The sequence below is a fragment of the Bradyrhizobium genosp. SA-3 genome, assembly GCF_004212635.1.
GTDB lineage: Bacteria > Pseudomonadota > Alphaproteobacteria > Rhizobiales > Xanthobacteraceae > Bradyrhizobium.
In genome coordinates this window covers 1-41860 of sequence record NZ_PSRT01000076.1, presented here as the reverse complement: position 1 = coordinate 41860, position 41860 = coordinate 1, and the positions used below count along the sequence as shown (strand labels likewise).

The 41860-nt window shown below is 60.1% G+C and carries 35 protein-coding genes and 13 pseudogenes; 11 read left to right on the top strand and 37 right to left on the bottom strand.

Annotated elements, in window-relative coordinates:
• Nucleotides 1-106: 106 nt before the first annotated feature.
• From CWO91_RS45505 to CWO91_RS25160, 4 genes are all read right to left on the bottom strand, one after another.
• Nucleotides 107-163: a hypothetical protein gene (locus tag CWO91_RS45505; RefSeq protein ID WP_130217250.1), complete on the bottom strand. Its 57-nt coding sequence runs from the start codon at nt 161-163 to the stop codon at nt 107-109.
• Between the two features lie 13 nt (nt 164-176).
• Nucleotides 177-398: a hypothetical protein gene (locus tag CWO91_RS25170; RefSeq protein ID WP_130217238.1), complete on the bottom strand. Its 222-nt coding sequence runs from the start codon at nt 396-398 to the stop codon at nt 177-179.
• Between the two features lie 28 nt (nt 399-426).
• A complete protein-coding gene (locus CWO91_RS25165) occupies nt 427-633 on the bottom strand; it encodes a hypothetical protein (protein WP_130217236.1) in 207 nt (68 codons plus the stop codon).
• An 89-nt stretch (nt 634-722) separates the two neighbouring features.
• Nucleotides 723-1028: a hypothetical protein gene (locus CWO91_RS25160; RefSeq protein WP_130217234.1), complete on the bottom strand. Its 306-nt coding sequence runs from the start codon at nt 1026-1028 to the stop codon at nt 723-725.
• Nucleotides 1029-1080: 52 nt separating this feature from the next.
• Between CWO91_RS25160 and CWO91_RS44475 the strand changes: the two are divergent.
• Nucleotides 1081-1579: pseudogene (locus tag CWO91_RS44475) on the top strand (transposase); the annotation flags it as partial.
• 9 nt (nt 1580-1588) lie between these two features.
• Here the strand turns inward: CWO91_RS44475 and CWO91_RS25155 are convergent.
• The 7 genes and pseudogenes from CWO91_RS25155 to tnpA all read right to left on the bottom strand — a co-directional run bounded on the left by CWO91_RS25155 (nt 1589) and on the right by tnpA (nt 4690).
• Nucleotides 1589-2425 carry an SDR family NAD(P)-dependent oxidoreductase gene (locus CWO91_RS25155; RefSeq protein WP_245471356.1) on the bottom strand — a complete coding sequence of 279 codons (837 nt, stop codon included), beginning with the start codon at nt 2423-2425 and terminating at the stop codon, nt 1589-1591.
• Between the two features lie 45 nt (nt 2426-2470).
• Nucleotides 2471-3136 (bottom strand): hypothetical protein, encoded by a 666-nt coding sequence (locus CWO91_RS44470; RefSeq protein ID WP_245471355.1) that lies wholly within the window; start codon nt 3134-3136, stop codon nt 2471-2473.
• A 31-nt stretch (nt 3137-3167) separates the two neighbouring features.
• The gene (locus tag CWO91_RS45075) at nt 3168-3326 is read right to left on the bottom strand and encodes a 3-hydroxyacyl-CoA dehydrogenase NAD-binding domain-containing protein (protein WP_283811001.1); all 159 of its coding nucleotides are present in this window, start codon (nt 3324-3326) and stop codon (nt 3168-3170) included.
• A gap of 110 nt (nt 3327-3436) precedes the next feature.
• A pseudogene (locus CWO91_RS45500) lies at nt 3437-3577 on the bottom strand (3-hydroxyacyl-CoA dehydrogenase NAD-binding domain-containing protein); the annotation flags it as partial.
• The gene (locus tag CWO91_RS45495; protein WP_433995577.1) at nt 3574-3999 is read right to left on the bottom strand and encodes a 3-keto-5-aminohexanoate cleavage protein; all 426 of its coding nucleotides are present in this window, start codon (nt 3997-3999) and stop codon (nt 3574-3576) included. The gene CWO91_RS45495 and the pseudogene CWO91_RS45500, both read right to left, overlap by 4 nt.
• On the bottom strand, nt 3999-4193 hold the full coding sequence (locus tag CWO91_RS25140) for a 3-keto-5-aminohexanoate cleavage protein (protein ID WP_130217230.1): 195 nt from the start codon (nt 4191-4193) through the stop codon (nt 3999-4001). Before CWO91_RS25140 ends, CWO91_RS45495 begins: the two co-directional genes overlap by 1 nt.
• 88 nt (nt 4194-4281) lie before the next feature.
• Nucleotides 4282-4690 (bottom strand): annotated as a pseudogene (gene tnpA / locus CWO91_RS25135) (IS200/IS605 family transposase).
• A gap of 995 nt (nt 4691-5685) precedes the next feature.
• Here tnpA and CWO91_RS45270 point away from each other — a divergent pair.
• The 3 genes and pseudogenes from CWO91_RS45270 (at nt 5686) to CWO91_RS25125 (ending at nt 7061) form a co-directional block, all read left to right on the top strand.
• Complete coding sequence (locus tag CWO91_RS45270) at nt 5686-5904, top strand: AroM family protein (protein ID WP_349643588.1); 219 nt, start codon at nt 5686-5688, stop codon at nt 5902-5904.
• Nucleotides 5905-6091: 187 nt separating this feature from the next.
• Nucleotides 6092-6235 carry a hypothetical protein gene (locus tag CWO91_RS44460; protein ID WP_245471354.1) on the top strand — a complete coding sequence of 48 codons (144 nt, stop codon included), beginning with the start codon at nt 6092-6094 and terminating at the stop codon, nt 6233-6235.
• 96 nt (nt 6236-6331) lie between these two features.
• A pseudogene (locus CWO91_RS25125) lies at nt 6332-7061 on the top strand (IS5 family transposase).
• 9 nt (nt 7062-7070) lie between these two features.
• On the opposite strand, the pseudogene CWO91_RS45490 reads toward CWO91_RS25125, so the two are convergent.
• Nucleotides 7071-7355: pseudogene (locus tag CWO91_RS45490) on the bottom strand (transposase); the annotation flags it as partial.
• A gap of 840 nt (nt 7356-8195) precedes the next feature.
• Here CWO91_RS45490 and CWO91_RS25115 point away from each other — a divergent pair.
• The 3 genes and pseudogenes from CWO91_RS25115 (at nt 8196) to CWO91_RS45065 (ending at nt 10143) form a co-directional block, all read left to right on the top strand.
• On the top strand, nt 8196-9086 hold the full coding sequence (locus tag CWO91_RS25115; RefSeq protein ID WP_130217228.1) for a 3-keto-5-aminohexanoate cleavage protein: 891 nt from the start codon (nt 8196-8198) through the stop codon (nt 9084-9086).
• Nucleotides 9087-9393: 307 nt separating this feature from the next.
• Nucleotides 9394-9754 (top strand): annotated as a pseudogene (locus CWO91_RS45485) (transposase).
• Complete coding sequence (locus CWO91_RS45065) at nt 9667-10143, top strand: transposase (protein WP_283811000.1); 477 nt, start codon at nt 9667-9669, stop codon at nt 10141-10143. The pseudogene CWO91_RS45485 and the gene CWO91_RS45065 overlap by 88 nt, the downstream one beginning before the upstream one ends.
• A 219-nt stretch (nt 10144-10362) precedes the next feature.
• Here CWO91_RS45065 and istB read toward each other — a convergent pair whose 3' ends face one another.
• The 4 genes and pseudogenes from istB to CWO91_RS25085 all read right to left on the bottom strand — a co-directional run bounded on the left by istB (nt 10363) and on the right by CWO91_RS25085 (nt 16747).
• Nucleotides 10363-11205 carry an IS21-like element helper ATPase IstB gene (gene istB / locus CWO91_RS25105; protein ID WP_130217226.1) on the bottom strand — a complete coding sequence of 281 codons (843 nt, stop codon included), beginning with the start codon at nt 11203-11205 and terminating at the stop codon, nt 10363-10365.
• Nucleotides 11202-12734: an IS21 family transposase gene (istA, locus tag CWO91_RS25100; RefSeq protein ID WP_130217224.1), complete on the bottom strand. Its 1533-nt coding sequence runs from the start codon at nt 12732-12734 to the stop codon at nt 11202-11204. The genes istB and istA overlap by 4 nt, the downstream gene beginning before the upstream one ends.
• Nucleotides 12735-13304: 570 nt before the next feature.
• A pseudogene (locus CWO91_RS25090) lies at nt 13305-13757 on the bottom strand (ATP-binding protein); the annotation flags it as partial.
• Nucleotides 13758-14218: 461 nt separating this feature from the next.
• On the bottom strand, nt 14219-16747 hold the full coding sequence (locus CWO91_RS25085) for a CoA transferase (RefSeq protein WP_130217222.1): 2529 nt from the start codon (nt 16745-16747) through the stop codon (nt 14219-14221).
• A 432-nt stretch (nt 16748-17179) separates the two neighbouring features.
• Between CWO91_RS25085 and CWO91_RS25080 the strand changes: the two genes are divergently transcribed.
• Nucleotides 17180-17455, top strand: coding sequence for a transposase (locus CWO91_RS25080; RefSeq protein WP_165405688.1), 276 nt, complete (start codon nt 17180-17182; stop codon nt 17453-17455).
• A 401-nt stretch (nt 17456-17856) separates the two neighbouring features.
• On the opposite strand, the gene CWO91_RS25075 is transcribed toward CWO91_RS25080, so the two are convergent.
• The 5 genes and pseudogenes from CWO91_RS25075 to CWO91_RS43210 form a co-directional block, all read right to left on the bottom strand.
• Nucleotides 17857-18882 carry an NAD(P)-dependent oxidoreductase gene (locus CWO91_RS25075; protein WP_130217218.1) on the bottom strand — a complete coding sequence of 342 codons (1026 nt, stop codon included), beginning with the start codon at nt 18880-18882 and terminating at the stop codon, nt 17857-17859.
• A gap of 21 nt (nt 18883-18903) precedes the next feature.
• A complete protein-coding gene (locus tag CWO91_RS25070) occupies nt 18904-19179 on the bottom strand; it encodes a hypothetical protein (RefSeq protein ID WP_130217216.1) in 276 nt (91 codons plus the stop codon).
• Nucleotides 19179-19559, bottom strand: a complete 381-nt coding sequence (locus tag CWO91_RS25065) for a hypothetical protein (protein WP_130217215.1) — start codon at nt 19557-19559, stop codon at nt 19179-19181. The genes CWO91_RS25070 and CWO91_RS25065 overlap by 1 nt, the downstream gene beginning before the upstream one ends.
• A gap of 157 nt (nt 19560-19716) precedes the next feature.
• Entirely contained in the window at nt 19717-20286 is a 570-nt protein-coding gene (locus CWO91_RS43785; protein ID WP_245471358.1) for an ABC transporter permease, read from the bottom strand.
• 266 nt (nt 20287-20552) lie between these two features.
• Nucleotides 20553-20908, bottom strand: a pseudogene (locus CWO91_RS43210) (ABC transporter permease); the annotation flags it as partial.
• Nucleotides 20909-21435: 527 nt separating this feature from the next.
• On the opposite strand from CWO91_RS43210, the pseudogene CWO91_RS25055 reads away from it, so the two are divergent.
• Nucleotides 21436-21954: pseudogene (locus CWO91_RS25055) on the top strand (transposase); the annotation flags it as partial.
• A gap of 898 nt (nt 21955-22852) precedes the next feature.
• On the opposite strand, the gene CWO91_RS25045 reads toward CWO91_RS25055, so the two are convergent.
• Together CWO91_RS25045 and CWO91_RS25040 are read right to left on the bottom strand one after the other, a co-directional pair.
• Nucleotides 22853-23173, bottom strand: coding sequence for a non-heme iron oxygenase ferredoxin subunit (locus CWO91_RS25045; RefSeq protein WP_165405686.1), 321 nt, complete (start codon nt 23171-23173; stop codon nt 22853-22855).
• Between the two features lie 130 nt (nt 23174-23303).
• Nucleotides 23304-24314, bottom strand: a complete 1011-nt coding sequence (locus tag CWO91_RS25040) for a sterol desaturase family protein (protein ID WP_130217213.1) — start codon at nt 24312-24314, stop codon at nt 23304-23306.
• Between the two features lie 190 nt (nt 24315-24504).
• Here CWO91_RS25040 and CWO91_RS45260 point away from each other — a divergent pair.
• Nucleotides 24505-25191, top strand: a pseudogene (locus CWO91_RS45260) (S-(hydroxymethyl)glutathione dehydrogenase); the annotation flags it as partial.
• A gap of 211 nt (nt 25192-25402) precedes the next feature.
• On the opposite strand, the gene CWO91_RS25030 reads toward CWO91_RS45260, so the two are convergent.
• The 12 genes and pseudogenes from CWO91_RS25030 to CWO91_RS24975 form a co-directional block, all read right to left on the bottom strand.
• The gene (locus tag CWO91_RS25030) at nt 25403-26245 is read right to left on the bottom strand and encodes a sugar phosphate isomerase/epimerase family protein (protein ID WP_130217211.1); all 843 of its coding nucleotides are present in this window, start codon (nt 26243-26245) and stop codon (nt 25403-25405) included.
• 3 nt (nt 26246-26248) lie between these two features.
• Nucleotides 26249-26491 carry a hypothetical protein gene (locus tag CWO91_RS25025; RefSeq protein ID WP_165405685.1) on the bottom strand — a complete coding sequence of 81 codons (243 nt, stop codon included), beginning with the start codon at nt 26489-26491 and terminating at the stop codon, nt 26249-26251.
• Nucleotides 26492-27463: 972 nt separating this feature from the next.
• Nucleotides 27464-27635: pseudogene (locus CWO91_RS44455) on the bottom strand (IS256 family transposase); the annotation flags it as partial.
• Nucleotides 27636-27750: 115 nt separating this feature from the next.
• Nucleotides 27751-29021 (bottom strand): annotated as a pseudogene (locus CWO91_RS44450) (transposase); the annotation flags it as partial.
• 49 nt (nt 29022-29070) lie between these two features.
• A pseudogene (locus CWO91_RS25010) lies at nt 29071-29619 on the bottom strand (transposase).
• Between the two features lie 5 nt (nt 29620-29624).
• Nucleotides 29625-30860, bottom strand: a complete 1236-nt coding sequence (locus CWO91_RS25005) for an NAD(P)/FAD-dependent oxidoreductase (protein ID WP_130217207.1) — start codon at nt 30858-30860, stop codon at nt 29625-29627.
• Entirely contained in the window at nt 30857-31192 is a 336-nt protein-coding gene (locus tag CWO91_RS25000) for a hypothetical protein (protein WP_130217205.1), read from the bottom strand. The genes CWO91_RS25005 and CWO91_RS25000 overlap by 4 nt, the downstream gene beginning before the upstream one ends.
• A gap of 275 nt (nt 31193-31467) precedes the next feature.
• Nucleotides 31468-32274, bottom strand: coding sequence for an ABC transporter permease (locus CWO91_RS24995; protein ID WP_130217203.1), 807 nt, complete (start codon nt 32272-32274; stop codon nt 31468-31470).
• Nucleotides 32271-33173, bottom strand: a complete 903-nt coding sequence (locus CWO91_RS24990; protein ID WP_130217201.1) for an ABC transporter permease — start codon at nt 33171-33173, stop codon at nt 32271-32273. Before CWO91_RS24990 ends, CWO91_RS24995 begins: the two co-directional genes overlap by 4 nt.
• Before the next feature lie 9 nt (nt 33174-33182).
• Entirely contained in the window at nt 33183-34310 is a 1128-nt protein-coding gene (locus CWO91_RS24985; RefSeq protein WP_130217199.1) for an ABC transporter ATP-binding protein, read from the bottom strand.
• A 211-nt stretch (nt 34311-34521) separates the two neighbouring features.
• Complete coding sequence (locus CWO91_RS24980; protein WP_165405684.1) at nt 34522-35631, bottom strand: ABC transporter substrate-binding protein; 1110 nt, start codon at nt 35629-35631, stop codon at nt 34522-34524.
• A gap of 30 nt (nt 35632-35661) precedes the next feature.
• Nucleotides 35662-35904: a hypothetical protein gene (locus CWO91_RS24975; protein ID WP_130217195.1), complete on the bottom strand. Its 243-nt coding sequence runs from the start codon at nt 35902-35904 to the stop codon at nt 35662-35664.
• 1457 nt (nt 35905-37361) lie between these two features.
• Here CWO91_RS24975 and CWO91_RS24970 point away from each other — a divergent pair.
• Complete coding sequence (locus CWO91_RS24970; RefSeq protein WP_130217193.1) at nt 37362-38207, top strand: CmcJ/NvfI family oxidoreductase; 846 nt, start codon at nt 37362-37364, stop codon at nt 38205-38207.
• 305 nt (nt 38208-38512) lie between these two features.
• Here CWO91_RS24970 and CWO91_RS24965 read toward each other — a convergent pair whose 3' ends face one another.
• Both CWO91_RS24965 and CWO91_RS24960 read right to left on the bottom strand, forming a co-directional pair.
• The gene (locus CWO91_RS24965; protein WP_130217191.1) at nt 38513-40612 is read right to left on the bottom strand and encodes an acetate--CoA ligase family protein; all 2100 of its coding nucleotides are present in this window, start codon (nt 40610-40612) and stop codon (nt 38513-38515) included.
• Nucleotides 40605-41213: a glutathione S-transferase family protein gene (locus CWO91_RS24960; protein WP_349643587.1), complete on the bottom strand. Its 609-nt coding sequence runs from the start codon at nt 41211-41213 to the stop codon at nt 40605-40607. Before CWO91_RS24960 ends, CWO91_RS24965 begins: the two co-directional genes overlap by 8 nt.
• Nucleotides 41214-41860 lie beyond the last annotated feature (647 nt).

Here is a 41860-nt window from a genome sequence, read left to right as displayed (position 1 = left end):
ACAAGCTCGCGAAACCAGACGCTGAAAGCGCTGTCGGGCTGGTGACGCAGCCACAACTAGGCAACTCGATCATGGTGGTGCGATACCGGCTTTGCTGATGCCCTGGTCACGGCGTGGAGCCGCTCTGGAAGTGAATCGGCGTCAGACCGACATAGCTTGCCAGCTCGCGGCGATTGTTAAATCGGGCGGTACAACACTTCGCCTGTCAATACCGTGGCAATCTCTGGTCCGATTGCATTGAGTTTGACGAGATCTTGGATCTTTTTCGCGTTGGTATGGACCGACATCCTAGCCGATGCGACGGCGTTGCGCTCCGCATCAATCTCGTTGAGCATTCGCAGTACGAGCTCCATGCGCTGCAATTCGCGTGCGATCTCTGCCTCGAGCCGCGGCGGCAACGCGCGTCCGTCCCCAGTACGTAACTGTTCAAGCCGCCGCGTCAGATCGCGGCCGCATTGGCTGGTAGTTGTAAATGCCGTGGATCGCACACAGGCCCTTAATGCGGTTGACGTGCTGGATGCGTTCAGCGATCAGCCGATCCCGCTCAGGGTGCAGCCGGCGGTCATCTTCTTCGGCGACGCTTTGCACGCGCACCACGCTCCACACCTTCGGCTCGCCACGCAGATAAACCATCAATGACCGCAGCAACCGTTCGGCATCGATGCGATCCGTCTTGGCTCGTCCGGCCCGCCGATCGACCTGTACGCTGGCCGGATCGACTACTAGGTGTGCACGCCCTGGCTTTCGAGCAGACGGCGGAGCCAGAATCCGTCATAGCCGGCCTCGTAGCATGAGATCATTTCCACGGGCCGGCCAAGCTCTCGAGCAACGCGCGTGCGTACCCGCTGTATTAGCTCCAAAAGTCCCGTCCAATCACATCCAGGGAGCGTGTGGCGGCTGACCTTGTCCGCCAGTGGCGTATTAATCGCGACGGCCCAGCCCTTCTTGCTCAATTCGATTGCCACAAGACAGCGGATCGCGGTGGTCAGCTGCGGCGGGCGCCAGGGTGTTACTGTTTGGGCTTCCATCAATAACTCCTATGCGCTGGTGGTGGGTCGAAATCGAGATAGTACCCCCTGTCCGCCACGCCCGCATAGGATCTACAAAAGGCATGGCACTACGTCGCCTGTTCGCCGCCCTCGATATTGCGACCGGAAGGATCATTGGCAAGTGCTACGGGCGCCATCGCACAGCCGAGTTCCGCAAGTTCCTTGACGAGATCGAGGCTGCAGTACCGCGCGAATCGACGTCCATCTCGTGATGTACAATTACGTCAAGTACAAGACCCCAATGATCCGGAGATGGCTGGCCAAAAAGCCGCGTTGACATGTGCACCTGACCCCGACGAGTTCGTCATGGCTCAACCAAGTCGAGCGCTTCTTCGCGCTCCTCACCGATAACAAGCAGCGTAGCCGCCCTCAGGACGGACATCGCCTCGTTCATCGAACCATACAACGCCGATCCCAAACCGTTCCGATGGACCAAATCCGCCGATGACATCCTTGCTTCCATCGAGCGCTTCTGCTGTTACAATGCCCCAAACGACGCGATGTTGCGAACTTCTGGTTCAGGACACTAGTGTTCGTCATCAGGCACTTGCACCGAGATCGATGGTGACGCACTCTCCATTTATTCCGGAAGCACAAGGGCTCGCAAGAAAGCCAATGGCTGCCGCAACCTCACGAATGTCGACGAAGCGATCACCTGGTTGAGACGAGCGGAAACGCGCGACGATCTCGTCGGTGTTTATGCCTCGGCTTGCAGCCTGAGCCTCCAGCTGACGACGCATCATCGCGGTATCCATCCAGCCCGGCGCGACCGCGTTGACAGTCAGGCCATGCGCAGCGCCCTCCAATGCGGCCACGCGAACCAAACCGAGAACCCCGTGCTTCGCAGCGATGTATGCAGCCCTTCCGGGCGCCCCGCCGAAGCTCGCGGTGGACGCCGTGACCACAACCCGCCCGCCCGGGGCTTTTGTCAAAGCCGACCACGCCGCCTTCATCGCGAAGAATGGCCCGTCCAACATCACGCCTCGAAGACGCTCCCATTCGGCGTCCGGAAACTGATCGATCGGTGCGACGAACTGACACCCAGCATTCAAGACAAGGATGTCGAGACGTCCAGCGGTTGCAAGTACATGCGCTATCATGTCGCGATTCCCGCTTGCAGTGGAAAGATCCGCATGCAAGACACCCTCGCTGGCAATACCCACACCATGCACGTCCGCCCCGCGTTCGCGCAGTTCGCTCACGATAGCCTTTCCAAGACCGCCCGCCGCTCCAGTCACCAGTGCAACTCGCCCCTCAAGCGACCACCCACGTGCGTGGGACTGCTGTTCGTAGCTCTTGGAACCGAACTCCATTTGGTTTTCCTTTCTCAATTGCTCAAAAGCGGAGAGTCTCATGGTTTCGATGTGAATCAGCATCTGCTCGTCCGTCGCGGCCAGCCCACTCGTCACCCTCGCACGTGATCACGTGATAGCGATGCAGGCGCTTGTCGTCGGCACCGAGAACCTGCGAGAGCGCCTGAACGCGTCGCCTGCCTGCAGTTCACCCAGATGAGACAGGTGCGTTTCGACCGTGAAGTAGGTGCCGCTGTTCGATCGGCACTCGCCCTCGGTGCCGATGTAACGTGTAACGTTCCGGTGGCCTCCCTGCAGAGTTGGACATAGGTGCTCTAAGCCGCGTGTCCGTTGCCGTCTATGCAGTTGGGCGGAATCTCTCGCGGGGTGCACAACTGGCCAGAATCCTGAGCGACCTGGGGAACGCGAGCGCGGAGCCCCTGTTCCCAGTGCGTGACCGTTTCGCCTGCGCCGTAGTCCCTGGGAATGCAGCGCCTGCAGGAGTGCCACGAGCAAGTCGTCGTATGCGGCGGGACCGTCCAAGGGGTCGGCCTTCACCAGCGCGTCTGCGTGCTCGGCCGCCTTCACCTCGATGTCAGATTTCTCAGTCAGCCTCGACAAAGGACACTTGAATTCCCATTGCTGGATGGTCTGGAGCATGCTCCTCTCGCCGCCGGTCATGCGGTAGGAGCCGATAGCCGCGCGGCGCAGCGCCCAGGAGTAGCGAACCACGTCATCGATTTCCCGCAGCGTGACCACATCGTCGTGCACCAGCCAAAGCGACTCGCGACTCAACACCTCCGCCGCGACGAATCCGTCTACCTCTTCACGCCACGAGCGGGTGCATCCCAATCGCCCGGTGGATCGCCCCCGCCCGCTCCGGCGCCTCCGGTGGCATGGGCTCTTCGGCGCACGTTTCAACCAGCGGCAGCAGGTACACAGGTTGGAACGGGTGCGCGACGAGAATGCCCTCGGGATGGTCCATCTCCGCCTGCAGCAGTAACGGGCGAAAGCTCGACGTCGAGGAATACAGATCAGAGCTCGGGACCTGGCAGGACGGCTGGCGGTGGCGAACAGCTTCTGCTTGAGCTCAAGGCGTTCCGGCGCAGACCCCTGCACGAGCTCCACAGCGCGCCCCGCGTCCGCTACCGAGCTCACAACTGTGAGTGTCGCTTCAAGTGGTAGCCGCACAAGGGGCAGTCGTTGATACCGCGCTTCGGCCAGCATGCTGTTCACATACTCGACTGCCTTGGGCGCGAGGTCGTACAGGCGCACGTCCACTCCGTTGAGCACGAACCGTGGGCCCAGCCGCCATCGATGACGCTGGCCCCGAGCAGCCCGACTGCTCGCGGGAGCGTCTCCGGAAGGTTCGACTTCTCAAGCATGACCGGCGGGCTTAGGCGTGCGATTTGGGCTTCGCATTTCCTGCGGGCTGACCACCCGCACATCGACCTCGTCATTTCTGTCGCCTCCTGTACGTACTCGTCGTTGGTCGCTAGCCGCCCGCGGAAGAGGTACAGGTTGTCTTCCAAACTGACGCGAACGTCCGCGCCAGCCAACGGAGCCCTGGCCGCATATGAAGGCTGCAAAGGCTGCATTGGTCCGACCGCGAAGATCAATAAATGGCCCGTAGCGGAAGCTGGTGCACCACTCGCCATCAACAAATCGTCCGGCGCGAGGTAGCCCACCCCATGCACAGCTGAATCAACAGCAGATCGTGAACTAGTCCTCCCTTGATTGGATCGTTCACGATCATCAGATAACCCAAGTCCAACATCTCGAGCTCAGGCTTCGCCCCGAGCTCTTGCAGGCGTTTGGTCATCTTGCGCAGGCTGCCGATGGTGTTAATCATGAGGCCGGGGACTTTAGGAATTGGGCCGCTCAAAGCGGCGGTGGGGACGCTAACGCGTCTCCGATTTTGTTGGCCGCCTAAAGCGGCCTTAGCGCGACATGTTGACTTGGTCGAGCCGCGTATCCTCGGCCCCTTGCTTGCGGATATACTCCCTGATCACCGCTTCCCCGGGCCTAAAAGTGCTGCCCTACGAAATTGCGTTTTCTCTCTCCATAGACCCGCTGCTAGGTGGATAGCGCTCTTTCTTTTGATGTACCAGATTACTTGCGACACCGCATACTTGGGCCGGTCGACAATCATCAAGTGAACATGATCGGACATCAGATGCCCTCTTCGACCCGGCACTCCTTCTGCATAGCCAGATCTGCGGAATACCTCCCCGAGATTCTGCCTCAACTCCCCGTGGGGCGCTTCCTGCGGCACTTGGGAATGAAGAACACGTGATATTTATATTTGCACTCCCACTTGCTGTGGCTTACGCCCTCGTAATCGTCCATCGCTCCTTTTTAGCGTGATGCCTCACGATTCGTGAGTTTCGTCGGTGGACGACTTCCTGAAATTTCAAACTTCTGCTGCCTCCCCAGCAGAGCCGGGGCCTCCCTTGGTATGCTAGAGCGACCGAGCAGGTCTCGTCGGAATTCTCCTGGCGACAAGATCGCTAACAGCGCCGTGGCTGCCGCAGTCCTCATCCCAGCAATCGACGTGCCACTCCGCGAGGCTTGCCTGCCAGGGAAAAAAACGCTGCGGGTCGTCGGATTTGCGACATCGCCGTAGTTAACCGGACACGACTCCATGACAAAATGGAACCTCATGTGAGGCCCATCGCCTCTTGTGCGGAGCTCGAACTACTGCTTGACGATGGCGCAACTCGGCGACCTCGCGACCGACGCGCTCGATATTCTTCGAGTCCGCGCGAAGCCCATGGGCTGTGGTCGAACCTCACGCGCACCCTGTCCTCGAATGCTTCATCGAAAGCGGGTCTCGACACGCCTCCCATTTCGATCCGAGTGCTGGATAAGCTAACACGCAGCTCATAAGGATAGGACAAGGTGAAGCGATGGCAAGCATAGTTAATCCGTTGCACACTCACCCGTTCTTCGGGTAGACGAGAACGTCTTTGCCAAAAAAGGACGACGAGCTTTCAATAGGGACATGGTCAAACCGAGCTAACAGGTGTGCGCCGCATCGCCCTGCGTTCGCGCTGTTGGTATTTATTGTTCGCTTGAGGGCCGGCCGAAACGGCTACTGCTGGCAAGTACTGGTATATTTCGAAGTGGATCTGATCACAGATGATCGATTTTCCTCTCCCCCAAAACAAGCGGCGGTTCGCTTCGCTGAAATCCGGACAGTCGTTCTTCGGTGCGCCCGTAGGTATCTTGCAGCTCGTTCGCCCAGCATCCGGCCTTACATTCCAGGGAGTGTTGGGAACGCCAGCACGTGGAGTGTCCCTGTACGTTACAAGACGGTGCCTGACTTTCATAATGCTGCGGAAATGACCTCGGCCGTGACCCAGGCCGCAACTGACCTCGTACGCGAGGGTGCGCAACTGATCACCTCCAACTGCGGGTTCATGATCCGGTATCAAGAGGCGGTCCGTGCCGCAGTCGATGTGCCCGTGCTCCTATCCAGTCTTCTACTCGCTCCGTTCCTCGAACGGATACTTCCGCGCGAGAAGGCCCTCGGCATTTTACAGCGAGCGCGTGTTTGCTGACTCCGGACTTGTTTGAAGCAGCCGGGCTGCCAGCCAACTCCAAGCGCATGGTCATCTCTGGACTCGAGGACGCCCCCGCGTTCGCGGCCGCTTTTCTTGACCCTGCGGCGACCTGGATGTAACCGCCGTCGAGACGGAAACGGTCGATGCCGCGGTGGCCCTACTCGACGACCGGCCGGACATTGGGATGCTGCTGATCACGTGCTCCGAGCTGCCGTCTTACGCCGCGGCGGTCCAGCGGGCGGTCGGCATTCCGGTTTTCGACTACACCTCTCTGGTCGAGTTCTTCGTCGGGGGACTGATACGAAGACCGTTTGAAGGCCTCTACTAAGGCCCCTGGAGGGTTGTACAGGGCAACGCGCGTTTGGTCTAACCCAGAGCTGCGCTGGCGCTGCCGCTCGAGAGCGACTATTTCGGGCGCGACGTCATGAGCCGCTGGCTGAGCGAGGCGGAGTGGAAGCGGATTGAACCGCTGTTGCCACGTGGGCGGCGCGGTGCTTATCGCGTGGACGACCGCCGTGTGATCAGCGGGATCCTCCACATGCTGCGATCAGGCGCGCGCTGGCGAGACTGTCCGGCAGATTACGGCCCCTACACGACAATCTATAACCGCCTCAATCGCTGAAGCCGCCAAGGCGTGTGGGCGATATTTCTACGCCTTGACCAGGCTCAACCGGCCGGGTCGGGACGATGTCCATCGACGCGCCCCACATCGGCGGCGGGCCCAAAAAGGGGGGACTTCCAGCAGGCTGGTCGGCCGCTTGCGAGGCGGACGCACCACTAAAATCCACGCGCTGACCGAGGACCAAGGACGTCCGTTCGCCTTCGTGATCACCCCCGGCAACTGCCATGACCTCACCGCGGCGCGCGATCTGCTGTCTCTCCTGCTCGACGATTGTTGGCTGACAGGGTCTATGACGCCAACGGCCTGCGTGAATGGTTGGCCGAGCGCGGAATAAAGGCAGTAATTCCGCCGAACCCAACTCGCAAGCATCCGCATCGATACGACGCCAAAGCCTACAAAGGACGCAATCTCATCGAACGCATGTTTTGCCGCCTTGGACTTCAGGCGGATTGCGACCCGCTACGACAAACGAGCCGACAACTTCCTTTCCGCCATCCTCTTGGTCGTCGCCGTCACTTGGTGGATCAATTGAGTCCGGACCCTAGTGCTGTTCGTCCCTTCCAACCGTTATGTGACACCCGGATGACCGGCTGTGATCTAGTTCACGCCGTAAGAGCGGCGGGTTCCTTGTAGCGCTGGGGCGCCGAGCCGATAATCCGGTGAGCCAGGGCCGATGGCCCGTGCCATGGATCTTGGCATAGCGGATCACGGCGAGTGCGCCTGCCGTGAACAGGCTGCGCAAATAGCGATCGCCTTGCTTGCTTATACTGCCAAATTTGTCCTTGCCACCGCTCGAGTTCTGCTTCGGTACGCGCCCAACCCAGGCCGAGAAGTCCCGACCCTATCGGAAGGCGTTGGCATCGGCAACGCTCGCGACCAGCGCCGTTGTCAGCGCCGGCCCGACGCCAGGAATCGCGTCCAGCCGTTTGCTCGTCGTATGTGATCGATGCCAGGCGATGATGCGTCGGTCGAACTCCAAAATCCGGGCCTTTAGGGCCCAATTTGCTGCCGAGAGCAGCAAGACACGCGCCGGCCACCTCTGGGAGCCGGCGGTCAGCTGTATCGGCGACGACTTCTAGCAATTGCTCGGCCCCCTGGGTCCGACCGGGGCGACAATCCCAAACTCGGCAAAGTAGGCGCGGATTAAATTGATGACGGCAGTCTGCTGGCGAATGAACAGATGGCGCGCCCGGTGGAGCATCAGGTGCTTCATGGCACCAGTAGCCAGAAATCATGATGCCAGACTATTCACTGGTGTCGAGCGCGTCGGCGGCGAGATCGGCTTAGAGTGTGTTATTATCCGAGTCCGCACGAGCCCCGGCATCACATGCGGCTCCATCCCTATCTGGCCAGCCGTGTCCGATTGATGTTGGAACTCCGACTACCCGCATTATCATCCAAGAGCAAGCTACTAGCTACATGCGCTTTCTCTCGTCAGGCAAGCCGCGCACGTGATTCCGCGAGTGGCACGCCGATTGCTGGGATGAGGATTGCCATAGCCAAGGTGTTGGTAGCGGGCCTGTCGTCAGGACCCGTTGATCCCAGTCAGTGCGCGGCGCTGTTTACGCCCAGAACTCCAGAAGAGATAAACATCATGAAATAATAACTTATTGCGGCTCTGGCCCGATTTGGGGCGGCCAAGCTTTCAGCGAAGGAGAAGGACGGGATGATCTCTGAGGTATTCATCACTTGTGCGGTAACAGGGGGGGGCGCGAATGTGGAGCGTAGCCCGCATGTGCCGGTAACCCCGGAGCAGATCGCGAACTCGGCGATCCAGGCAGCGCGGGCGGGGGCGGCGGTAGTGCACGTCCACGTACGTGATCCCAAAACCCGGAAGGGCTCGCGAGATCCGGCACTGTATCGGGAGGTGGTGCAGCGCATTCGAAAGTCGGATGTGAACCCCGTGATCAACCTGACCGCAGGAATGGGCGGCGACCTCGTGCTGGGTGGACCTGACTCTCCGCTGCCGCCGGACTGCGCGGGGACGGACATGGCAGGCGCGCTTGAGCGACTGGTACATGTCGAAGAGTTGCGTCCGGAGATCTGCACACTGGATTGCGGATCGATGAACTTTGGCACCCGTGAGTACGTCATGGTCAACACCTATCCCTCGCTGCGCAAGATGGCCGGACGCTTGCAGGAGCTCGGGGTTCGTCCTGAGCTCGAGGTGTTCGATACCGGTCATCTGTGGACAGTGCGCGACTTGGTCGAGGAGGGGTTGATCAATCAGCCGCTGATCCAGCTGTGCATGGGCATCCCCTACGGCGCCCCAGACGATCCGACCACGCTGATGGCGATGGTGAATGGGCTCCCGCCGGGCGCCATCTACTCGGCCTTCTCGATCGGGCGGATGCAGCTTCCCTATGTAGCGATGGCAGCATTGGCGGGCGCGAACGTCCGAGTGGGATTGGAGGACAACCTGTACCTCTCGCGGGGGCGGCTGGCGACGAACGCTGAGCTGGTGGAGCGGGCAGCACAGATCCTCGACAATATCGGCGTGCGGGTGATGCGCCCGGATGGGGTGCGCGAGAAGCTCGCGCTCAGAGTTCATTGCTGAGAGGTGACAGGCCCATGTCTGAGAGGTAGGGGCGAACGGTCGGACTGCTGGCAGGAGGGTAATCGGCGGCGAGTGGGCCGCACTGTTTATCCCTCAGCGGGTGGAAGTGCGGCTGTATGGTCCGTCGGTAGTGTGCGGGAGGTTCTGCAAAAGCTGAGAGGCTGCGGCGGTCATGGTAAGTCCGGAAGATCACCGCTCGTAGAGGAGCAAGGACCACCATGACCGTGACAAAGATCAGGACGGATATCTGCCGTCAAAGCTTTTGGCGTCGGACAAGGAGTTCCTCAAGCCACTAATCCAGGCTGCGGTGCAGGAGACGCTGGAAGCCGAGATGGCGGAGACGCTGGGCGCGGAGAAAGGGGAACGCACCGAAGCGCGGCTCGGCTATCGCTTCGGCTACTAACGCGCTGATCAATCGGGTCGGTAAGATCGAGCTGAAGGTGCCGGAGGACCGCCAATGGCGGTTCTCGACCGAGCTGTTCGAGCGCTACCAGCGCGGAGAAGGCGCTGGTTGCGGCCTTGGCCGAAATGTACGTGCAAGGCGTGTCGACGCGGAAGGTCAAACAGGTCTGAGGAGCTGGTGGGACATGCCTTCTGGACCTCGGCGATCAGCGCCATCAACAAGCGGCTGGATGCATCACTCAAAGCCTTCTGTGAACGCAAGCTGAGGGAACCGTTCCCTTATCTGATCCTGGACGCCCGCTATGAGCGGGTGCCCGAAGACGGGATTATTGCGAGCCAGGCGGTGCTGATCGCATCGGCCTTGACTGGGAAGGCCGGCGTCAGGTGCTTGCAGTTGAGCTCGCCAACCGGGAGAGCCGCTCGAGTTGGAAGGAGTTTTGGAAGGCCTGAAGGCCGTGGCCTGCATGGCGTCGAGTTCGTCGTCTCCGACGATCATCCCGGGCTGAAGAAAACGATCGCCGAGGTCCTCGCCAGGGTGTTGTGGCAGCGCTGTTACGTAGGGTCGTTGAAGAAGTGGCCAATGGATTTCGCGCGATGCAGCGACCGGCCCCGTCATGGCCCTCGCGTCAAAACCCGCGCTACGGTGCGATCTTAAGCCGCAAACGGACTACAAGGGACAATCCAATTTTTCGCTCAGTACATCCACCACATGCTGCTCGGTGAGGCTGTCCCAACTCACATTGGCGCGGATCAGTATAGCGCGACAATCAGGATGAGAGCGGCGCGTCAATCAAGATGAGACGAGGCGGCCGAGTCAGGAGATAATTGACGCTGTCGGCCGGCTTGGCCAGCGTTGATTGACGCTGCGCGACAATCAAGCGGCGCTGCCGGCGTCAATCACAGTCTTGTCGAGCTCGTTGGGCGTAGTGTGAGCGGGCGGTCGGCCTGGACCGCGCTTGCGATCGAGGGCAACTTTTCGACGATAGCTCTCGACGTTCATCTCAAGGATCGTGGCGTGGTGCACCAAACGATCGATGGCCGCCAGCGTCATTGCTTGATCCGGGAAGATTCGCCCCCATTCGCCAAATGGCTGATTGGCCGTGATCAGCAGCGAGCGTCGCTCGTAGCGCGCGGCGATCAACTCGAACAGCACGCTGGTTTCCGCCTGATCCTTGCTCACATATGTGATGTCGTCGAGGATCAGGAGGTCATAGCGGTCGAGTTTGCTGATCGCGGACTCCAGCGCCAGCTCGCGCCGCGCGACCTGCAGCCGTTGCACCAGATCAGTGGTGCGCGCGAAGAGAACGCGCCAACCGTTCTCGACGAGAGCCAGGCCGATCGCTGCGCCGAGATGAGTCTTGCCGCCGCCGGGTGGGCCGAACAACAGCAGATTGGCGCCGGCCTTCAACCAAGCGTCGCCGGCGGCGAGCGCCATCACCTGTGCCTTCGACAGCATCGGCACGCTTTCGAAGTCGAAGGTGGCGAGCGTCTTGCCGGCGGGCAAACGCGCTTCCACCATGTGTCGCTCGATGCGTCGGCGGGTACGATCGGCTGCCTCGTGCTCGGCAAGAGCGGCGAGGAAGCGGGCGGCAGGCCAGCCTTCCTTGTCCGATTGCGCGGCGAGCTTCGGCCAGATCGCCTTAACGCCCGGCAGGCGCAGCTCATTGAGCAGCAGCTCGACGCGGGCAGCATCGACGGAGGTCGCTATGCTGGTCATGCCACTTCTCCCAGGCTGGAGCGGGCCGACACGATGCTGACGGAGGCCAGCTCATTGTAGACGTTAAGCGGCGCCAGTTTGACGGCGACGCTCGGGATCGAGGTCGCCTCCGGCCGGAAGCGGTCGCGCAATGCCGCAAGATCGGGTAGTCGTCCGGCATCGAGAGCGGTCGCGATCGCCTCGGCGAGCTCGGCCTCGCAGGCTCGCTCATGGGCCAGAGCCAGAAGCTCGACCGTCACCTTGCAGGCGCGCCGGTCGTCACCGTGCTCCCGCAAGGTCTCGAACAGGCGTTTGTAAGCCGTGCGCGGGAAGAGCTGGTCGCGATAGACGAGATTGAGGAGCGCCATCGGCTTGCGCCGCAGGGCATGGATGACGTGCCGATAATCAACGACATGCCCGCCGTGGTTCTCCGACACAGGCCGACCGCGCCGCAGCGTCCCGACCGGCGTGACGCCGAGGAAGCATTCGAGCCGATCGTCGAAGATGCGCACGCGCAGGCGATGGCCAATCAGTCTTGAAGGCACGGTGTAGAACACGCGCCGCAGGATGAAGCCGCCTGACGACGTCACCGGGATCACCTTCTCCTCGAAGTCGGTCGTGCGGCCTTTCGGCAGGGGCGCCAGTGCTTCCTTCTCGAGCGCAATCCGCTTGGCAAGGTTGGCGTTGCGCCGGCCGACAATCTCGTCGACAAAAGCCCGGTAGGCATTGAGACTGATGAAGTCGCGCGTGCCCCGCAGTAACAGTGCATCCTCCAGCGCTCGTTTGAGATGACCGTGCGCGCTCTCGATCGAGCCGTTCTCGTGTGCGATGCCCGCATTGTTGCGCGTTGGTGCCATGCCGTAGTGGCCCATCAGCGCGGCGTAGCGCTGTGTCAGATCCTCACGCGCATCCGCCGCGAGATTGCGGAATGCAGCCGACAGGCTGTCGCTGCGATGCTCCCGCGGCACGCCGCCGAGCGCCCACAGGGCGTTCTGCAAGCCTTCGGCCAGGGCGACGAAGCTTTCGCCGCCGAGCACGACATGGGCATGCTCGAAGCCGGAGAACGCCAACCGGAAGTGATAGAGCCGGTGATCGAGCGGCTCACCCGCGATGGTAATGCCGAGCGCGCTCACGTCAGTGAAGTCAGACAAACCTATTCGGCCGGGCTCATGCTCCTGGCGGAAGATCACGTCCTGTTCGGGGCCGTTGAGCGCCCGCCAGGCATTGATGCGCCGCTCCAGCGTGCGTCGGATGTTGGGATTGAGGTTGGGATGCCGTCGGCGCAGTTCGTCCAGCACGCCAATCACGCGGATGCCGGGCGCAGCCTTCAGGATCGGGATGATCTCGTCGTCCCAATAGGGCGCGAGTGGATCGGATCGTCGCCGGCCCCTCGGCGCCTTCTTCTGTGATGGCGGACGCGCATCGCCCTCGATCCGATACGCACTCGCTTTGGAGAACCCCGCCTTGGCCGCAGCCGCCTCGGGGGACAATGTCAGTCGGTAATTCATGTATAGCCTCATCTGGTGGTCGGTGATGTGCAGGCCAGGCAAGGCATCGATCCCTCTTGTCGAGACGAATCAACAGCTTGCACCAGCCCCGCCCAGCCGCCAGACGGGTCCAAAAACACGCGACGCCGATGGGGACGGTCCTCCGGTCGGGCTACGCCCTCCCTTCGGTCCGTCCCCATCGGCGCAGTCTCATGATTGTCGCTGAAGTCTCACCCTGTTCGCCGCCGCGCAGATCAGCGACGCATCGATGTGGACCCACCTCCGCGGTGGCGATTTTGGCCTTCAAACAGGCCTCGACTGTGCGTTTGAAGATCCTACGGAACCGCTCTTCGCCCGCGGATGCGCGTCAGGCTTGAATGGTGCGGTAGCTGCTCGTGCAGGCCATAACCAGCAAACCCCGGGGATTCCGAGACGATGTCGCCCACCTTTCCGATTTGATCTCGCCCGGGGACGAGGCGTTCTGGCTGCCTAGGTTCTCTGGCATTGAGCAAGCCGCGCGGTCAACTGGAATCGCGGCTTGAACCTGTTGTGTTTCTGTTGCGGTTGCTGTGGCCATGTGGGCAACGCCTTGGCGTTGTCCAAGCGCAGCGGCATGTCCACAGCGTCACGGGCTCAGGCCTTTCGGGCGGATTGCCGGGTTCGGCGCAGGCTCTCGCCGGTGAAGTCGAGCCGATGGGCATTGTGCACGAGGCGATCGAGCACGCCGTCGGCATAGGTGGGATCTCCAATGAATACATGCCACTGGTCCACGGGGAGCTGGCTGGTGACGATGTTGGAACGGTGACCGTAGCGATCTTCGAGGATTTCCAGGAGGTCGTGACGGGCACCGGCGTCGAGCGGCTCAAGCCCCCAGTCATCGAGGATCAGCAGATCGACACGGCCGAGCCCGCGCAATAGGCGCGGATGGCGGCCGTCGCCGCGCGCGAGAGCGAGATCATCGAACAGACGCGGAACACGTTGATAGAGCACGGAGCGATTGTCACGGCAGGCCTTGTGGCCGAGCGCCGAGGCGAGCCAGCTCTTGCCGACGCCGGCCGGGCCGCAGATCAGCAGGTTGGCATGGTCGTCGATCACGAAGTAGCTGACATTTGGCTCGTAGCGACCGGCGCGGTCGTTTGTAGCTGCACCGATAGGACACGCAACTCGCGGCGTAATGCCCTTCTGCTAGGTGAACTAGATGGCTTCACCGTTGGCTCGATGCAGCGACTGAATTTGACCCCGTCGGATCGGAAAGCTGCTCGCTTCCGGCAAGAGGGCTCTCAGGCCTAGATTACTTGGCCGGCACCGGGTCGGCGTTTGCGTCGACGCCGACCAGCAGCCGTTGCAGAGGATTTGCGTTGTGCACCCACTGTCGGTGCAAACGTAGTTAAGATTGAGGCTACCCATCTGGATTGGTGGCGCGGTGTCGGCCGACGCTTGCTTACGTCGGCTCAGAATGTCTAGCTTAGGGAGCACTGGGAATCGCCAGCGATGTGCATTAGTTGGCCATCGGTGTACACTAAGTCGTAGACGCGCCGGCGCCCCGCTCACGACGGCAGGTATTCCTCGCTCCAGGAGTCGCTGATTTCGCGGACTTCGAGCATATTGCGAATTTCCTGGTCCGCATACCCGAGCTCGGCCAGGACTGACCGAGTGTCCGCTCCCGGTTTTGGCGCAGCCGTGGGCGCTGTGATCACAGCACGCGCAGAGCGCACCGCGCAACGTCCGATGAGCTCTATCGGATGCCCACTCGGGTGGTGCTCGTCTCGTTCGAATATCAGGGTCGTATCCGCGCTCCCGCGCCCGCCGTCATCCATGGCCATGAAGCGTGCACGTACGCGGTCGACGCTCTCCAACCGCTGCGCCGCGACGCCTTGGGCTCGTAAGCGCAGGACGACAGTGTCAACGCTCTCGCTCGCAAACGCCCGCTCCAAGGTCTGCTCGAGTTGTGGATCCTCAGCCGCAACATCGATTCCTAGCTCACTCGTCATGGCGGGCAGCTGGCTCGGCTTACAGGCGAGGAAGAACCAGCCGTCCGTGGCTTCGTAACAGCGGTAGAGCGGACCGGTCCCGAGCGCCTCCGGTCCGCTCGGCTCATCGAACGGCGAGCGGGCGGGATGGTCGTACATGAACGGGAGCTGGATCAGCTGCCCCACGGCGACCAGCGAGGCCCGCGCCAAGTGCGTGTCGACTCCGCTGCGGCGGGCGTAGAGCGCGACCGCCGTCGCGAGAGCGCCCGCGTATCCGGTCAGCACGTCGACAGTCCCAACGTCCATGTGGTCCTCAGGAGTTTGCGGCCCGCCGCCGAACCTCGCCATGAGGCCGGTCACGGACTGTGCGACCTCGTCGTACCCGAGCCGGTTGCACCAAGGACCTCCGCTCGGACCGCCCAATGCATCAACTTGGCAGAGCACGGCGTCCGGATTCAGCGCAGCGATTGACTCCGCATCGAGCCCCAGGCGCGTGAGTTGCTGCGAGGTCGCGTTGATAGTCACGACGTCCGCACGCTTGACGAGCGCCTCGAGCACCCGCCGCCCGCGGCTGGTTGTGATGTCGACAAGCGCGCTGCGCTTGCCGCGGTTGCTTTGCACACCATACAGCATGGCGGTGTAAGGACCAAACATCGGGCGCACCGGCTCGAGCCTGATCACCTTGGCGCCGAAGCGCTGAAGGGTGCCGGATACCGTCGGGCCGGCGAGGACGTTGGTGAGGTCGAGCACTGTGACGCCATCCAGCCAGCCGCTGCCTGGCGACCCGCCACAGTGGGACTCAACTGACCTGCTTTGGCGCCCCGCCCCCTCGACTAACTCGTCTAAAATTTCGGCACGATCACCATCGAGGGTCGAAGCCGGGCGCGGCGCGGATCGCTTCAATTCTATCCCGCCGAGCCAAGCCAAGCTTGCGGGCTGCCGCATTTCTCCATACCGGCGATCTTTGACGTCGATGAGAAGTCCGGCCTGCAGAGGGTGCTCCTCGTGGAGCCACTCCTGGGTTGTTCGGACAATTGCGCCCGGCACCCTGCCATCGGCGAACACCTTCTCCCAATGACTGCTGGCCTCCCGCTCGAATACCGCTGCCATTCGTGCCGCCAGTAACTCGTTGCATTTGGGGGACGACGGTCCGCTCTCCGGCGTGCAGTCGCCACCCGCAGGCCACGAGCGCGTGGGCATGAATGGGTTGAAGGTGGAGATCTCATCGGCCGCCACTTCCGCGAGAAGGCCAAGGAGCGCCAGCGTCCGCCTCGGGTGCTTCAGTTGGCAGCCCGCCATGATATAGAAGTACCGGCCGTCCGCGCACCGATACCTGCGGTAGAGTGCTGGAATGTAGGACTGAAGTTCATCGTAGGTGACACCGAACGGCTCCCCGGCCTGACGACGGCGTGAGATCTCCTGCTGGCGCAATGAGCTATATCGCGCCGGCAGTCCCTCAATGCGCATCGAGCGGGTGGCGAGCCCCTCCGACAGCGCTGCCGCGAGAGGCACCTCCACCACATCCCCATGGCCAGTCTTGGCGCGCGAATACAGCGCAAGAACGACGGACATCGCACCGAGCACGGCGCCGTAAGCCGACGCCAGCGGCAACGGCGAGAACGATGCTGTCTTCCCCATGAGCACACGGGTCAGCGACATGTCGGCGAACTGACCGATCGCGGCGCTGACGATCCCCTCCCACGCGGGAATGTCGCGCGCCTCCGCATCACAGCTCGCGAAGCCTGGTAATGACAGGCACACCAGCCGCGGGAAAGCCGCCGCCAGCTCCCGCGCGCCGAGACCGAGGCGCTCCATGACTCCCGGGCGGAAGTTCTCGATCACAACGTCGGCCGTTGCGATGAGCCGACGAGCGATGTCACCGTCTTTGGAGATATTAAGATCGAGTGCGATGCTCCGCTTGTTGCGGTTGAGAATGTTGGTCGCGGGGTGATCCCACAACGAACCGCCGGGTGGATCAATGCGGACAACGTTTGCGCCCAGATCCGCGAGGATCATCGCAGCTAACGGGCCGGCCATGTATTGTCCGAAATCGATAACTCGCACACCCGCGAGCGGCGCGATCTCCGATGGTTCGCTCGTCTTCACCTTTTCCCTCGCTTCATGGCGGCGTGTCGTTTGGCCCGAGTGACAGTAGTAAGCCGCCGAATACAGAGATACTAATTTGGCGCGTGTCAGAGCAGGAATCCTGCATTGGATTGCTAAAACGTGAAGCTTCTTATCTCTTCCCACGTTCGACTCCGAAAGCAGACACTGGACCTAATGAGAGGCCGCGGTCCCATGGCTTCATCAGTTCGATCGTCGTCATGCTGTTGTTGAGGCTACGGCCGTCGAGACCGGCGAGCGCGTCTCACCGCATGTTCATCATAGAAGCGGACAGAAACGCCGCAGCGGGTAATGTAGCGTCGGTGAACTATCACGCCCACTCTCTTGCAATGGGGCGCATTGGCCTCAATGTCTCTGGTACGTCCACTGCTCCTGGACGCGCACTTTCGCGGGCTTTTTGAGGCAGTCTTGGGCATGCTCGATCAGCTCGTTGGTCTGAAGGACGCGCTATGGGACCGAATGTTGGGCCTGATCATCGGCCGTCGGACCAGCGGACCTGGAGAGATTACCGTAATGTTTGAAGGGGAACTCTGGATTGTCGCAAGCGGAGCTCCTTGGCGTGATCTGTCGGAAATGGTCAGGTGGTTGAACAATGCCCTTCGGCGGTTCGGCCGCTGGCGCGAGAAAGGCGTTGTGAGCATACTTCGCAGCCTTTTCGGACGCCCATTTGAGAACCTGATCATAGATTGATCGTACCCAACGGCGTGGTGCAGCTGAGCGGAGTGTCACATTCGTCGGCGTGGGCTCGACAGCTCAGCTGGCGATAGCTGGAAGGCTGAAGGTGGGACCACCGCTGAATGCGTGCGACGGTTTCGACCCTCATGTAAGGGGCGCGCTGGTCTAACAGGCGGAGCTCATTCGGTGGCAAAGCAGCGATAGCTTCATCCTCCGACCCTCAGCGCATGCAGCGAAATGATTAGGAGTTTTAATCAAGCTTGTAGAACGTGCCGTCATATTCTGGAACGACTGTCGCGAGATTAGCAAAAGTAGGGCAAAACTCTAACTCAAGACGGCCTTTGAACAGCGAGGAACTAATTGGAAGCGTTCAAGGTCGTCTTGAGCGGTTATCGGTTCGGCCCGAACGTTCCAATCTAGTAGCCTAACTCCAGGTTGACCTCCCTACTGATTGGTTTTCCCGCTGCAAACTCCACCAGGTTCTGAGTGCCCCACTCAATATTTCGTTGCAGAACGTCATCGGCGTTTGCAGCCTGATCATCAGAGCCAACCACATTCGGAAGCTTGTGAACCCCCAAGCGTGAGCCCGTGCCGATTGGAAAGGCTCTTCCAAATCCATAGGTCCACCACGCGTCGGCTGCATAGCCGCGCAAACTACCCGAAGTCAGTGCCTGATAAAGTGGTTTCTCCTGCATCAACATTCCGCGCGCGATATTGATCAGAAACGCAGACGGCTTCATGGCATCTAGTTCGGCTTGGCCGAAAAACTGGTGAGTTTCCGGCGTATTGGGCGTTGCCAGAATGACGTAGTCGCATTGTGCGAGCACGGAATGCAGTTCGTCCATTCCATGAACCGAATCGACGTTCTCGACCCGCTTCCCTTTGTTACGGCGGACGCCCAGAACACGCATGTCAAATCCCTTTGCGTGTTTCGCAATACGGCTTCCGATGTTCCCGATGCCAATGATTCCCATTGTGCGACCATGTAGCATGGCCGCTCGATAGTCGTCCGCGTACAGAGGAAACGGTTTATGTCGCTCCAGCGATGCTTGATGCTTGAGCAGGGTTTTCTTCGCAAGGGCCAACACGAACATCATCGCCTGCTCGGCAACCGCAACTCCGTTGGCGCCGCGGATGTTTGCAAGTTTCACGCCTCGTCGCTTAAAAAGGGAAAGTGCCCCCATTTGCCGGAGGTCGTCAACACCAGAATGCAGCCACGAAAACAACTTGAGTTTTCGTGCAATTTCCAGGGCACCATCTGGCACGCTGAAGGCAATAATCGCATCAGCGTCGGCGACGAGGTCCTTTACGTCCGAGTAAGCGCAATCGAAGCGAGAGAGATATTCGCCTTCTGGCGCTATAACCACGGTGCCAAGCGGCATTGCGCTTTTGATGTAATTGATCTCATCATCTGTCGCATACCAGAAGCAGACTACCTTCATCGTGCCGTTTCCTCTAATCCTCTAAATGTGTGAACGCTTGTGCGTGGGTGCCGATCTCTGATGTCTGTGTCTGCGGCTATAGACGAACCGCACGCCCTCGTTGAAGCGAAGTCCGTTGCCACACATAATCTGCCTGATGAGCTCAGGGGTTTCCTCGCGGGCGATCCAGCCTTCCGCGATTAGTTCGGAGAGTGCCTGCACGATCCCGGGCCGCGCGACGACGGCATGTCCATAGATTGGCTCGATCGCAGCATAGTCGCGCCCGAAGGGGAACATCTTGTTGACCGGAACTGCCATCAGAAAACTCCTTCAGGCGCTCGCAGCCGGGTTGATAATCCATGCCCAGCACATGTCGATCGCTGCGTTCGGATAGTGGCGCAGCGCTTGGGCATAGCCGGTGTGGCGGATAGGTCCCAGTAGGGTGCGACCAGTCGGTATTTTGTCTTGCTTGAAAGATTCGGCCCGAGGAAGCTTTGCAGCTCGGCAACCGGCATTCCGGCAGCCACTAGATCGTCGGCAACGTAGAACGTGAACAGATACGTCCAGTCGTCACAAGGCAGGAATTGCGGATCGAGCACGCCGCAGAGGTGCCGGCTTTCCTCAATCAGATGCTCGTGGGTGTCGATGAACGGCGTCTGCTTGACCCACTGAGTGATCTGTCGGTCGAAGTTCGTCATTCTTTCCCTTCGGTCAGTGGTGAACCTGCCAGACGCGGCCGTCTCGAACGAGTGGCCTGATCAAGCGACTTTGCTGCGGCGGATGGTTTATGGCCATCATCCTGATCACGTATACGTTCTGAGATGGCATAAGGGTGTCATAACGTGGGAGTAGCCGTCAGGTGTTGCAAATGCCGCGCAGCCGCTTGGAGCGTCTGCGCAGCAGCTCGACTGTAGTCAGCATGGTCATGGCGAACAGGATCAGCACAGTGGCGGCGGCAATAATCGTCGGATTGATCTGCTCGCGGATGCCGGTAAACATGACCCTGGGCAGGTTGCGTTGTTCGGGGCCGGTCACGAAAATGGCGACCACTACTTCATCGAAGGAAACGATGAAGGCGAAGAGCGCCCCAGAGGTCACGCCGGGTAGAAGGAGCGGCAGGATGATCTTGAAGAAGACAGTGATCGGCGACGCGCCGAGTCCGGCGGCTGCGCGGGTGAGCGAGCGTTCGAAACCCGTCAGGGTCGCGGTCACAGCGATGACGACAAACGGCGTTGCGAACATGGTGTGCGCCAGGATCAGCCCGGTATAGCTATTGAGCAGCCGGATATCGGCATAGAAGAAATGCACGGCGACCGCTGTGATGACGACCGAGACGACCATGGGCGAAATCAATAGCCTCATCCCCGCCCTGCGCCAGGGGAAGTGCGGGCGACTGAGCCCAAGCGCCGCTAGCGTGCCTAGCATGGTCGACAGCAGCGTGGCCGACACGGCGACGAAGACGGAGTTGAGCAGCGCTCCCTGCCATCGATCGGTTAAGAAAAGTTCCTCGTACCGGCGCAGAGACAGCCCCGGTATTGGATAGCTGAAGAAGGGCACGGAATGAATGACAGCGGGATTATCACAAGAATCGGCGCGATCAGGAACAGCAGCACCGCCGCGCAGATCAGCCGGTGCAGATAGTACCACCCCTTCTCGAATGGTGAGGCAAGGCGAAAGCGGCCACGTTCTCGCCCCATCTTGAGCCGGTCGACACCAACCAGCTTGTTGTAGACGTAGTAAAGCAGCAGCGTCACGACGAGCAGGATCGAGCCAAGGGCCGACGCCATGCCCCAGTTAAGCTCCTCGTTGGTGTAAAGGGCAACAAAAGAGCTAATCATCTGATCATTTGGTCCCCCGATGAGCGCAGGGCTGATGTAGTAGCCCAGGCACAGGATGAAGGTCAGCAGGCAGCCGGCGGCGATCCCCGGCAGGGTTTGGGGGAAGTAGCCCTTCCAGAAGGCGTAGAATGGGCCAGCACCGAGCGAGCGGGCAGCGCGCGGACATAGCTGGGTGAGATTGTCTTCATCGTGCTGTAGATTGGTAGCAGTGTTAGCTTCTTGAACGCGCGGTCGATGCCGCAGGGATAAGCCTGCAACGCACCTCTGCGGTTGATCAAATGGCTCACGGTTTCCCCACCCGCGCTTCGACTCCGCGACCTTGTCCTTGAAGAAGGTCCTATTATTCACGCACACCTTATCGGGCCGGTAGAGGCGAATTCCTTCGATGTAGGGCGGCTTGAAGCAGAAATTCGGCGGCGAACTCGCAAACCGAAGCTTTTGTGATCTGCCGCCCGAGTCGACGCGTACAAGACAGAGTCAATGCCGAGGCCGCCGCGCTTATATTCTCGATTCTGCAGAATTTGGTCAGGCACAGAACTGCACGCAGGCGGCGCAACCATGGCGGAATTCGCAGTAAGTGTGGCTGCTGCTCCGACCTGCTTTTAGGTCAACCTCTTGGAAAACGAGCTATGCGGAAAGGTGGGTGATGGCGGAGTGAGATAGGGTGGCGTATCGAGGCGGTCGTCGAAGCCAGAACGTCTCAAGGAGAGCGAAACGCCAATAGTAGAGTGGCAATATTGTCCCGCCTCGTCAGCCCGACGAGATCGACGAACCATTGACCAATATCCTGCGCGCTGGTGCGCGGCAGCTTCTGGCGCAACCTGTCGAGGCCGAGGTCGAGACATTTCTTGCCACGGTGAAGGACTTGAAGCTTGCCGACGGACGCGCCGTGTCGTGCGGCATGGTTACGGCCCGGCGCGAACGATCCAGACGGGCATCGGCCCCGAGGCGAAGATTCGCGACCGCGGGGCGGCCGGGCGATGGCGGGCGGATCGGGTTCAGCTCGGCTGATTCTGCCGCTGCGGGCGCAGCGGTCCAGAAGTCTGGATGCGTTGTTGCCGGTTCTGTACTTGGCATCTCGACCGGCGATTTTCAGGAGGCGCCGACAGCCTTGCTGGGCAAGGACGCGCCGAACCTGTCGCCCGCGGTGATTTCCCGGCTGACGGCCGAGTGGCAAGGCGAGTACGAGCGCTGGCGGAGGCGCGATTTGTCGGCGCGACGAAACGTGTACGTGTGGGCTGACGGGGTCTTCCTGTAGGCCCGCCTGGTCGTGGATGCTGATGACTGTCGGCGTCACGCTTGTTGGTGGGCAGGGCGTCAACAAAGGCTATGCGCGAAGCCGCCTAGCGTTCTGCTCGCAGCTCGCAGCGCCGCCCTTGACCGCCTCCCCAAACGATCCAAGAGCTAAACGGCTCGCGGACGGACGGACTACGAGCGAAATTGGCGGCGATCCGCGATCGGAAAATTGTGTCGGCCTTGAATGTGTTGCATTGACCGGTGGCAGGTGAGAGACAACAGCGGGAAATATGGCGGGCCAGGTCGCGAGGAGGATTAAAGGTACTCGGCATCGAGCTTGCCCCGGCGGTCATTGCGCAGATAACTATTCTCCGCATGCACGTGGGAGGCAAGTGCTCAAGGCACTCTCGATGGGATCGTGCGCGCAATCCGGCTAGCCGGTTACATCGACTGCAGACCCGAGTTCGACAAGCGTGTTCATATGCTCGATACCGCATCGGCGTTCTTGATCCAAGTTGTCGGTGAGCGCGGCAGGCAAAGCCAGCTAGCGGTCGGCTGCGCGACGCTGCCGGCAACATCGCGAGGACCGGTCTGGCGCCATAGATAATCGGCTCAGAGTATGTCACGCCCGGCATAATCCACGCCCAAGCGAAAGCGCCGAAGGATGGTGCGGGGTGGAGCAGCGCAACGGCGTCCTTAGCATTGGGATCATAGGGCGCAAGCAACGGAGCAAACAGCGCAACCAGAACGCAGAATACCATCAAACACTGCCGACCAGTCCGCCCGATTCCGCGAGTCGGCCCACGGCACCTCGCGCTGTTGATCATAGTCGGAAGCTCAGAAATAGCCACTCAGCCAACCCTAACGCGCGGATTAACTGCTGCATCGATAATAGCTGCTTGCCGGCCCTAGCCCACTCAGATCTTGATGAAGACGGTGCCGCCCTCGACCCTAACCTCGTAGCTGCGTAGGTCGATGCATGCTGGCAGCGCGCGCGCCTCACCGGTCCTGTAATCGAAGCTTCCGAAGTGCTTAGGACATTCGATGATATGGCCATCGACAATGCCCGCCGCGAGATGGACTTTCTCGTGGGAGCAGTGACCATCAATCGCGAAGTAGCCGCCTTCCGGCGACCGAACAATCACAAACGAGCGTCCTGCGTGATCGAGCCGAAGCGCCTGTTCGGGCTCCAATGCATTATCTGAGCAGGCCGATATCCACTGTCCTTTAGCAGTCACTGGACTCCTCAGATTTTGGCTATCGATAGCGGCCGCGACGAGGATGAGATACGATCTGCGCCTGATGCAGGTCCACGGACCGGCACAAAGCCAAATTGGGGCACATATCACCCCTCTGTAGCCGCAACAATTAATCCGATACGCTGCGAACGTACTTCTTAGCCTTCAAACGCTTGTACATCGCCTCGTCGGCCTGCGGCGAACCGTCATGCGCCGTACCGAACCACTCGTCGAACGGAACCAACTTGCCGCCATAGTTCACCTCAAAGTACTTGTGGTGCAGGTAATGGCTGTAGCTCTCTGTGCCGATAAACTTCTCGTCGTTTAGTACGATCCGGTCGAACCCGAGATGGCCCCGCGCCGGTGACAGCACCAGATTCATAAGATAGAACATTGCGTGCAGCGGGTGCGAGGGCACGACGAAATAGATCAGCACGCCGGAGAAGTAGATTATGTGCTCAAACGTGTGCATCGACAGGCCAGACCAGGGACCCGGATTGACGTTGTTGTGATGCACCTTGTGGATGATGTGGTAGAGCGGTCCCATATGGATCAGGCGGTGGATCCAATAAAAGTGCAACGAGTCCCACATCGGCATGAGCAGCAACAGCGAGATGAAATAGACCGGATGTTGTCGAATATCGACATAAGGGATGTAGCCGTTGGCGAACATCCACCATGTGAACACCTCATAGGCCGTCCACACGGGCACGCCGCTGCACATCGTCCAGAACACATTCTCGGCGGTCTGACTTCCGAACATGAACGCTGAATTATCCGTGTCGGGCCATTTAGCGTTGTATTTAAAGTCAGCCTGCTGACGTCGCTGGACGTAAAGTAGGATATGCAAACTGCCATAGATCAGGAGTACCAGGGCCGCATTACGCAGGAGGATGAGCGAAACCCAGTGGACGCTGAACTCTCGCATTGTATTCAGCGAAGGCGTCAGATAGAGCCAAACGATCAACGAGGTCGCGAAGTAAATCGTATTCCACGGCCACAGATATCCTGGATAGCCGAACAGCCAGAGCAGGAACGCCTTCGGACGGACCGGCCAGACAAAGAGCGGTGCGCGCTCCGGCCGCTTGTTCGGTGTCCAGCCCCCCCGTTTGTCACGGGTACCATATTGGGTGTCATCCATGCCTCTCTCCAATTCTGACGGATCATCTCCAAGAGAGTCGGAGTCGCTGTCCTGCGCTGTTTGACCAGTCACGCAGACTATAGGTCAAATGTGATACAGCATCCCTGCCCATTTAAGAAAATAATGAGTTTTTCATGCGCGATTGCAGCCCTTCTCGCCGCAATCCGACGAGGAGGCGGTGCTGGAGGCCGTCGAGATCAAGGCCGCCGGCATCTCCCCACTGAGCTTACACGTTCGAGGGCTTCGGCGGCGAAGGTATCTTTTCCGTTCATTTTCGTCATGAGGATGCCGGCGTTACCCACGAAATCGGCGCAGGCGTGACCTCGGTGAAGTTGGGCGATCATGTCATCCCGCTCTTCACACCGGATTGCCGGCAGCGCAAAAGCTGCCCAGCCAGAAGACCACTCTGCACCACGATCCTCACATGCAAGGCAAGGCGTAATGCCCGACGGTATCTGCCGCTTCACCTACAGAGGCAAGCCGATCTATCATTGCAAGGGCTGCTCGCCCCCTTGAAAAGGGGTTGCTAAACGGCTGCGGCGCGGGCGCGGTCGTCAACAGGCGAAGGTCACGCCGGGCTCGAACGTCGTGGTGTTCGGCATCGCCGGCATCGGGCTTAACGTGATCGCCAAGGGGGCAGCGCCGACAGATCATCGCGTCGACATCAATGAGGCCAACAGGGAATGGGCTCCTAGAACTTCACGATGCTGCCGGAGATCGCGGTCGACAGGATCCGCAGGGACCCCGCAAGTTCGGCATCACGCATTTCGTCAACCCGAAGAAGATCACTAGTGACATCGTCCAACACCTCGTCACCCAGACCGACGGCAGCATCGACTACACCTTCGAGTGCACCCGCGACACCACCTGTCGCCGGACCAGCGCACCGCGACGAACCGCTTACCGGCATTCGCCGATGCATTGCCCGTGGAGCGGACGGATGGCACGACACACCCGCCACCCTTTCGAGCGGGACACAACTGACTTACGAACGACAGCTGGTTATGAGCGCCTCACCTAGAGAACTGAGCGTTTCGGTCGTGCCAGGGAGCAGTTTCAGGCAGCACGCAGATACTTGCAGTTCGATCTCACGGCTCTTTAGCGATCCGATTCCACAAGGACCGAATCATGTCTTTCATAAGCAACGCGTCCTGCCAACGATCGGATAGTTCTTTGCCGTCCGGACCTGTGATGGCATAAGGTGCCGGACCCAGTTCACAGAGGAAAGTCAGAGTCGCATCCGGCGTGGCGCGCCTCTTCCAGGAGCGCATCCCGTATTCCCACCAACCCATGAACAAGGAAACCAAGTCCTTGTGCTGTGGAAAGCCAAGGGAAACCTGAATCTGCTCTCGACTGGCGATGCGGCCGTGAATGCCCCAGGCGTTGTCGAGAATGCGGTGGATCAGCGCGTGGTTGGTGTCATCGACTGGTGAGGCAAATTCGCGGCCAACCAAATAATGCGAGACATCAGCCGTCAGCCGCAGATCGGGAAAGCAATCGAGAAGCTGGAGCGTAAAGAACAGATCGGTCGTCATGCGGTCGCGATGGGTCTCGATGTGCACGGCGACGCCGCTCTGTTCCGCCAGCCGCCGCCAGCCTTCAAGTAGAGGAATGCAGGCCTCCAGCCGTCGTGGCCGAACATCCGGCTGCAGGTTGATGTGATCGGCGCCGAGCCGCGCCACCAGCTCAAGCACCGGCTTTAATTCATCGACGGTCTTCGGATAGCACTGCGCCTGCCAGATCATACCATGCGAGCTCAGGAAGCGTGTCGCCTCGGCTGCAAAGACGGGGTCCACAAAGCGCACTCCAGCACCGTCAAATCCAGCATCGCGGATGATCTCGAGCTGCCTCTGCAGCGGCCATTCCGGAGTGTCGGCCAGCCGCCGCTCCATCGCCCAGAGCGACTGCAGGACTCGCAATTGCTGGGCCATTCGTCAGGTCCCCGCCCAGAGCCTACTACTCGTGGTCGTGTGCGAGACGATATCGTCGTTCGGACTATCCACCGTACGACTCGGCTTGAGATTGTAAAAATCAGCGTGCTCGGTCACCTTGGCCGCACTCGCAGTGAGCCCGGCCAGTACTATCCCGGGGGCCTGAGTCATATCCTTGTCGAGGATCTCGGGAAGTACGCTTACCCTATCGCGCACGTAGGCCTCAACCGAGTCGTCGGACATCACGCCTTTCTCCTTTTCTTAGCTGGGTTAGAGCGTCACGCGAGGGTATGACGCGCTGTCGTTCTGACTAAACACGACGGCGATTCCGTTGTCGCGGGGACTTCTCGGTTAAGCTCATAGCTGATGTCGAGAATGAACACCGTCTGCTGAACGACGTTTCATCTTACCTTCGCCGAAGATAACGTAGGCTCACGTTCGTTCCTTGCAATTTTCGCGCGGCATGCGCCGAAATTCAGCAAAGTACGGTGCAAATCGGTGCGACTCAGCCCGTTGAATTCTATCAGCCGCAAGCCGTCCGACGATTGGAGATTCCAAAAAGGCGGGCCCCGGCAAGACGAGGCCGTTAGGCATACCCTCGGTCTACGACGGGTGTGTCAGCAGGCGCTGGTCAATCGCTTGGAGCCGATTTTTGAGAAGGTGTTCTCACGGAGTTCTTGATGGAGCCGTTCCAGATTCTCATCCAGACGGGTCTCGAATTCCTCGATGGTCACCTTATCTGCGCCGCTTGCCCTTTGATTGGCGCGAACGCGCTGCCCACGCAAGCTTCAGGTTCTTGCGTGAGTAGACCTTGCCCACCAGAGAGTGGACCTTCTGCTTCCGCGCTTACCAGATGATCGGGTAGTTTCCTCGACGCGTGACGTTCGGGTCTTCACAAAGGGACCATTCCATCTTCACGCTTGTTGCTCATCTATCGCGAACTATCCTGCCTCGATCCTTTCACGAACGTCCTTCCCCGAACCACTCTCGATCCGCCGTTGCTGGTCACGCGAGTTGTTCGTCTCGCGCTTCAGGTACTATTACGTTCTCCGGCTTCTGCCTGTGCATCACTTCTCACTTCGCTTCCGCTTATAGGGTCACCTACCCGGTTGCTGGCCGGGAACAGACAGGTCTCCTGGGGTCACGCATGAATCTTCCGTATCGTGCCGTCAGCAAACACCTTGGTACGATGGGTGAATGAGTAACGCCTTCGCTCTCGAGGAAGGCGGCAAGCTTGGATAGCTTGGGACGGAGCTGGGCGGCGACCTTTCGCCACTGCGCTCGTGCGGCCTCGGCGTCGTCCTGGGCAAACGCGCCGAAGATGAAGCCGGACGACGCCCCGCCCGCTCTTGCCGGCATGCGCGAGGCCGTTGCGCATGAAGTGGACGAGGGTCGTTGAAGAAGTGGCCGATAGATTTCGCGCTATGCAGCGATCAGCCCTGTCATGGCGGGGTCGGCTCAAAACTCGCGATTCGATCTGAGGACTACAACCGCACTACAGCGATAATCCAACGGAGAGTAAATGCAACGAGAGCGGCTGCCAGCCGTTTGAGGTTTATAGCGGCCGCCGTCAAGTGGGCCTGGATCTTCATGTTGGCGAGACCGCGCCGCACAGCGCAGCAAGCCGTGCCAGGTTTTGGCCTCGCCGTGGAAGCCTTCGGGACGCCAACGGTGGCGTTGATAGGGCCGTTGATCCTCTTTGCTCCATCGCTCGCCGGCGTCGGACATGGAGCAAGACAGGGTAGTCATCGCTGAGAACGACTGCCTTGTTGACCGCCCCTTCGATAGGCGGTAGCCCTTGAGCGGACACTGGGCGCAATCCTTCCTTCGAATAGAAGAACGGCCGTGCTTGATGGGCCGCACGGGGCGCAAGATACGCCCTCGCGAGCACCTCAAGAGATCGTGCTTGCGTCGTAACGAAAGCGTCTTAGCGGTACGCGGCTCTTGATCGGCTTTGTCTTGGCCGGTGTCAGCGCATCGATGCCTCGCCGCTCAAGAGCGCCATGACCTCCGCATAGGCATAGCTGGCATCCGCCGTGACCGTTTTAGTATCGATTCCCGTCATGCCGTCGACTTCGTCCACTTGCGGCGCGATCATCTCGCCTTTCGTTCGTTTGTCCAGTCGTGACCGCGACGTCGAGAATGACTCTGACCTTGTCATCGACTGTAGCGTGTTGCTTGTAGGTGCGCTTCAGTCGCCGGTTGCGGGCATTCGCAGCCATCGTCGCATCGGGATCGGTCGTGCAGGCCTTCTTGTATTTGCCGCTTTGCCGCCCTTTTTCTCGATCTCGGTCTCCGCCTGATCCTCGCTCAGCACATTCTCCACGTGCCAGTCGGCGAGCCTCTCCCAACTCACATTGGCGCGGATCAGCGAGGCATCGATGTGGACCACTTCGACGGTAGCGATCTTGGCCTTGGCAAGCCTCGACAGCCCGCTTGAAGATCCGGCGGAACCGCTCTTCGCCCCAGCGCTGACGAATGCGTGTCAGTCTCGAATGGTGCGGCATCTGGTCATGCAGACCGTAACCGGCAAGCCAGCGAATGGCGATGTTGATTTGGGCCTCAAGTCTACGATCCTGGACGACGCCGGAGCCGACCGACGAGCATTAGCCGTACCGCCACTTGGGGATCGATGCCGGGCCGGCCGTCGTTGGCGCAATAACAGTCGGTAACCTCTGGTCGAGTACACGATTTGACCCGCACCAGCACGTGCTCGTCACCTGAGCGGACCAGTAATGAAGAGCTCCAACTGATCCCGCTCCTTGTGCCCCAACATCCAACCGCTCCGCCGATTGCGAAGACGAGAAGGGAACAACCAATTCCATCTATTTCAACGGCCCCAGGCGGCAACGCTGCCAACTAGCGTTGAGCACCTTGGCGACAGTGGCCTTGATGCCCTCATGGGCATCAGACACGACCAGCTTGGCGCCGCGCAAGCCGCGTCGTGCAAGCCTGCGCAAGAACGCCGTCCAGAACGTCGCGGCTTCGGAAGAACCAATGTCCATGCCGAGAGTTTCGCGCCGGCCGTCACTGTTGACGCCAACCGCGACAATCACCGCGACCGCGGCCCGGCTGGCGCACCTTCACGTAGGTCAGGTCGATCCACAAAGGGGCCAGTCGCCCCGATACGGAAAGGCGAGGAACGCCTTCACCTTGTCGTCGATCTCGGCGCAGAGCAGTCTCACCTGGCTCTTCGAGATGCCGCTCATCCTCATGGCCAGCACCAGATCGTCGACCGAGCGGGTCGAGACGCCCTGCACGTAACCTTCCTGTACCACAGCGTTGAGCTCGTTCTCGGCCGTGCCATGGGCTCCAGGCGCAACAGTCCCAAGCCAGCCATAGGTACTCTTTGTGCCTCCGCCTGCACATTGCAGGAATGCTAAATCAAGAGAGACTTCATACCAATCGCTGGATCTGCGAGCGCCTTAGCCTTAGGAGCAAGCTGCCTGCCTATCATTATCTCGGCGAAACGTATTTCCTTGGCGATCGTACCGCGGCTACCGAAGCCGCATGCGGCGACCAAGCGTCCGTCGGCGGCCAGATGGAAGAAGAGCCGGTCCTTCGCGCCAATATTTCTGGCTACCAAGACGTCCTCTTCACAGCAGAGACCGGCGACTTGGAGCGTCTCGTCGTATTGATCCGACCAGAACCACGGCACGTTCTCGTAGGGACGGTTCGCGCCCAATATGTTGGCTGCGGCCGCTGCACCCTGTTGCCACGCGTTACGCCATGCCTCCACCCTGATCCGCTTGCCGTAGAGCCGATGCGGGAACGAACAGCAGTCGCCTGCCGCGAAGATGTGGGGATCCGAGGTAGTCAGCATCTCGTCAAGCACGATGCCGTTGTCGACTGTCAACCCAGCCGCTTGCGCGAGTTCGACGTTTGGCACGACGCCGATCCCAACGAGCACTAGATCCGCGAGGTGCGTGCGGCCGTCTGCCAGCAGGACCCTAGAGCGCCGTCCATTCACGTCGATACGCTCGACCATTGCGCCGGTCTCGATGCGCACGCCCGCATCCTCGTGCTTGGCCCTGACGAGGTCGGCCAAGGGCGCCGGGACTGCCCGCGTCAGTAGCCGCGTGCCGGCCTCAACCACTGTGACCGAAGCGCCTCTCGATACAGCGCTCGCAGCAACTTCGAGCCCGATGAAGCCGCCGCCAATGACGACCACTTCGCACCCTCGCCCAATCATTCGGCGAATAGCCAACGCGTCCGCATACGTGCGCAACGTCGCCATTCTGCTTCCTGGCGCGACCGGAACGGTCAATTTTCGAGGGCGGGCGCCGGTGGTCAGCAGGAGCCGTTCGTAGGCCAGCTGGACCCCGTTGGAGAGTGTGACCGTGTGTGCCCCGCGATCTATCAAGTCGACGTTTCGTCCGGCGAAGTAATTTATTGCCAACTCTGCGAGGCGCTCGGGATTGACGAGAAGCTTGGGTCCAGGATCCGTCTCCTCGACCAGGATCGCCTTAGACAGTGGCGGTCGTTCATATGGCAACATAGCTTCGTTGCCGATCAGAATGACTGGGCCCCGCCAGCCGCCCTCGCGCAAGGCAATCGCTGCGGCCGTTCCGGCCTCGCCCGCACCGACGATAACCATTGCGGGTTCGTCGCTCAAGCGACCGCTCCCTGTGCGAGAGATTGCGCCTCGGCGCACGGAAGCGCCTCGATCGACATACCGTGGTCGCTTGCGACCCTGATCCAGCCTTCCAGCAGCGATACGCAATCCTCGATGCGGCGTAGGCGGAGGTCGGGCTCAAGGTCCATATGCAAGGCGCCGAGCTGCCCACCACCGAGATCGATGCCGGCTTTTAGATCATCGATCGTTCGCGGGAAGCACGCGCCTCCGACTGCCAGTCCGGTGCCGGACAGGGCGCACGCGATCAGGACGACACGCGCGGGATTGATGCACGACATCTTGATGCGGCCGAATCCTGCTTCCCTGATCATCGTAGGGTTGTGTTCGATCGAGCCTTGATGCCGACGAGATGGCGCCGTGCGATCTCCCAGAGTGCCTCCGGTACAATCAGGCTCTGCTTCGACACGATGCTGTTCCCCGCGCTGGCCGGCTCTAGATAAAGACAATGTTCCTCTCGACCTTCATCTCATAACTGCGCGGGTCGTTGCGTGCAGGCAACGCCCTTGCCTCGCGTTTCGGTCGCCTTTAGCCATCGAGTCAACATCGAAAGCCGCATTTTTTTCTCACGAAGTGGGGAAGTTTACTTTCAGACAGTTCGCAGTTGCTCGGTGCGCTTACGTAAGAAATGTGCGGCGACAAGCATCACAGCTGCCAGAACGATCGTGAGCGTTGAAATAGCCGCAATCGTGGGATTGATCTCGTAGAGCAGATCGTCCCACATGCGTCGCGGCAACGTCACGGCGCCGGATCCTGACAGAAACAGTGCCACGACCAACTCATCAAAGGAGGTGATGAACGCGAATAGCGCGCCAACAAGAACTCCCGGCCGAATCAGTGGCAGTGTCACCTGCCAGAATGTGCCGCTGGGCGTGGCTCCCAGACTGAGCGCCGCTTGTTCAAGCCGATGATCGATGCCAGCAAGGCTGGCGCTGACGCTTGTCACCACAAACGGCACGGCGAGGCAGGTGTGCGCCAGCACGATCGCGATCGGTGTCCCGACAAGTCCGTAGCGAGAGTAGACGTAGTAGATACCGATCGCCAACACGATCACTGGCACGATCATCGGCGATAGAATGAGGCCGGTCGTAAGGACGCGCAAAGGCGGTGGCAATCGGGTAATGCCGATAGCGGACAAGGTTCCGAGCGTCGTCGACAACAGCACCACGCATGCCGCGATCCAGACGCTGAGCCAAGTGGCTTCCATCCACTCGGCGTTGCCCAAATAGGCGACGTACCATTTGAAGCTGAAGGCGGGCGGTGGGAACGTCAGGTAGCTCGCCGAGGAGAAGGAAACGAGACAAACCACGACAATTGGAAAGGCAAGGAACAGTAGGAGCAGTCCGACAATTGTGCCCCGCAGCAGCCGGATCGGCCAGCGTGATGCAGCGCTCATCGCAAGTTCATCCGGAATGCACTGCCGACTCCCAGCAACCGGCTGGCTAGCCCAATGAGGCCAAGGGCTGTTGCGAGCAACACGGCCGAGAGCGTCGCAGCATTACCCCAGTGGAGCTGACCGACCTCCTGAGCAATCAGCATTGAGATCGTAATGTCACGCGAGCTGCCCACTAAGACAGGCGTGATGTAGAATCCGAGGGCCAGCACGAACACGAGCACCACGCCAGCGGCGACGCCGGGCATCGAGAGGGGGAGAATGACTTGCCGGAACGTGCCCCATGGCGTGGCACCCAACCCAGAAGCGGCACGCGCCAGCGACGGATCGATCTGCCGCAGCGCATTGGCGATCGGCAGGATCATGTACGGCAGCAAGATGTGTGTCATGGCAATCTCGGTTGCGAGGGTCGTGTTTAGCAGCTGGATCGGGTGCTCGACCAAACCAAGCGCCAGCAGCGACTCGTTGATCAAGCCACGGCGACCCAGCAGCACCATCCACGCGTAGCTTCGCACTAGCACGGACGTCCAGAACGGCAACAGGATGACGATCAGGATCAACGGGGCGCTAAAGCGGGCGCGACAGAGCGCCATTGCCACTGGGTAGGCCAGCACCAGTGTGGCGAGCGTAACCACGAATGATGTCCTGAGCGTAATCCAGAAGACTTTAAGGAAGAGGACGTCGCCCGGCAGAGCCGCATAGTGGTCTAACGACCAAGTGGGATCGTTTAAGCTGCGCAAGAGCATCGACGCGACGGGCACAGCGTAGAACGCCAGCATAAACAGTAGCAGTGGGAGCACGAGCATTTGTGGAACGCTTGCCTTGAGTGCTCTATAGCACCAGCGCTTTTCGCTCGGACCGACCACGAAAGCCAGGCTTGCGGCCGTAGTTGTCTCAGCCATGGTCCGCCTCTATACCAAAACCGTATCTGCGACTGACCATGTGATGTCGGTACGCTCACCAACGGCTCGGCGGCGGGTCGCGGCACTCGATGGTTCTTTGAGGACCAAAGTGGCCCCGTCATCTGCCTTCAGCACGAAGCGGCAGCGCTCGCCAGTGAATACGGCCTCGGCCACGGTCACACTCATTCGATTGATGCCCGTTTCGGGGTCGGCGAGCTTATCGGCGAAGCGCAGGCGCTCGGGCCTTGTGGTCAGGGTAACCTTGGTGCCACTCGCCGGCCGTATTGATGAAACACCCCGCACCAAGCCGCCCCCACATTCCGCTACGACGATGCCGTCCTCGACGTCCCGTACGACCGCTGGCAGGAAATTCGATTCTCCAATAAAACCTGCCACGAAACGGTTGCAGGGCCGATCGTACAACTCCTCCGGCCTGCCAACCTGCACCACATTGCCTTCATTCATAACGGCAACGCGATCCGACATAGTGAGCGCTTCCTCTTGGTCATGCGTGACATAGACAAAGGTGATGCCCAGGTCGGTATGCAGCCGACGCATCTCAAGCTGGAGATTCTCGCGCAGCTGCTTGTCGAGGGCGCCAAGCGGCTCGTCCATCAAAAGCAGCCGCGGCTTGAAAACAATCGCGCGCGCCACCGCCACGCGCTGCTGCTGGCCGCCCGAAAGCTGGCGCGGATAACGTGCGCCATAGCCCGGCAGGCGCATCAGTTCAAGCGCCTCGCCGACCAGTCTCGCCCGCTCCGCCTTCGGCACACCACGTTGTTTCAACGGAAAGCCAATGTTCTCGGCTACGGTTAGATGCGGAAAGAGGGCATAGTTCTGGAACACCATTCCTATGTTGCGGCGATAGGGGGGCTTGGCGACCACAGACTCGCCGTCGATCGCTATGTCGCCGGCGCTGGGCTCCTGGAAGCCAGCGATCATCATGAGCGTGGTAGTTTTACCTGAGCCACTGGGGCCAAGCAGAGTGAGGAACTCGCCCGAGCTGACGTCGAGCGACACCCCATCCACAGCCATGACGCTACCGTACCCTCTCTTCAAGCCGGTCAGAGACACCGACGCGCCACGGCTACGATTGTCATTCCCGGACGAAGCCGGACGATTAAGCGCCTGCAACATTGAACTTAGGTCCGTCAAGTCAGCTTCATTTGCTATGAATTTATTCACCCAAGCTTGAGCTGTTAAGCGGCGGACGCAAACCCGCCCCGCCACAGGGCTCAGTTACGAGGATGAAGATGGCAGGCAGACAATCTAAGGTCGACCCCTGGGTCCGCCTAAACGACCTGCCCAACCAGTGAACTGCGGGTCCTTCGCCACAACAAAGAGCACCCTAGCCCAGCAGCCACTTACTGAACTTGTCGATGGCCATATCGCGATTGGCAGTCCACCAGTCGAAATTGTAGGGAATCAGCACTTTCCTGTTTTCGGGCCCACTCGGTAGAATGGCCAACCGCTCGGGTGGGATGTAATTGTTGGCCTTTTCATTGGTCACGCCGTACGGAATGATGAGCGCATATCGCGCCTGCGGGATTGGCATAGTCGCAAAGGCTAATAATTTCATGCCGTTGATCTTGTTCTTGGCGCCCTTTGGAATGCAATAGGGTGAATAGCTGATTATGCCTTGATTCCAGCAAATCGCCGCCGGCACGCCCTGCTGCTGCAAATCCGCCATCCGGCCGTTCCAAACCGTCGTCATAACAACCTCGCGGTCAGTCAACATCTGCGTCGGCTGGGCGCCGGTGGTCCACCATTTGACTACACTCTTCTTGATCTTGTCGAAGCTTGCCAGCGCTTTGTCGACGTCGATGGGATAGACTTTGTCAGGCGGCACGCCGGCCCCCATTAGTGCGAACTCCATCTCTGGAGTGAAACCGGCGCCGACGCCGTACATAGCTCGGGGGCCGGAGAACTTTTCGGTGTCCCAGAAATCGACCCAGGTTGCAGGTGCGGCGCCCTTGAAGGCGTCGGTTCGGTAGCCCATCACGACGGCGAACGTCTGGAAACCTACCGAATATTCGGTGCGGTACTCCTTTCCGACACCGTCATCAATCAGCGAGTAGTCGATCTTCTCGAAATAATCGCCGGCCTTCAGCAGAGTCGTCATCGGGCTACGGCCAATCGGAGCCAGGTCCCATTCGGGATTGCCAGCATCGACCATCGCCTTAACTTTTGCGATATCGCCGACGGGGAAGACGCGCACCTTGATGCCGGTTGCCCTCTCAAAGGGTTCGAAAAAGGCCTTTTGCTCTGCCTGCTGCCCGGCGCCGCCGAAACTGGCAACACGCACCTCGCCGGATCCCTTAAGGATATCAGGGACCGCGGTTTGCTCAGGCAAAGCCTGGGCATTCGCCGGCCGGATGACGAACGGAGCCGCGAGTCCGGCAGTGATCAGACCAACGACGTGACGGCGACTGATCGCCCGAATTGAATCTTTACCCACGAAATGCTCCCTCATTACCCCCCGCATTTATCAGTGCAGTTTCGGTATGTGCCGCTCACGGACAAAACACCCACGACCGAACGTCAGCTCTTCAATGAACTGATCAGCAGTTGCAACGCGCCTGCTGCGGCAGCGCAACCAACTGCCATCGATCGAGCGCGCCGGAATCAGCACGCAGATCAAGTCTCCACGCATCGAGACACGCTGGAATATCTTGGCAGGACGCCGCATCTCGGGAGGACGAATTGCCGGCATAGTAGAAATAGAGTTCATCTGTCGCTACTCCTCCCGGCTATTGCGCAGAATTTCTTGGGCGCCTACAGAGGTGGAGATGCTCCGGACCGTCTTGTTGGAAAACAACATTACACTTGCGCCTGGATGTTTTGCGCCAAAATGCACCGAGTATACGCAGTAGTTTACCGATCGAAGCGTTTCGAATGCAGTTTTTCACCGTCGCGTACCGCATATCTGTAACGTTTAAAAAAAATCGAAGGTACGCGCCGTCTCGTTTGTCTGGTTTCAGAAGGAGAGACAATGCATGACCAAGTCGAACCGCCGGCAGTCTCAGCCGCGTGGATGATCGCTTGACGGTCGCACTTGTGACCTGAGCAGCAAGGCTGCGGCCATCTCGAGGCGCTCGCTGGCGACCGCGGCCGCCATGGCAGCTCCAGGTTCGTGTTATTGGTCCGCCGTTGGAGGTGTGACCTCCACCTCGACGCTTTGAAGCGCCTGCTTGAATGCAAGGAAGCGACAGATTACGGAGGCTAAGACGGCCGCAACTTACGTTGCCTTTATTATTGAGCAGAAAGGAGCGAGTGAGGACGCGTCGCGAGGGGTCGCGCGCACTGACCGCCCTGAGCGAGAGTTTGCAACCGCGGCCGGTGCATGGATCTTATGAGGAAGGGCTAATGATTGGGCCAATAAGCGAAGGAGGAAGCGACTTGGCGTGGGCGCCACACTGCTGGAGTCGCGACTATTTGCCTAGCTGAAAGGCAGAAGGCGCGTCAAATCTGATACGACGTCCAATTCGCACCATCAGCCGACGCCAACCGTCGACCTAATTACGACGGAGCCTCTGCGTCGTTCGTCATCGCTCGGCGGCCGCTTAATCCACTTTGCTCGAGCAGATGCCCGTTCCCGAATCCTGAAGGGGCTCGGGAGAGCGAGAAGGTTCACCAGTTCCTCATGAATCACGCGAGAACTCCAGCCGATGGTCGAGGCGCGGCGTGGCTGGCGAAGCAAGTACATCCCCCGCATCGGTTGGCGCTGCTGCCAAGCGCCCCCATAAGAAGCAGATCGTGACCTTTGATGTCGACTGGTGGGACTCGGACGAACTTCAGTAAGCGGCTGTTGGGTGGTGCGCTCTTCGTTATACTCGGCGTGCCGAGGGTTCGACCTGTGCTAGCGTTGGCACGCCTGGTTTGATGGTCCCCGGAAGGGATTGCATCCACTGTGCAAAGATGAGCGCGCCGAGCGGCAGAGGTCGAGATACCGGTGTAAGAACGAGGTAGGACTTTTCGTCCCCAATGCTAATATCGGACAGTGCAACCAGAGTGTTCGCACGCATCTGGCACGGCACGACGTTGCGCGCGATCAGCGCGGCGCCTTCACCGGCTAGGCACGCCGCCAATACAAGATTGCCGTCCGGATAGACCGTCCCCGCGCCTCTTCCAGGCGTCGACCCCAAGCTCGTCAACCGCGACGTCATTATTCGTAACGCACGGCCGATCGTGAATGAGCTGTCGCTAGATCGTGAAGCCTTCATTTTGATTCAGCACAAAACTGCCTTTGCGAAAGAGCGTGACCCAGAGATCGTGCGCAACAGGTATGTGGAAGACGAAATGGTCCCGTTCATCAAGGACCGTTTCAAGGCATCGTGGGTCGTGTCGAAGCGAGATGCCGTCTTTATTCGCCGCGCCGGTGCGCCGGTGATCGCTGGAGATGTGACTTCCATTGTTGGAGTAAGGGCAGCATCAATCGGGGCCGCGCATATTGATTACGCACCGGTCGCCGGTCCTATGTTAGCGGCGCGGGAGAACCAAATGCGAGATCTTCCGATCCGGTTGTATTCTCGATTGATGATTATAAAAACGTGGCGCGCCGTTTCGCCGCCTCCTCAGGATAACTCATTGGCAGTCTGCGATAGCTCCAGCGTGCCTAACACCGATGTTCTTGCGCAGAGCTTCACAGACAAGCAAACCGGCGTGACTTGGCGCGCTCCCTACTACAATCCGCTTCATTGTTGGTATTACTTTCCGAATATGACACCGGACGAGCTCATTGTGTCTAAGAGCTACGATTCAGAACAAAACTGCAAGGTGATACATTCGGGCTTTGACAATCTGCGCGCATCCCAATGCAAGGCCTCGCGAGAGTATCGAAGCCCGCTTCTACGTCTACTACGATTGAGTGTGGAGGATCATTGTATCGAGCGCCACGTTGCGGGCGACAAGCGTCGTGTTGAGCCCACGCTTTCCGCCGCGGCGCGCTTATCATCACGGAAAGGTGCAAGTCCTGCACGCACGCTGAAAGATGCAACGAATCCTGCCGCTCCGTTAGGTCGCCGAGGTAACTAAGCTCGCGAGCGAAACAAAACATTTGAACGTCGTCTTCAGCTTGGCAAATACCCCGGACACCAGCTTTCGTTTACAGTGCCCGAAGCACGTTTATTTCGGTTTCGGCGTATTGGAGCTCTCCCACACCCTCGGTCGCGTCGGGTGCCGCGTCGTATAGTCGGACGTTGAGGCCATTGAGAATGAACTTCGCGGCCCGGGCTCCGCCGATAATACCACCGCACGGCACGCCCTCCCTCGCGGCAACCTGCCGGACATTATCTTTTCAAGCATTAATTTTGATTTCTCTGACTTGAGTGGCAATGATATCAGCCATTACTGCTTGCTCCTTTGTTGTTTCCAAGCACCAACAGCGCGTCAGCGATCCATGCGCCCTTGCCTTGTGCGCCTTCCGCGCACACGATCAGCGGATTGACGTCGAGTTCTTCAATCTCGTCGGCATGTTTTCTCACGAACTCAGCGATGCCCACCATGGCGTCGATTGCCGCCTCGACATCGGCCATCGGTCTGCCGCGATAGCCCTTGAGCAGCGGATATAGCTTCAGCCCGCGCAGCGCCGCATTGATGTCCTCGCGTGTCGCCGGCAGGAGCAGGGTCACGCTGTCGCGCAACAGTTCAACCATCACGCCGCCCGCGCCCAGCGTCATCACCGCGCCGAACACCGGGTCGCGGGTGAAGCCGATGATCAGTTCGGCCACGCCCTCGCGCACCATGCGTTCGACGTAGAGGCCGCTGCCAAGTCGGGACAGATCCTTGGCGGCATTGCCAACGGCTTCGGCGTCCTTCAGGTTCAGACGCACCGCCCCGGCTTCTGACTTGTGCGCCACACCCAACGCCTTCAGCGCCACTGGGAAGCCGAGCGCTTGCGCCGCGGCCACCGCGTCCGCGGCATTACCAGCGCGTTTGCCTTCGGGCACAGCAAGGCCGGCCTCGATCAGCTTTGCCTTGGCGCCGGCTTCATCGAGCGTGATACGTTCGCCGCGTGATCGGCAGCTTGCTGCGATGTCGACCGGCCGGGCGAGAGGCTCGCGCCAAGCCGCGCCGATGGTGGAGGCCGCCTGAATCGCATCCATGGCTTCCGGTATACCGAGGAGCGGAACGACCGCTCTTTCCATCAGGTCGATGGCGTACTCCTCCGGCATGTTCTCGGGCAACGAAGTCACGATCGCACCCTTGGCATTGTTGGCCTTGAGCGCCGCTTCGAAGGCGCGAGCGTTCGGGAACCGGTTGGTATTTGTGCTGCGGTCGGAACGCGGATAGTCGAGCACGAGCATATTGAAGTCGAACCCACCCGACACCATGGCGGTGAAGATCTCGGTCATCGCGGGCTCATTGCCCCAGACGAAATTCTGGTAATCCAGCGGGTTGGCCACAGCTACAAAAGGGCCGAGCGTCGCTTGGACGCGGGCTCGGTGCTCGTGGGTCAGTTGCGGGAAATACAGCGGGCGTCCCACCGCAGCATCGCCCATCAATGAGGCCTCGCCGCCCGAGCAACTCATCGACGAGATCCGGTAGCCGGGCAGCGGCCCAAATATGTGCAGGAGCTTCAGCGTCTCAATGAATGAGGAAAGGGATTCGACGCGCGCGATGCCCAGCCGCTGCAGGAAGGCGCCGGATGCGGCATCGGAGCCCGCCAGCGACGCCGTATGCGAAACGGTCGCCTCCTGCGACTGCTCGGAACGACCGGCTTTCATCGCGACGATCGGCTTTTTCAACTGCCGCGCCCGAGCCGCCAGCCCTTCGAAGCCGGCGATGGAATCGAAGCCCTCGATATGCAGGCCGATGGCGGTGACGCGATCGTCCTCGATCAGACCGAGCGCGATTTCGGAAACGCCAGTCTGCGCCTGGTTGCCCGCGGTCACCAGGAAGGCGAGAGGCAGCCCACGCCTCTGGTGCGTCAGGTTGGCGGCAATGCTACCCGACTGCGTGACGACGGCGACGCCGCGGCCGCCCTCCGCCAGCCTAATCCCGCCATGAGAATCCGCCCACAGAAGCGCGCCATCGGCATAGTTGACTATACCGTTGCAGTTCGGGCCGATGATCGGCATAGCGCCCGCGGCGGCAACAAGCTCGGCCTGAAGTTGCTCGCCGACGTTGTCATGAAATGCGGTTTCCCGAAAGCCGGCCGCATAGCACACCGCACCCCCAGCACCGCGTTCGGCCAGCTCCCTAACAACCTCGATCGTCAGATGCCGGTTGACACCTACCCAAGCTGCGTCAGGCACGCCGGGCAGATCCGCCGCCGAACGGTAGGCCTTGCGGCCTGCAACCTCGTCCTTCGTGGGATGGACCGGCCAAATCTCACCGGCAAAGCCCATCTCACTCGTGTACTGAATGACATTGCGCGCCAGCCGGCCGCCGAACACAGCGAGCGATCTTGGGCGCAGAAGGCGATCCAACTTATTCATCGCGCGGCGTAGTCGCGCCGAACGCGGGCACCGCTTCGGCGAAAGCGTCGTGCCATGAATGTAGACGCGGATGTTTCTCCCGCCAGCCGCCGTCAAAACGAAAATCGCGGTAGCCAAGCAGGCAAGCGAGCGTTATTTGACCGACATCGGGCATGGCCGTTACCGGCGGGGGCGCTGCTTCGGCTGAAGCAAGAACACGCGCAATCTTTCCGGCCTGTCGCTCAACATAGCGGGCAGAGTGGTGCTCAGCAGGCCGATAGAGACTCTCAGCCCTGATGAGTAGACAGGCATCAAGCGCCCCGTCGCACAAAGCCTCCAGCGTCAGCGCCTTGAAGCGCGCCTCGGGCTCGCGCGGGACGATACGTCCGCCGCCGGCGAGATGATCGAGATATTCGAGGATCACGGGCGAATCGTAGACGGGGATACCGTCGTCGCGCACAAGCGCCGGAACCTTGCCGAGGGGATTGGCCCGCACCAACGGATCGGCGACATCATTGAGATCGGGTTTGCGGGTTTCGACGCGATCGGCCAGACCGAGCAGCTGGAGTGCCATGCGCACCTTGCGTGTATAGGGCGAGGAGAGGTACGAATGCAGGATCATTATGTGACAAACTCCCGTTCGGCGATGACGGCTGAGCCAAGTTTAGGATAGATGAAATGCTGCGCGACGAGCTTACTTTGAAAGCGCCCCGAGTTGATTACTAGCTTGTTCCAGCGTCGTGCGACTGCAAAAACGGAGGCCTCCTGGATGGAATCCTGCAAATGTGGCGCTGTCCTCATGCCGCGCGTTCACTGCCGTGAATGGTGAACGGCATAGAAGATATTCGCTCGGGACGGTTATCTCCGCGATGAAGACGGCCCCTAGCGCTGACCGTCAGTAGCAGGCGATTATCGGGCCCGACATTGGCCCGCTCACAAACGAATAATGTGCTGGTGTGCCCCAGTCGCTCATGACCTACGGCAACGAGCAGGATGCCCCAAGCCTCGCAAATTCGAATTGTCTTCGTAGCACAAGAGCCAGGCACATCGAGCATTCCGCGTCCCTAGCATCAGTGCCACCACGACAAGAGCGGCTGGATTCCTATTCGAGATGCAGACTCGAGTACCGCGCTCGTCGGCAACAAGAACAAGGCGCTCCTCAGCCAGGCAAATACTCGCGACTCCAGCGTTCGCTCACAGCGCCCTGGTCAAGCAAAGTGTCTATTTCGGCTTCGGCGTATCGCAGCCCTCGCGACTGTCGGGCGAACC

What these genes read in the sequence shown, in the direction of transcription:
- CWO91_RS25165 (WP_130217236.1), bottom strand. Translation starts at nt 633, where the DNA reads ATGGTTTATCTGCGTGGCGAGCCGAAGGTGTGGAGCGTGGTGCGCGTG.
- CWO91_RS25160 (WP_130217234.1), bottom strand. Translation starts at nt 1,028, where the DNA reads ATGGAAGCCCAAACAGTAACACCCTGGCGCCCGCCGCAGCTGACCACC.
- CWO91_RS25155 (WP_245471356.1), bottom strand. Translation starts at nt 2,425, where the DNA reads ATGCTGATTCACATCGAAACCATGAGACTCTCCGCTTTTGAGCAATTG.
- CWO91_RS45075 (WP_283811001.1), bottom strand. Translation starts at nt 3,326, where the DNA reads ATGGACCATCCCGAGGGCATTCTCGTCGCGCACCCGTTCCAACCTGTG.
- CWO91_RS45495 (WP_433995577.1), bottom strand. Translation starts at nt 3,999, where the DNA reads ATGGCGAGTGGTGCACCAGCTTCCGCTACGGGCCATTTATTGATCTTC.
- CWO91_RS25140 (WP_130217230.1), bottom strand. Translation starts at nt 4,193, where the DNA reads ATGATTAACACCATCGGCAGCCTGCGCAAGATGACCAAACGCCTGCAA.
- CWO91_RS45270 (WP_349643588.1), top strand. Translation starts at nt 5,686, where the DNA reads ATGACCTCGGCCGTGACCCAGGCCGCAACTGACCTCGTACGCGAGGGT.
- CWO91_RS44460 (WP_245471354.1), top strand. Translation starts at nt 6,092, where the DNA reads ATGCTGCTGATCACGTGCTCCGAGCTGCCGTCTTACGCCGCGGCGGTC.
- CWO91_RS25115 (WP_130217228.1), top strand. Translation starts at nt 8,196, where the DNA reads ATGATCTCTGAGGTATTCATCACTTGTGCGGTAACAGGGGGGGGCGCG.
- istB (WP_130217226.1), bottom strand. Translation starts at nt 11,205, where the DNA reads ATGACCAGCATAGCGACCTCCGTCGATGCTGCCCGCGTCGAGCTGCTG.
- CWO91_RS25080 (WP_165405688.1), top strand. Translation starts at nt 17,180, where the DNA reads ATGCTCGATCAGCTCGTTGGTCTGAAGGACGCGCTATGGGACCGAATG.
- CWO91_RS25075 (WP_130217218.1), bottom strand. Translation starts at nt 18,882, where the DNA reads ATGAAGGTAGTCTGCTTCTGGTATGCGACAGATGATGAGATCAATTAC.
- CWO91_RS25070 (WP_130217216.1), bottom strand. Translation starts at nt 19,179, where the DNA reads ATGGCAGTTCCGGTCAACAAGATGTTCCCCTTCGGGCGCGACTATGCT.
- CWO91_RS25065 (WP_130217215.1), bottom strand. Translation starts at nt 19,559, where the DNA reads ATGACGAACTTCGACCGACAGATCACTCAGTGGGTCAAGCAGACGCCG.
- CWO91_RS43785 (WP_245471358.1), bottom strand. Translation starts at nt 20,286, where the DNA reads ATGCTAGGCACGCTAGCGGCGCTTGGGCTCAGTCGCCCGCACTTCCCC.
- CWO91_RS25040 (WP_130217213.1), bottom strand. Translation starts at nt 24,314, where the DNA reads ATGGATGACACCCAATATGGTACCCGTGACAAACGGGGGGGCTGGACA.
- CWO91_RS25030 (WP_130217211.1), bottom strand. Translation starts at nt 26,245, where the DNA reads ATGGCCCAGCAATTGCGAGTCCTGCAGTCGCTCTGGGCGATGGAGCGG.
- CWO91_RS25000 (WP_130217205.1), bottom strand. Translation starts at nt 31,192, where the DNA reads ATGATCAGGGAAGCAGGATTCGGCCGCATCAAGATGTCGTGCATCAAT.
- CWO91_RS24995 (WP_130217203.1), bottom strand. Translation starts at nt 32,274, where the DNA reads ATGAGCGCTGCATCACGCTGGCCGATCCGGCTGCTGCGGGGCACAATT.
- CWO91_RS24990 (WP_130217201.1), bottom strand. Translation starts at nt 33,173, where the DNA reads ATGGCTGAGACAACTACGGCCGCAAGCCTGGCTTTCGTGGTCGGTCCG.
- CWO91_RS24985 (WP_130217199.1), bottom strand. Translation starts at nt 34,310, where the DNA reads ATGTTGCAGGCGCTTAATCGTCCGGCTTCGTCCGGGAATGACAATCGT.
- CWO91_RS24975 (WP_130217195.1), bottom strand. Translation starts at nt 35,904, where the DNA reads ATGAACTCTATTTCTACTATGCCGGCAATTCGTCCTCCCGAGATGCGG.
- CWO91_RS24965 (WP_130217191.1), bottom strand. Translation starts at nt 40,612, where the DNA reads ATGAATAAGTTGGATCGCCTTCTGCGCCCAAGATCGCTCGCTGTGTTC.
- CWO91_RS24960 (WP_349643587.1), bottom strand. Translation starts at nt 41,213, where the DNA reads ATGATCCTGCATTCGTACCTCTCCTCGCCCTATACACGCAAGGTGCGC.